56 protein-coding genes (1 of these 56 running past the window's edge) are annotated in these 57,671 nt (G+C 39.4%); 24 read left to right on the forward strand and 32 right to left on the reverse strand.

All coding sequences use genetic code 11. The features are described from left to right. From FZF08_RS02510 to FZF08_RS02555, 10 genes are all read left to right on the forward strand, one after another. Window positions 1–413, forward strand: partial view of a hypothetical protein gene (locus tag FZF08_RS02510; RefSeq protein WP_159467025.1) — the 3' portion only. 91 nt of this gene lie to the left of the window's left edge; the window shows 413 of its 504 coding nt (coding positions 92–504); its start codon lies beyond the left edge, outside the window; its stop codon occupies window positions 411–413. A 4-nt stretch (window positions 414–417) separates the two neighbouring features. Further along, a complete protein-coding gene (locus tag FZF08_RS02515) occupies window positions 418–954 on the forward strand; it encodes a YceI family protein (protein ID WP_159467026.1) in 537 nt (178 codons plus the stop codon). A 30-nt stretch (window positions 955–984) separates the two neighbouring features. Then, entirely contained in the window at window positions 985–1,443 is a 459-nt protein-coding gene (locus FZF08_RS02520) for a YHS domain-containing (seleno)protein (RefSeq protein ID WP_159467027.1), read from the forward strand. A gap of 28 nt (window positions 1,444–1,471) precedes the next feature. After that, on the forward strand, window positions 1,472–1,915 hold the full coding sequence (locus FZF08_RS02525; RefSeq protein WP_159467028.1) for a YHS domain-containing (seleno)protein: 444 nt from the start codon (window positions 1,472–1,474) through the stop codon (window positions 1,913–1,915). Between the two features lie 96 nt (window positions 1,916–2,011). Then, on the forward strand, window positions 2,012–2,428 hold the full coding sequence (locus tag FZF08_RS02530) for a DoxX family protein (RefSeq protein WP_159467029.1): 417 nt from the start codon (window positions 2,012–2,014) through the stop codon (window positions 2,426–2,428). Between the two features lie 23 nt (window positions 2,429–2,451). Further along, window positions 2,452–3,189, forward strand: a complete 738-nt coding sequence (locus FZF08_RS02535) for an outer membrane beta-barrel protein (protein ID WP_159467030.1) — start codon at window positions 2,452–2,454, stop codon at window positions 3,187–3,189. A gap of 24 nt (window positions 3,190–3,213) precedes the next feature. Then, the gene (locus tag FZF08_RS02540) at window positions 3,214–3,639 is read left to right on the forward strand and encodes a DM13 domain-containing protein (RefSeq protein WP_159467031.1); all 426 of its coding nucleotides are present in this window, start codon (window positions 3,214–3,216) and stop codon (window positions 3,637–3,639) included. A gap of 52 nt (window positions 3,640–3,691) precedes the next feature. Then, complete coding sequence (locus FZF08_RS02545; protein WP_159467032.1) at window positions 3,692–4,471, forward strand: thioredoxin family protein; 780 nt, start codon at window positions 3,692–3,694, stop codon at window positions 4,469–4,471. Window positions 4,472–4,491: 20 nt separating this feature from the next. Then, complete coding sequence (msrB, locus tag FZF08_RS02550) at window positions 4,492–4,971, forward strand: peptide-methionine (R)-S-oxide reductase MsrB (protein ID WP_159467033.1); 480 nt, start codon at window positions 4,492–4,494, stop codon at window positions 4,969–4,971. 326 nt (window positions 4,972–5,297) lie between these two features. Continuing rightward, window positions 5,298–6,278, forward strand: a complete 981-nt coding sequence (locus FZF08_RS02555) for a sugar phosphate isomerase/epimerase (protein ID WP_159467034.1) — start codon at window positions 5,298–5,300, stop codon at window positions 6,276–6,278. A gap of 219 nt (window positions 6,279–6,497) precedes the next feature. Here FZF08_RS02555 and FZF08_RS02560 read toward each other — a convergent pair whose 3' ends face one another. The 5 genes from FZF08_RS02560 to FZF08_RS02580 all read right to left on the reverse strand — a co-directional run bounded on the left by FZF08_RS02560 (window position 6,498) and on the right by FZF08_RS02580 (window position 9,863). Beyond that, entirely contained in the window at window positions 6,498–7,475 is a 978-nt protein-coding gene (locus FZF08_RS02560) for an amidohydrolase (RefSeq protein WP_159467035.1), read from the reverse strand. Window positions 7,476–7,829: 354 nt separating this feature from the next. Beyond that, window positions 7,830–8,438 (reverse strand): TlpA disulfide reductase family protein, encoded by a 609-nt coding sequence (locus FZF08_RS02565; RefSeq protein ID WP_159467036.1) that lies wholly within the window; start codon window positions 8,436–8,438, stop codon window positions 7,830–7,832. Between the two features lie 2 nt (window positions 8,439–8,440). After that, complete coding sequence (locus FZF08_RS02570) at window positions 8,441–8,836, reverse strand: YidH family protein (RefSeq protein ID WP_229216389.1); 396 nt, start codon at window positions 8,834–8,836, stop codon at window positions 8,441–8,443. 60 nt (window positions 8,837–8,896) lie between these two features. After that, window positions 8,897–9,346: an isoprenylcysteine carboxylmethyltransferase family protein gene (locus FZF08_RS02575; protein WP_159467037.1), complete on the reverse strand. Its 450-nt coding sequence runs from the start codon at window positions 9,344–9,346 to the stop codon at window positions 8,897–8,899. A gap of 298 nt (window positions 9,347–9,644) precedes the next feature. Next, entirely contained in the window at window positions 9,645–9,863 is a 219-nt protein-coding gene (locus FZF08_RS02580) for a helix-turn-helix domain-containing protein (protein ID WP_159467038.1), read from the reverse strand. A gap of 60 nt (window positions 9,864–9,923) precedes the next feature. Between FZF08_RS02580 and FZF08_RS02585 the strand changes: the two genes are divergently transcribed. Further along, the gene (locus tag FZF08_RS02585; protein ID WP_159467039.1) at window positions 9,924–10,916 is read left to right on the forward strand and encodes a PD40 domain-containing protein; all 993 of its coding nucleotides are present in this window, start codon (window positions 9,924–9,926) and stop codon (window positions 10,914–10,916) included. A 219-nt stretch (window positions 10,917–11,135) separates the two neighbouring features. Here the strand turns inward: FZF08_RS02585 and FZF08_RS02590 are convergent, their stop codons facing one another. The 8 genes from FZF08_RS02590 to FZF08_RS02625 form a co-directional block, all read right to left on the reverse strand. Beyond that, the gene (locus FZF08_RS02590) at window positions 11,136–12,548 is read right to left on the reverse strand and encodes an AraC family transcriptional regulator (RefSeq protein ID WP_159467040.1); all 1,413 of its coding nucleotides are present in this window, start codon (window positions 12,546–12,548) and stop codon (window positions 11,136–11,138) included. Window positions 12,549–12,775: 227 nt separating this feature from the next. Continuing rightward, window positions 12,776–13,642 carry a T9SS type A sorting domain-containing protein gene (locus tag FZF08_RS02595; protein WP_159467041.1) on the reverse strand — a complete coding sequence of 289 codons (867 nt, stop codon included), beginning with the start codon at window positions 13,640–13,642 and terminating at the stop codon, window positions 12,776–12,778. Between the two features lies 1 nt (window position 13,643). Further along, entirely contained in the window at window positions 13,644–14,138 is a 495-nt protein-coding gene (locus FZF08_RS02600) for a type VI secretion system tube protein Hcp (RefSeq protein WP_159467042.1), read from the reverse strand. A 63-nt stretch (window positions 14,139–14,201) separates the two neighbouring features. Further along, window positions 14,202–16,073, reverse strand: coding sequence for a T9SS type A sorting domain-containing protein (locus FZF08_RS02605; protein WP_159467043.1), 1,872 nt, complete (start codon window positions 16,071–16,073; stop codon window positions 14,202–14,204). A gap of 33 nt (window positions 16,074–16,106) precedes the next feature. Then, the gene (locus tag FZF08_RS02610; RefSeq protein WP_159467044.1) at window positions 16,107–16,718 is read right to left on the reverse strand and encodes a hypothetical protein; all 612 of its coding nucleotides are present in this window, start codon (window positions 16,716–16,718) and stop codon (window positions 16,107–16,109) included. 203 nt (window positions 16,719–16,921) lie between these two features. Then, window positions 16,922–18,817, reverse strand: coding sequence for a helix-turn-helix domain-containing protein (locus tag FZF08_RS02615; protein ID WP_159467045.1), 1,896 nt, complete (start codon window positions 18,815–18,817; stop codon window positions 16,922–16,924). Window positions 18,818–19,125: 308 nt separating this feature from the next. Beyond that, a complete protein-coding gene (locus FZF08_RS02620; RefSeq protein ID WP_159467046.1) occupies window positions 19,126–19,533 on the reverse strand; it encodes a hypothetical protein in 408 nt (135 codons plus the stop codon). An 83-nt stretch (window positions 19,534–19,616) separates the two neighbouring features. Further along, entirely contained in the window at window positions 19,617–19,979 is a 363-nt protein-coding gene (locus FZF08_RS02625) for a hypothetical protein (RefSeq protein WP_159467047.1), read from the reverse strand. 266 nt (window positions 19,980–20,245) lie between these two features. On the opposite strand from FZF08_RS02625, the gene FZF08_RS02630 reads away from it, so the two are divergent. After that, window positions 20,246–21,865 carry a M81 family metallopeptidase gene (locus FZF08_RS02630; protein WP_409012638.1) on the forward strand — a complete coding sequence of 540 codons (1,620 nt, stop codon included), beginning with the start codon at window positions 20,246–20,248 and terminating at the stop codon, window positions 21,863–21,865. Between the two features lie 61 nt (window positions 21,866–21,926). On the opposite strand, the gene FZF08_RS02635 is transcribed toward FZF08_RS02630, so the two are convergent. After that, the gene (locus FZF08_RS02635; protein ID WP_159467049.1) at window positions 21,927–22,343 is read right to left on the reverse strand and encodes an SRPBCC family protein; all 417 of its coding nucleotides are present in this window, start codon (window positions 22,341–22,343) and stop codon (window positions 21,927–21,929) included. Between the two features lie 229 nt (window positions 22,344–22,572). On the opposite strand from FZF08_RS02635, the gene FZF08_RS02640 reads away from it, so the two are divergent. Continuing rightward, the gene (locus FZF08_RS02640; protein WP_159467050.1) at window positions 22,573–22,980 is read left to right on the forward strand and encodes a hypothetical protein; all 408 of its coding nucleotides are present in this window, start codon (window positions 22,573–22,575) and stop codon (window positions 22,978–22,980) included. Between the two features lie 16 nt (window positions 22,981–22,996). On the opposite strand, the gene FZF08_RS32020 is transcribed toward FZF08_RS02640, so the two are convergent. Next, window positions 22,997–23,131 carry a hypothetical protein gene (locus FZF08_RS32020; protein ID WP_255463367.1) on the reverse strand — a complete coding sequence of 45 codons (135 nt, stop codon included), beginning with the start codon at window positions 23,129–23,131 and terminating at the stop codon, window positions 22,997–22,999. A gap of 580 nt (window positions 23,132–23,711) precedes the next feature. On the opposite strand from FZF08_RS32020, the gene FZF08_RS02645 reads away from it, so the two are divergent. Then, entirely contained in the window at window positions 23,712–25,670 is a 1,959-nt protein-coding gene (locus FZF08_RS02645) for a M12 family metallo-peptidase (RefSeq protein ID WP_159467051.1), read from the forward strand. 230 nt (window positions 25,671–25,900) lie between these two features. Here the strand turns inward: FZF08_RS02645 and FZF08_RS02650 are convergent, their stop codons facing one another. From FZF08_RS02650 to FZF08_RS02695, 10 genes are all read right to left on the reverse strand, one after another. Then, on the reverse strand, window positions 25,901–26,110 hold the full coding sequence (locus tag FZF08_RS02650) for a hypothetical protein (protein ID WP_137338673.1): 210 nt from the start codon (window positions 26,108–26,110) through the stop codon (window positions 25,901–25,903). 633 nt (window positions 26,111–26,743) lie between these two features. Next, window positions 26,744–27,304 (reverse strand): HD domain-containing protein, encoded by a 561-nt coding sequence (locus FZF08_RS02655; protein WP_159467052.1) that lies wholly within the window; start codon window positions 27,302–27,304, stop codon window positions 26,744–26,746. Between the two features lie 105 nt (window positions 27,305–27,409). Next, entirely contained in the window at window positions 27,410–27,637 is a 228-nt protein-coding gene (locus FZF08_RS02660; protein ID WP_159467053.1) for a hypothetical protein, read from the reverse strand. Between the two features lie 128 nt (window positions 27,638–27,765). After that, window positions 27,766–29,982, reverse strand: coding sequence for a c-type cytochrome (locus FZF08_RS02665; RefSeq protein ID WP_159467054.1), 2,217 nt, complete (start codon window positions 29,980–29,982; stop codon window positions 27,766–27,768). Between the two features lie 421 nt (window positions 29,983–30,403). Further along, window positions 30,404–31,399 (reverse strand): YhdH/YhfP family quinone oxidoreductase, encoded by a 996-nt coding sequence (locus tag FZF08_RS02670; RefSeq protein ID WP_159467055.1) that lies wholly within the window; start codon window positions 31,397–31,399, stop codon window positions 30,404–30,406. 225 nt (window positions 31,400–31,624) lie between these two features. Further along, window positions 31,625–33,364 (reverse strand): thiamine pyrophosphate-dependent enzyme, encoded by a 1,740-nt coding sequence (locus tag FZF08_RS02675; RefSeq protein WP_159467056.1) that lies wholly within the window; start codon window positions 33,362–33,364, stop codon window positions 31,625–31,627. A 321-nt stretch (window positions 33,365–33,685) separates the two neighbouring features. Continuing rightward, window positions 33,686–34,438, reverse strand: a complete 753-nt coding sequence (locus FZF08_RS02680; RefSeq protein WP_159467057.1) for a LytTR family DNA-binding domain-containing protein — start codon at window positions 34,436–34,438, stop codon at window positions 33,686–33,688. 23 nt (window positions 34,439–34,461) lie between these two features. Then, the gene (locus FZF08_RS02685) at window positions 34,462–35,529 is read right to left on the reverse strand and encodes a sensor histidine kinase (protein ID WP_229216390.1); all 1,068 of its coding nucleotides are present in this window, start codon (window positions 35,527–35,529) and stop codon (window positions 34,462–34,464) included. Between the two features lie 38 nt (window positions 35,530–35,567). After that, window positions 35,568–36,221: a hypothetical protein gene (locus FZF08_RS02690; protein WP_159467058.1), complete on the reverse strand. Its 654-nt coding sequence runs from the start codon at window positions 36,219–36,221 to the stop codon at window positions 35,568–35,570. A 107-nt stretch (window positions 36,222–36,328) separates the two neighbouring features. After that, the gene (locus tag FZF08_RS02695) at window positions 36,329–38,482 is read right to left on the reverse strand and encodes a TonB-dependent receptor (protein WP_159467059.1); all 2,154 of its coding nucleotides are present in this window, start codon (window positions 38,480–38,482) and stop codon (window positions 36,329–36,331) included. A 212-nt stretch (window positions 38,483–38,694) separates the two neighbouring features. Between FZF08_RS02695 and FZF08_RS02700 the strand changes: the two genes are divergently transcribed. The 3 genes from FZF08_RS02700 (at window position 38,695) to FZF08_RS02705 (ending at window position 40,600) form a co-directional block, all read left to right on the forward strand. Then, window positions 38,695–39,039, forward strand: a complete 345-nt coding sequence (locus tag FZF08_RS02700) for a hypothetical protein (protein ID WP_159467060.1) — start codon at window positions 38,695–38,697, stop codon at window positions 39,037–39,039. Between the two features lie 735 nt (window positions 39,040–39,774). Further along, window positions 39,775–39,900 carry a hypothetical protein gene (locus tag FZF08_RS32025; protein WP_255463368.1) on the forward strand — a complete coding sequence of 42 codons (126 nt, stop codon included), beginning with the start codon at window positions 39,775–39,777 and terminating at the stop codon, window positions 39,898–39,900. Between the two features lie 184 nt (window positions 39,901–40,084). Next, a complete protein-coding gene (locus FZF08_RS02705; protein WP_159467061.1) occupies window positions 40,085–40,600 on the forward strand; it encodes a hypothetical protein in 516 nt (171 codons plus the stop codon). Window positions 40,601–40,956: 356 nt separating this feature from the next. Here the strand turns inward: FZF08_RS02705 and FZF08_RS02710 are convergent, their stop codons facing one another. The 5 genes from FZF08_RS02710 to greA form a co-directional block, all read right to left on the reverse strand. Further along, window positions 40,957–42,219 carry an exo-beta-N-acetylmuramidase NamZ domain-containing protein gene (locus tag FZF08_RS02710; RefSeq protein WP_159467062.1) on the reverse strand — a complete coding sequence of 421 codons (1,263 nt, stop codon included), beginning with the start codon at window positions 42,217–42,219 and terminating at the stop codon, window positions 40,957–40,959. 44 nt (window positions 42,220–42,263) lie between these two features. Then, window positions 42,264–43,316, reverse strand: a complete 1,053-nt coding sequence (locus tag FZF08_RS02715; RefSeq protein ID WP_159467063.1) for a PA0069 family radical SAM protein — start codon at window positions 43,314–43,316, stop codon at window positions 42,264–42,266. Window positions 43,317–43,434: 118 nt separating this feature from the next. Further along, window positions 43,435–44,505, reverse strand: a complete 1,071-nt coding sequence (locus FZF08_RS02720; RefSeq protein ID WP_159467064.1) for a M42 family metallopeptidase — start codon at window positions 44,503–44,505, stop codon at window positions 43,435–43,437. 53 nt (window positions 44,506–44,558) lie between these two features. Next, a complete protein-coding gene (locus tag FZF08_RS02725; protein WP_159467065.1) occupies window positions 44,559–44,882 on the reverse strand; it encodes a hypothetical protein in 324 nt (107 codons plus the stop codon). A 132-nt stretch (window positions 44,883–45,014) separates the two neighbouring features. Beyond that, on the reverse strand, window positions 45,015–45,500 hold the full coding sequence (gene greA, locus FZF08_RS02730) for a transcription elongation factor GreA (protein WP_159467066.1): 486 nt from the start codon (window positions 45,498–45,500) through the stop codon (window positions 45,015–45,017). 236 nt (window positions 45,501–45,736) lie between these two features. On the opposite strand from greA, the gene fmt reads away from it, so the two are divergent. The 3 genes from fmt to FZF08_RS02745 all read left to right on the forward strand — a co-directional run bounded on the left by fmt (window position 45,737) and on the right by FZF08_RS02745 (window position 48,935). Continuing rightward, window positions 45,737–46,657 (forward strand): methionyl-tRNA formyltransferase, encoded by a 921-nt coding sequence (gene fmt / locus FZF08_RS02735; protein WP_229216391.1) that lies wholly within the window; start codon window positions 45,737–45,739, stop codon window positions 46,655–46,657. 539 nt (window positions 46,658–47,196) lie between these two features. Beyond that, entirely contained in the window at window positions 47,197–47,688 is a 492-nt protein-coding gene (locus tag FZF08_RS02740) for a dihydrofolate reductase (protein ID WP_159467067.1), read from the forward strand. Between the two features lie 140 nt (window positions 47,689–47,828). Further along, window positions 47,829–48,935: an alpha/beta hydrolase gene (locus FZF08_RS02745; protein WP_159467068.1), complete on the forward strand. Its 1,107-nt coding sequence runs from the start codon at window positions 47,829–47,831 to the stop codon at window positions 48,933–48,935. Window positions 48,936–49,011: 76 nt separating this feature from the next. Here the strand turns inward: FZF08_RS02745 and hslU are convergent, their stop codons facing one another. Continuing rightward, window positions 49,012–50,412, reverse strand: coding sequence for an ATP-dependent protease ATPase subunit HslU (hslU, locus tag FZF08_RS02750; RefSeq protein ID WP_159467069.1), 1,401 nt, complete (start codon window positions 50,410–50,412; stop codon window positions 49,012–49,014). Between the two features lie 362 nt (window positions 50,413–50,774). On the opposite strand from hslU, the gene FZF08_RS02755 reads away from it, so the two are divergent. From FZF08_RS02755 to FZF08_RS02770, 4 genes are all read left to right on the forward strand, one after another. Beyond that, window positions 50,775–53,063: a GH92 family glycosyl hydrolase gene (locus FZF08_RS02755; RefSeq protein ID WP_159467070.1), complete on the forward strand. Its 2,289-nt coding sequence runs from the start codon at window positions 50,775–50,777 to the stop codon at window positions 53,061–53,063. A gap of 185 nt (window positions 53,064–53,248) precedes the next feature. Further along, complete coding sequence (locus FZF08_RS02760; protein WP_159467071.1) at window positions 53,249–54,244, forward strand: aldo/keto reductase; 996 nt, start codon at window positions 53,249–53,251, stop codon at window positions 54,242–54,244. Window positions 54,245–54,329: 85 nt separating this feature from the next. Further along, window positions 54,330–55,508, forward strand: a complete 1,179-nt coding sequence (locus FZF08_RS02765) for a PQQ-dependent sugar dehydrogenase (protein ID WP_159467072.1) — start codon at window positions 54,330–54,332, stop codon at window positions 55,506–55,508. 19 nt (window positions 55,509–55,527) lie between these two features. Beyond that, window positions 55,528–55,932, forward strand: a complete 405-nt coding sequence (locus FZF08_RS02770; protein WP_159467073.1) for a cytochrome c — start codon at window positions 55,528–55,530, stop codon at window positions 55,930–55,932. A 163-nt stretch (window positions 55,933–56,095) separates the two neighbouring features. Here FZF08_RS02770 and FZF08_RS02775 read toward each other — a convergent pair whose 3' ends face one another. Continuing rightward, window positions 56,096–57,568, reverse strand: coding sequence for a gluconokinase (locus FZF08_RS02775; RefSeq protein ID WP_159467074.1), 1,473 nt, complete (start codon window positions 57,566–57,568; stop codon window positions 56,096–56,098). Window positions 57,569–57,671 lie beyond the last annotated feature (103 nt).

The raw sequence follows: 57,671 nt of genomic DNA on the forward strand, positions 1-57,671 counted from the left end.
ACCTGCTTTCAAACAATTCCGTCGGGCGTCATTTACGGCACATTCTCGAATTTTATGATCTCGCGGCCAGGGCTGCGACATCAGGCAAGCTCAACTATGACAAGCGTGAACGTAACCTTGCTCTCGAAAATAGTCCACGGGAGGCCGTGTCCAAAATGAAAGAACTGATTGCTTTAATACGCATAACGAAGGATGATATGGTATTGAAACTGGAAGCTTCCTATTCTTCGGACGAAAGAAATGATGTCAAGATCACGACAACTTTTTACCGGGAGCTGCTTTACAATGTGGAACATGCCGTACACCACATGGCCATCATCGCTATTGCGGTAAAAGTTGATTTCAAACACATCAGGTTATCTGAAAATTTCGGAATTGCCTATTCGACCGTAAAACATCAACAAACAGCCTGACAATATGAGGAAAATACTATTTGCCTTTTGCCTGCTAATATCCCCGTTTTCAAAAGCCCAGAACTGGACGGTGCAGTCTGCAAAAATATCTTTTCAGGCGAGCATGTTTGGTGCTGATGTGAATGGAACTTTCAACGGATTTAAAGGAACTATCATTTTTGATCCTGCTAATCCAGGGGCTGCTAACATTGCCGGGACCGTAGAAACAGCCACGATATCGACCAATAACAACCTCAGGGATAGGCATCTTAAAGAAAAAGATCAGTTTTTTGAGATTACCAAATATCCGAGGATTGGCATGAAATCGACCAAAATTGAAAAATCATCGAACGGATATTCCGGAACATTTGATCTGACCTTAAAATCCGTAACCAAAATGGTACAGATACCATTCACTTTCACGAAAACCGGCGCAAATGCAATTATGAAAGGAAATGCAGAAATCAACCGGAAAGACTGGAAATTCGGTGGCAACACACTCGGTATGTCCGATAAGGTCATACTAAACTTTGAGCTAAATTTATCCGGACCCACTCTCTGAAAACCAATCATTCAACAAAACTCCATTACCATGTATAAGCTTCCTATCATTCTACTTTTAATAGTACTTGCAACTACGGTTTTTGCACAGGATCTGACTAAAAAACAGGGCAATATTTCAAAATCCGGGCTGGCGATCGAAGGCTACGATCCGGTTGCCTATATGACTTCCAATAAAGCACTCGAAGGGAAAAAAGAATTTAGCGTTTCCGATGCCGGTGTTACTTACTATTTCAGTTCTGCTCAAAATCGTGATCTTTTTAAAGCTGATCCTTCTAAATACAAGCCTCAATATGGGGGCTGGTGTGCTTATGCCATGGGAGAAAGCGGAGAAAAAGTGGAGGTTGATCCGGAAACGTTTAAAGTTGTCAATGGCAAACTTTATCTTTTTTACAACAAATACTTTAACAATACACTGAAAACCTGGAACAAAGACGAGGCAAATCTAAAAAAGAAAGCAGACGCCAACTGGGCCAGATTCACCAAATAGCAAACCCATTTTATCCTCAATGACAATCATGAGACAATCACTTTTATTACCGTTGTTATTACTTTTTGCGTTCGTTCGTGTGCAAGCGCAAAAGTCTGAAATATTTGAAAAAGACGGTATGGCTATCAAAGGCTACGACGTAGTCGCATTCCATACAGAAGCAAAAGCGATTATAGGCAAGGAGCAATTCAACTACCGCTGGAAAGAAACCAACTGGTTGTTTGAAAATCAGGCTAACCTGGAAATGTTTAAAAAAGAACCTGAAAAATACGCCCCGCAATATGGCGGCTATTGTGCATACGGAACAGCGGAAGGACATAAAGCACCCACAGAAACCGATACCTGGACTGTAAAAGACAACAAGCTCTATTTTAATTATAACAAAAAAGTACAAGAAAGATGGAATAAGGACATCCCCGGGTATATCGTGAAAGCAGATAAAAACTGGGTTGAAATTAAGGATAAACCATAAAGAGCTTTTAGCAATTATCTGTTGGCTATTAGCCTTCGATGGTAGGTAAACAAAGTTTGGCAAACAATAATAATTCAATTTAGACCTAAACGAAACATGAATACAAAACCTAATAAAATCGTTTTCTGGATCCTGCGTATAGTGCCGGCAGTGATCTTGCTTCAAACTTTGTTTTTCAAATTTTCGGCCGCGCCCGAGTCGGTTTATATATTCTCAACCTTAGGCATAGAGCCCTGGGGGCGGATCGGCTCCGGTATCGTTGAATTAATCGCAGCCGTGCTTATTCTTATTCCGGCATTGACCGGGGTCGGTGCACTTATCGCGCTCGGCGTCATATCTGGTGCTATTTTCTCTCACCTTACTGTGCTCGGGATAGAAGTCCAGGGCGACGGCGGACAGCTGTTTATTTATGCTTTGATTGTTTTTATCAGCTGTGTATTACTGGTATTTTTTGAAAAAGACCGTTTATTATCATTGCTTAAAAACAGATTTCCAGACGGGCTCAAAAGTTAAGTACATTCTTACTAATCAAGAAAATGAAAGACAAAATTATCATTTTTTGCTGTCTGCTCCTTGTCTCTATGACCGGGCAGGCGCAGCAGATGCTACCTGCAAAGACCAACCAGTTGGTGGACATTGCCGGAACCATTGGCAACTCGCAAGGGTCTGGCGCTTTATCATATGTTTATAACTGGCGAATCGGAAAAAAAAGAAAAATTGAAATTGGTCTGGGAGCAAGGTTAACGAGTGTGGCAGGTACAAAACTTCTCTATACCACCGCAGGCCCGGCAAAGCTAACGCGCTCTTTCACAACACCATTCATCATTTTTTTTGCAGGACAAAAAACAGAAAACTGGGATACGTTAACGGTTCAGCGTCCATTTGTAAATGCGCTCAATACAACCATTAACCTGGGTTATCATTTCAGTCCAAAATTCAGCGCAGGGTTTAACATCGATCTGATTGGCGTTACGTTCGGGCAAAAATCATCGTCTGTTTTTAAAAGCAATGGTGAAACCAGCACAGACAATGCCTCGAAACCAACGGCTTTCAATCTGCTGCTTACGGGTGACCACGATAAAGGTTCATTGAATTCAGAGTTTTTTCTCAAATACAATTTCAATGAAAAATGGGGTTTACGGGCTATTTATCAATTTTTGTTCTCGGAGTATACTACCGGAAATGTGAGACAGACGACTTCGGACGGCACGGTGATTAACCGGTTCAGGAACAAGGCCAATAACTTTGGAATCGGAGTCTCTTACCAGTTTTAACCTAATAACTTAAAATTTTAACTGATGAAAAATCTAATTTTTGCGTTGTTATTTGGAACACTTTTCGCCGGATGCAGCAGAGAAGAAAATACACCTGTTACGCCACTTCTTGAAAAAGTTGACAGCCTGGCAGTAATCAGTCAAAAAGGAATGCTGATGGGAGTTGGTGGCGAATCTGTTTCAGGTACTGCCAAAATCATCAACAGCAATGGGCAGTACAGCCTTATTCTTGATAATTTCAAAACCAACAACGGCCCGGATCTGCATGTTTATTTATCAAAAGAAGCTGCCCCAAAAGATTTTATAGACCTGGGATCCTTAAAATCTATCAGCGGGACGCAGATTTATCCGATAGCGGGAAATCCTGATTTCACCAAATACAAATATGCACTGATACATTGCCAACAATTTAACCACTTGTTCGGATCCGCTCTATTGGAAAATGAGTGAGGTATAATAATTGCTGTTTATTAAAGTCTTTTTCAAAATAAAAAACCATCACATGAAAACACTTACGATTTCTGTGTTCATACTGACAGTCAGCATACTGATCGTCGCATTTCGCCAACCGGATACATCGGCTTACACTAAAACCGAAAAGACTTATCCTGGCTTTGCAGTACTGGAGTTGTTTACATCAGAAGGCTGTTCAAGTTGCCCTTCAGCAGACGCACTGGTGGGGAAAATCCAAAAAGAATATAAAGACAAGCCTGTCTATATCCTGTCATTTCACGTCGATTACTGGAACAGGTTGGGATGGAGGGATGTATTCAGCGATCCTGCTTTTACAAAAAGGCAGCAACAGTATGCCAGCATAATGAAACTTCCTTCGGTTTATACACCGCAAGCTATCGTTGATGGTAATACAGAATTCGTTGGCTCTCAGGAAGCCACCATGCGTAAAGCAATAGCAGAAGGGCTTAACTCAAATACTACTACACAAATAGTATTTGAAAATATAAAAGCCGGTAAAGAGCAGATCAGTCTCGATTACCATATTGATGGAGATTTATCTAATGCATCGCTGGTATTGGCACTGGTCCAAAAAACAGCCGAGAGTAAAGTCAGAGCCGGAGAAAATGCCGGGCGAATTTTGTCACACGTTCAAATTGCACGAAGGATCCAAAACATAGTCATTAACGAAAAAAATACAGGAAAGGCCTTCATCAACGTCCCGGACAATTTAAAAAACATCGATTTGGAAGTGATTGGCTTTTTGCAAAATACTGAAAATGGTAAGATAACTGCAGCAAACCGGGCTGCATTAATACAAAAGATTTAAACCACTAAACATTTAATACAATGAACACCTTAAAACAATATTTCTTTCTAATCGTATTTTGCTTAGCAGCAACATACATTCAAGCTCAATCGAACACAAAAAGTGCATATCCAATCTCCAAAACGGACGTGGAGTGGCAGACACAATTATCGAAAGAGGCCTATGCAGTCATGGTCAAAAAAGGTACGGAACAGCCTTATAAAAATCCGTATTGGGATAACCATAAAAAGGGTTTTTACGTAAGTGCAGCCACCGGCGACACACTTTTCACATCGGATACCAAGTTCGAATCCGGCACGGGCTGGCCAAGTTTTTACAAACCCTACAATGAAAAAGCGGTAAAGGTTATTACAGACAGATCGCTGGGCATGGTACGCGATGAGGTGGTAGAAAGCAAAACCGGATTACATTTGGGTCACGTTTTTGATGATGGTCCAAGGCCTACCGGAAAACGTTATTGCATGAATTCTTATGCTTTGAAATTTGTGCCGGCAAAGTAATTCCCGTAATCAAATTCAGTTGTTGTTAGAACAAATTAATTCCGTAAGTCCAATCTAGACGTGTTGTTTTTGGTCCTAGAAATCTAATGCTTAAAGCCTGTATTTCTGGATTTCTCTACCTGCGCCAAACCGTTTTACAAAATTTCTTTCAATCTAAAATCTAGCAATTCAGGCTTTACGTCAGGAGTATCAAAAATTATAACCGTAAATACGTACGAAGACGAAACAATATTTTTTATATTTCACAAATGACCGTAGTTTTTGAAATATAAAAAAATATCAAAAGCCACGCTTTTTATCATATTAACACTAACTCACCTTTTCTTATGGACAATTCTACGGCTCTTGAAACCTCGGGTTCAAGAAGGGAGTGGCTAAAAAAATCATCGTTGATCGGGTCTGCATTGCTTACCGGTTCATTTGCTCATGCAACAGAGCCAGTCAACAAACCAGCTGCTGTTAGCAGGCGGCTGCCTATTGCCGTGTCAACTTATTCGTACTGGCCTTTGCAGGGTGCTAAATATCCGATCAAAAATGTGATCGAGGATGCCGCGCGCCTCGGTTTTGACGGTGTCGAGATCCTGCACCGATCGATGGAAGAAGAAACGGTTGCCTACCAGAACAAATTAAAACGCCTCGCTTTCGACAATGGTATGACGCTGCCGCTGCTCTCCATTCACCAAAACTTCCTGCAACCGGAGGCAGCCAAACGCAAGACTGATATTGAACATACTTTTAAATGCATCAACATGGCCGTACAAATGGGCATTCCCTGCGTGCGTATGAACACGGGCTCATGGGGAACAGTCAAAAATAAGCGACAGGGCGATTATTATACTCATGGCATTGAACCGCCTATTGAAGGATACACGGACGAAGACGGCATCAAATGGACAATTGACGGGATGGGCGAATGTCTTCAATATGCTGAAAAAGCCGGTGTCGTGCTGGCACTTGAAAATCACTGGGGACTTTCCTCCAACATCGAATATCTGATGCGGATGTACAATGCCCTGAAAAGCTCGCCTTCCATGGGACTAAATGTTGACACGGGGAATTTTGTAGGAGAACCTTATGCCGGACTTGAAAAACTGGCACCTTATGCAACCATCGTACAAGCTAAGACCTATTATGGAGGAGGTACTTTCTATGACAAAGAAATGGATTATGAACGCATCGGCAAGATTTTCCAAAAAGCCAATTACAAAGGTTTCGTCTCCCTGGAAATGGAAGGAAAAGAAGATCCTAAAACTTCGGTGCCTAAAAGTCTGGAACTGCTGAGGAAGGCGTTTACGTTTGTGGATTAATTTATCCTGGGATTCTCGTTGTAAAAAAGCTACTTACACATGTCAGTCTTAACAAATGTTCACCACAGCGCTGTCCATCCGTTAAGACCGACATGTTAGGTACACTCGCGCGAAATTCATAGCCATTGAAAAAATACATACTTTTCAATCGTCATTTAAAAATCAGTTACGGGCCGACCATTAATCTTTCAATCTATTTTCTGAATAGAAAGGCAATGCTTAGTTTTTATAAGGTTTTTCCGGCTGCCCATCCTCACGTTTCTCCCACCCATAAACTGTAACAGAATTCTTCCAAAAATACTTTTCGGCAACAGTATGCCCCTTTCCCTTAAAGTATGACTGAACCAGTTTAAGTCCATCTTCAAATGGCAGCCATTGGTCGCTATTGGGCCAGTCGCTGCCGTATAGTAAGCGGTTTTCACCGAAGATTCCGTATATATTGTCCAAACGTGCACGGTAAAAATCGAGTAAAGTTGGGATTTGTCCGTTCTCACGGCGCAAAACCTCTGAGATTTTGACATACACTTTTGGCCGCTGCCCTATTTCCTGCAGATCAGCTTGACATGACTTATAAACTGTTTTATCCTCAGGAATGGCCATTTGCGGCAAATGATCGATCACAACCTTTAAATCGGGCACCTTGTCTGTCAATTTCACAATTGCAGAAAGTAGCGCAGGATTCGGGTTTGCAGTGTCCAGCACCATCCCCGCACCTGCAAGGGATTTAAGATCCGAGATAAATCCGGCATTTTCCAGCCGGGCGCCAATGTCATGTCCCCAAAGGTTTCCATAACGTATGCCACGAAAGAGCGGATACGCTTGAAAACGCTCTAGCTGTTTCCCAAAATCCGGCTTACCGGGTTCAAGGTTACCGATGACGCCAACAATAATTTTATCACGTGCGGCGATGTCCAGAACCCACCGGTTGTCCTCGAGCCAGGAACTGGCTTCAACAGCAATTGCACCTTTAATTCCCAACCGTCCTGCAATGCTCCGGTAACGCTCCGGAAGTGCCGGTTTATAAAGAATTTTATCACTTTTCTCAGGCCAGGGCACGCCCTGAGAACGGTTCGTATCGAAAAGGTGTATGTGGGTGTCGATAATGGGAATTGAAGCATCCAGCTCGCCGCTAATCGCCGGAAGCTCAGTCGCAAGGGAAACACCGGCTGTTAAAGCAAGAAAACTTCTTCGGTTCATAGTTGGCAAATTTCAGGGCGGTCATAGCATGATCCAATCTTAATCAGGTTGGCATCCGGTGTTATATCAGGTAAAAAAGACTTTTAGTCCCAGTTTACTTGTCCCGAGGTAAAAATTTAGTCAATTTCACAATCCGCTGATCTCTACGCGTATTGCCGTATCTTACAACTGGTGACAATTCTAAACAAAAACCAACTGTTTTATGGAAGACTTTGCGTGACGGCAATAAATCATTTACAATACAAATTTCGGAAGCGCCAAGCCGACTATTGTTGAAATTTGTCACTTACCATAAAATTATTTGTTGTTTTCAAATTCAACGGCCAACTTTGCTGAGAAGTTTAGATAAGTACCTTATAATCCCTTTGTAGGGCCAGATATATTTTGCAGAAAATCCGTAAATTCCGTATTCGCATAGTCTGCCGCTCCTTCATGATGGAAAACGATTTTCCCCGACTTGTCAATCACAAGTGTCGCCGGAATTGTTCCGGTCATAAAAATATGTGGAATATTGCCTGACGGAGCCAGTACATCGAATTGATAATGATATTTTTGCTTGAATCGACTGGATTTGGCAAAATCTCCATCCACATCAACCATCAGAAAGACAACATCTTCATTTTGCTTGAATTTTGCAGTAAGTGTTTGGATCGAAAGCATTTCAGCAAGGCATGGAGGACACCAGGTTGCCCAGAAATTGATAAAAACCACTTTACCACGGTACATATTCAGGTCGAACAATTTCCCAGTTTCATCCTGCAACACCAACGGAGGCAATTCATTTTTTGACTCTGTATCATCTCCATTGTCTGCCTCTGTATCCAGATTTGGCTGAAAAAGACCAATAGTCATCAGGCGCTGAATGGCCCATGCCTTTACTTCCGGCTTGATCACCATCGCCACCATAAAAACCAGTATGAGACCTGTGACAATATTGGAAATTGAAAACCATTGTTTTTTCATGATCAGATACTTTTTACTAAATATAAAATCAACAACAAACTGACCAGAAAAATCGCCGCCGTCATGACTTTGATCAAAACTGTTGAGTGATAATATTGTCCAATTTCGAGTTGTTTTTTGGTATTGATGTATCGGATGTATGAAAAAAGTATCGTAACTGCTCCCAAACCAACCAATAAAATACCAATCACAGGCGAATATCCGGTTGACGGCGTTTCTGCTTTGTGACCCAGAACGGCGGTAATTTGCCTTACAAACAATGAGAACTTAACAACCACAAAACCGAAGCCCATGATTCCAATACTTGTACGTACCCAAGCCAGAAATGTTCGTTCATTGGCAAGGTGATCTCCAGGACTTTGCTTTAAATCAGGATTGGGTTTGTTTGATTTCATCATAAGACTTTCAGATAAGGATATTTGCAGCCAAACATACAAAGGACATACCATACATTACGGTCAGAAATAGGGAAAAAATCTGCCGGTACGTTTCCTGTATTCGTGATAGCCTGAATAAACCGACAAAAGCATTTTTTCTTCGTATCTGGATTTGTAGTAAAAAAGCAGCAAAAGCATGACCACCAGCATAAGCCGGGTTACACTTTCAGAAAACAAGCCGTAGCCTGTAAGACAAACAAGAATACCGGAATAAATGGGATGTCTGACATATTTGAAAAGACCCGTATTGACCAATGTTCCATTACGAACCGGTGACGGGAATGGGGTCAGACTTTTTCTGAGCTGATAAATGCTGATCAAACAAACGAGCAAACCTGCAAAGCTAAATATCAGGCCGACTAATTTAAGTTTTTTTGAAAAATGCAAAGCATAAAAGTCAGGCAGGAAGATAAACAGGCAGAACAGTACCAGCTGTACACTTACAAAAATCAGGTCTTTTTTTCGGGACATTATTGGCATAAAACCCTAATTAATTTACAAAAATTAAACTTTATCACGATTTCTTTATAGGGTTATATACCCCCATTACAGGGACGGTTAGAAATGATTCTCCGCCGCCAATCAGCCCTGGGGAAACACCAATAGATACAGACGCGCTATATGCTAAAATTTCCATTTCATTCAAGTTATTCACAAAGGTGGAAATTCGAAAATAAATGGACAGTGACGAATGTCACAGAGAGAGGGACAAAGGTTTTTATTTATTCAATCCAAACGATCATATTCCTTAAAAGTTTGATTTTCTTAACTAATCCATTTTTTGCAAAAGCCTAGAAATCACTTCCCGAGTGGTATTCAGGTCATTAGTAATTTCCTGATGTGTGATGTTAAGCTCTTTGACTTTTGCTGTTTCAAACTGGTTTTTGAGATAAAATTCCAGTCTACCATCCATGCCTTTAAAAATGACGCTATCGAGTTCCCAAGGTTCTCGATAATAAAAATTATTTATTTTACTATTATTTGTCATATAAATCCAACCTTTTATTATAAAATGTAGTCCTAATGAAACAACTCATCTCTCCTTTTAATGAAAAGACTTATCCTTCTTAGTTTAACAGCTTTTTGTTTAACCAGCTGCTGGCCCTTTTTTTCTCATACCGAGGATGGGAAGTTTCTAGAAGAAGTGGTGCGTCTGGACGAGTTCAATAGTGAATATGATGACTACAATTCCGATTTACCCTCCAACCGATCCGAATCAACCCATCTGTTATTTTCATCGAAGAGAGAGAAAAAAAATGTTTTTAATCTTGTTTCTGCCAGAGCGGATTTTAGTTATCACAAAAGACTGGAAATAAAACCTCATGAAAATGTGGTTGGGTCATATTCCTCTGATCCTTACAGCGGAGTGCAGTTCCTGGCATCCCGCGCAAATGGAAATTTCAATGTGCTTGGACCCAAGTCGGTATTATTCCCGACAGATTTTAATTACCACAGTGAAAAGAACGATCTAATGTTATTTTACGCTGATGATTCTGACGGTAATCTTGATATAAAACACTTAACCTATGGAGGAAACCCCGATCCTGAAAAATTTGACATACTTAACTCTGATAAAGATGATGCCTATCCGACCTTTTCATATCAGGGTGATAAAATCTACTTTTGTTCCAATCGCGGTGGCAATTTCGATATTTATGAAGTTACAATTCCACGAACGAGCTCAGAGCATGTTACAAGGGAAAATGTGATTCATCCCAAGGAATATAGTATAAGAAAAATGGATGAGCTATCCAGTCCTTATGAAGATAAATGTCCTTATTTACTGGAAAATACAATGGTTTTTGTTTCGGACAGACCCGGCGGAAAGGGTGGTTTTGATCTTTATACTTCCACATTAGAAAACGGAAAGTGGTCGGCACCGGTAAATGCCGGTGACCGAATAAACACACTGTATAATGAGTACCGACCCATTTTACCAACAATAAACTTTACCTATAAGCTCATGATATTTTCTTCTGACAGGCCTGGCGGCAAAGGCGGTTTTGATCTTTACATGACAGGACTGGAAAAAAACTTCTAGATTACTTTTGTTTTCACCATACCGTTTAGCTCATGGTAACAATTTTTCAGATAATTTCTCCTGACCAATGCTCAGACAGATTTACGTTCAATCATAAACAAACATAAGGCATATTCAACAATTGATCTCGCTCACAAGCTTGATGATGGTATCATTTCGATACCAAAAGTAGCAGATAATCTTGGCGTTTGTTAGCATATTGTTCTAAAAACGAATACGTTACGATTTTACAATTTGCTTAATGAGTAATTCGTAACGATCATCCCGCAAACGGTCTGAAAGCCAGTCCCGCACAATAAATTCGAAAAATAGCATTGGCGGCTCGTGGTGATCAATGGCCGCTTGAAAATAATGCACCGCTTTATCAACATCGCCCACACAGGCATGTACGATCCCCATATCGTAATTGGCGACAACCTGGGCTTTGCTTAGTGATGTCATTTGTGTAAGAATATCCCAGGCGCTTTCCGTCTCGTCGGATAGCCCAAATAATGCGCCGCAAGCACTTAATGTGATACCGTTATAGTTGATTTCCAAGGCGGATTCCAGAGCTTCCTGGCTATCCGGGTAATTTTTCAAGGTGATAAGATTCAAGCCAGTGATCATGTATCCCCCCCAGAACGAAGGTTCCAGCGCAACGAGTTTTCTTCCCTGAGCAACGGCTTTCTCAATATTACCGGCTATCCAGTAAACATAAGCGGCATAAAAGTTATTGATCAGCGAAAATGGTTCTAGCGACAACGCTTGTGCCACATGCTCTTCTGCCTTGACCAGATTGCCCGTCAGCGCTGAATACAATGCAAATTGTATATGTAATTCGGCAGCGTTCCAATTCAATTCTAACGCTTTATTGAAAGCCAAAGAAGCATTGGTAAAGTCCCATTCGTATAACATTTGCATACGCGCCATCGCCAGATAACTTTCCGCAATACTGCTGTCCAGCTCCAGAGCTTGTTCCGTCGCCTGTTTCATTAAGGGCAAAGCATTGGCCGCGGGAAGAAGGCGGTAAAACCACATATTCAGATAACAGGAGGCAATACCTGCATAAGCGATCGCATACGTTGGTTCCAGTTTAATAGCCGACTGAAAATATCCGATGGCTCTATTAAATACGTCGGCTCCTGCAAATTTGTTATGATAAAAACGCCCATGCAAATATAGTTGGTAAGCTTCCGGATTATTGGTGTATCTTTTGAAAGCCGTCACCTGCTCGCTGCCTAGTAATTGTATTTTTATTTGTTTCAAAATCGCAAGCGCAATCTCATCCTGAATGTCAAAAATATCGATCAGTTCCCGGTCGTATTTCTCCGACCAGATATGATATCCGTCCGCTACATTGATAAGATTTGCTGTAATACGCAACTTGTTTCCAGATTTCCGTATACTTCCTTCCAGAATATGATTGACGTTCAGTTGCTCACCAATCACCCTAACGTCCTGATTTTTACCTTTAAAAGTAAAAGAAGATGTACGCCCGGCGATCTGCAAATCAGGCACATGACTTAAAACATTAATAATTTCCTCTGTCACGCCATCACTAAAATACTCCTGCTCCGGATCATTGCTAAGGTTCAAAAATGGTAAAACAGCAATGGACATTTTCTGAGCTGTCGATTTTGTATTTTTTTCCATGGCAGACTGGTTTCTAAATTCGATTGGGTAATTTGTAAAGCTTCGGAAAAGTTCTTAATGAAATTCTGAAAACTTTCGATGACCACAAGATACGCAATTTATGAAATCCTGTAAATCTAAATTTCACGTTTAAAAAAAGCTTTACAAACTGCCGCCAACGGAAAATACTTTACTCCAAATATAAACCGGTGGCACCGGGGCAGGACCACTTTTTGAATATTCATATCTCATTCCCTGATCACAAAAGAAGCTGTCGACTGCTGACCGGCGCAAATAATTTTCGCTATGTACAAACCTGCCGTAAGTTTTGGAAGTCTGCCAAGTGCAATTTGTTTGTCATTTCTTACTTTCAAGCGATTGTTTTTATAAAGTACTTGACCTTTACTATCCAAAATTGTCAAATCAATTTCCCCCGAAGCATCATTCCCCGCAATCTGAAAAAAGGTATTGTTTTGCGTTCCGGGATTTGGAATGGTTATAAAAGTCAATAATTCTCTGAAACCGTTGACCGCAATAATACGTGAATATTCGAACGAGCCGTCATAATCCAGTTGTTTCAGACGATAATAGGTTACGTTTTCGTTTGAAAACAGATCAGAAAATGCATAGGTTTTATTCTTTGCAACCGTCCCGCCGCCATCAACAAAACCAACTTTTTCAAAATCAATAGTCCCGGTAAGCGATCTTTCAATTTCAAAACCGGCATTATTTGTTTCCGAAGAAGTTTCCCATGTCAGCCCCACCCGGCTTGCGTCAATCCGTTCGCCTTTGAAGGAAATCAAGTTTACGGGCAAAGGTGTAACACTGCAGACATACTTTCCGCAAATTTCAGCGGTGCGCAAAACAACACCTTCACGTTTTGCCAGAATTCCATTTACTCCGTACAATTTAGCGTAGTACTCGGGAGTACTTCGCGCTCGTATTTCTTCCAGTTTTTCCTGAACCGGCAATTTAATTAACTTAACTAAATTGGTCTTCCACTCCGGAATCTTCATTACTGAGTGGGAAAAAGTTTGTGCATACACGCCAAACGGAGAAATAGCGAACACTAAATACAACACCCGGCACAAATTGATAACAAAGTCTTTCATCATGTCAATAAGTAGGCGTATTTGTTGTGAGGTTCCACATGAAGGTACCAATTTTGACAGCCGTGTAGTTCAGAGATATTGATTCGGTAAATCCTGAACATGTCGCGCAACCACCATCCTGGCTAGAACCACTAATGCTGTAAGAACTGATCGTTACACCTTTAAGCTGAATGGTAAGCACCGCTGACGGCGAAGCTGTTGCATAAACACGGATTTCAACGCCATCGGTAGACGTGCCCAACACTGCAAGTTTCTGCATATCAATACTTGTAACATCGTTATTTTTAATTACAGAATAGTCTGCAAATGAAGGAGCACTCGTCGGGTTTGGCTTTGTAAATCCGTTAGATAATGCGTATAGATATACCTCGTCCTGGTGCCCTTTTACACCTTTGCCAACGGTTATCCCCGGATAGTACAAATAATAATTCTGAGCCTGACTTGCAAATGATAGAAAAATAAGAGCAAATAAAAATGAGTAGAAGTGTTTAGTTTTCATAATGTAAGTACTGGTTAAATAACTGTTTTTGATAAAAAATATAAGATGAAATTGAATTCAGAACTATCTGGAAATTAATATTTTAGTATTATAAAACTCTTTACTATTCTTCAACAGTTTTACAACATATATTCCCGGACTGAATGAGCGGATTTTAATGGTATTTCGAAGATTTTTCCCGATGTTGCTGTATACCTTTTGACCGGTTGTATTATAAATTTCAATTCCGGAAACGGACTCCCAGTCAGCCGTTTCGATGTTCAGTATTTCCGAAACAGGGTTTGGAAAAATTTTCGTCAGATTTTCTTTATCAAAATTCATCATACGTATCCGGCTAAAAGCATACGAAGCATCCCGGTCGACCATTTTCAAACGATAATAGTTAGCATTTGCAAAGGGAAGATTATCAGTTACCTGATAATGCTGAGCGGCTTTTGAATCTCCGCGTGCCGAAATGGTTTCCAGCTTTTTCCATATTTTGGCATCCATGCTATGCTGCACTTCAAAATAATCACTATTAACTTCTTCGGTTGTGGACCAGCTGATCAAGGCGGTTTCGTTCTCCCGGGAAACATCGAAGGAAATTAGCGTAACCGGAAGAGGTGTACAAGGCAGAGAAACACTAAAAATTGCATACGGACTTTTAAACCTCGCATCCCGTAAGTTTAAAACAAAATTGCGTTTTCCCTGTGCCGGGGAAGTTGCGAGGTTAGTATATCGCAATGCATCCAATAACAACTCTGCCTGAGATTTTGTAAACGTTGTTGACGATGCAAAAGATATTATGTTGAGTACCACACCGGAAACCGTGCTAACGGTTTTTGTCACATTAAATACTACACCACCAATAGAGACCACCGTTGCCACACCTGCTGAGGTAAAGTTCAGATCATAGGAAGATGTACCTGCATCTGCACCATTGATCAGAAGCTTTTCATTGTCTCCATCAAGAATTGCGGAAAAGGGATAAGTAACATCCAGGGATACGAGTAATTGGTTGGCAACCGGAACATTGGTTTGTGAACTCTTTGAGAAGGGAATTTCTGAGTCACATGAAGTTTCTACATTATCTACTCCGATTGTGCCGGTATTAAGGTCTATTGCCGGAGCCGAAGTCGTCAAAGATATAAAATCAGCTCCTGAGGAAAAATCCAGAAAAAATAGGGAAATGCCGTCTCCGTAACTTCCGGCGATTAATGTAAATTTGCTGATATTATTATTACTGACAAGAACTCTTGTGCGTGGATCCGTGATAGGATTTAGATTTACAGTCTGGTTTGCAGTAAATGCTGTTAAACCTGTCGATGCGTCATACGCTGCAGTAACACGTGTGATGGAACCTTGATCGCTGGAAAGCTGGCTTGAATTGAAACCGGTAAATTTATTGTACTGAAACGATCCCGGAAAACCGTTTCCATCCAGATCATAAGTATTTAATTTGACATTCTGAAGTGTTACATTGGTGCCTTTCAGCGTTTCGGCATCAAAAGACCCGCCCAAAATAAACTGGAATTCAAACTGGACATTTCCTCCTCCTGCTAAAAAATAAATTTGAGGAGAAAAATAATTTGGTGCGTTATTGTCAAAAAAAACCGGCGTGGTAAGCGATACCCTGTTCTCATCAAACGCTTCCCAGGTATCTACGTTGGTAACACTGACTGTTTTGACAATACAATCAATAACCGGGCCGTTAGTTATTGTCCTCACGCCTTCAAATAAGGTGATATCGCCAGGTTGCGTCCCCGTGGAGGCATCCGGATAATGCTTCACCAAGTGACCGGCAGCAGATTCAAGAAAATTTATCTGGCCATTCTCGTTATCATAATATAAAGTTGCAGGTACCTGAGCCCTGGTTGAAAAAGACCAGGAAAATAGCAGCATGAATACTAATAAAAACTTTCCTTCGTAGTTCCTCTTAATGTAAAGTAGATACATGTGATTACTGTTAAATGGTAAAAGTTAACTGGGTTAAATATTATATTCCGGAAATAGAGTATTCAATTTCAAGCGGAAATCAGGGGTAAGTTTTCCGGCAATATTTTTATCCTTTTGCATATTCACAATTCGTGACGTATCATAATAAGTTTGATAGCCATCAATCAATTTATTTTCATCAAAATGGATAATAAATTTCATTTTGACCGAAACTGAGCCTTTTTCATAAATTATATTATTTGAAAAATAAGCAATTACCTGAATGCCCGGCAATTCACCTTTTTTCCCTTTTTTTTCAATACAAATGGGTACATAATGTGCATTTTCAATGGTCATGGATTTGATCCCTGAAACTGCAATATAATTGCTCCACCAGGCCAGTAAAGCCGATTTTCCAGTCAGCTTATTAGTTGTCCTTTCATTTCTGTCCGGGAAATAGTAGACCACACTATCGCTCAGCATTGTACCCCAGGTTTCCAGATCAAAGTCCGCCATCACGTCAAGTGATTTTTCGGCAAGGATTGCATACGACGATGACACCTTTTTGAAGCTTTCCATTTCTGAACGGTCAACACTACATGTGGTTCCGTTAAGCATAAGAATAACGCCGATAAAAAAAGCAATGAACGGTCTTTCAGGGATCATTTTCATCTTATTTTTCCAGATGCGTTGAGAAAGCCAGGTATTAAAACAAAACTAAATGGCTCCTTTTGGAGTACGTTGGTATATCTGGTCAATTGCTTGGCTTATTGTTTCGGGATTCGTTTATTTGGTCAACTCTTTAGTCTATTTGGTCAAACGCGCCATTGCGGAAAAATGAAGGTATTTTTTACTGGGATAAAAGAACACTACAAACCAAATTTCTTTAAGACAGCTTTGTACTGCGGCTCATCACGAAGCGTAATAAAAAAGAGAGACACTTTTAAATCTGAGGGAATAATTCCGGCATCAGCACCTTTACGGAGATAGAATAAACTTTGCTCTTTATCTCCCAGACCAGCATAAATTACCGATCTTGAAACATAATTTTCAGGAAGCTCAGGTAATTGATTCAGGTAAGAATGTACCTTGTCAATCTGCCCGTCCCTGGCTTGGCAAAAGACCGTTTGGTATTGAATTGATTTAATCCCCGGATTTATCCGATTTGTTATGACATAATATTTCAATGCCTGCTTATAGTCTTCTTTGACAATATAATAATAGCCAAAAACCCAGTTATAAATCCATGATTCCCCGAAAAGTACAAGGCCCTCATCCATATTTTTTTTCGCCTGGTCAAGTTCTCCGCCATATATTTGATTCAAAACATTACCTCCAAAAATTACATGGTGCAGGGGATCCAGCTCCACCGCCTTCGAGCTGTATCGGATTGCTTCTTTCATCGCTCCTGAACTCCTTAGCAACAGGCTATACCAGTAATTTATCTGTGCATCATTCGGACTGTATTTTAAAGCAATTTCATATGCGGTTTTTGCCTGCTGCCATTTGAATTGATTACGATAAATATTCGCCAGATTTGCATATGCAAGTCCATTTTCTGCATCAAGTCTGATGGCGGTCAGTGAATTCTGCTCGGTCATTTTCAGCGACTTCACCTCATCTATATATTCACTTTCTCCCAAAAGATAATATGCATGTCCACGGCTTGCATAGGCAGCGGCAAATTCCGGATCCAGTTTTATCGCCTTGTTTAATTTGACAATACTTTCCTCAAGCTCGTTCTTTTTTCTTGAAACAATCAGCTGGCAACCTTTTAAATATTCGTTATAAGCAGCAGGATTTATCGTTGGCAATTTCCCGAGTTTTTCCATGGTGGCTTCACTCAGTTTCTGGTCAAGTTCCTTGGCCACTTCTTTCGAAACGGTTGTCAGGTATTTAAAAATACCTTTGGTATCTCCGTCATAATTTTTAGTCCAGACAGACCTGTCATCGCTCACCCTGACCAATTCCACTTTAATCCTGATCTTATTACGAGCCTGGAAAACGGAGCCTTCCAGTATGTAATTCACATCAAGCTCTTTGGCTATTTGCTGAACCAGCTTTGGCGAATTTTTATATTTGTCGGATGAAGTTGTGGAAATAACTTTCAATTTATGGATCAAAGAAAGTGAGCCGTGAATTTGCTCCATAATGCCGTCACAAAAGTAAGCCGTTTCCGGTGAGCCCAGATTTTTAAAGGGCATTATAGCAATGGAATTTCCTGAAAACACGGGCAACTCGGATATATTCTGAGTTTTATCAAACAAAGGTTTCCAAAAATATACGACAGCAACAAGGCATAGAATAAATGCGATAGCTATATAAAAATATTTGACCGGATATGGTTTAAAATTATGTCTTTCAGGAACCGAAATCAAGACAGGATCCGGAATTCCCGTTTCAACTTTCTCTTCAATAGTACTCTTCCTTTCTAAAATCTGCTTCCGGTATGCGGTAGGCGTAATGCCGAATTCCTGCGTAAAATATTTGCTAAAATTTTGAGGACTATCTATCCCTAAAAAATAAGCAATTTCAGCCGTTTTCATTTCAGACGATCCAAGCAATTCCTGTGCTTTGATCAGTTTTCTCTGGCGGATATACAATGAAGTCGAGAGCTGAGTTTGTTCCTTGACATGTCGGTACAATTGTGACCGGCTCGTACCGAGTTCCTGGCAAATTTCGTCAATCCCAAAATCAGCATTATGAAAGTTACTTTCAATAATCCGATTGAATTTGTCCAGCATAACCTTTTCCGAAGCTCTCATTTTACCAGAAATCTGTATCGAAATTCAAAAACTCCCTACTTGACTGACTTTCTATTGACCATGCCTACAATATCGGTGTAAAATAATTGATTTTCTGTACTTTGATCATCCCTTCGGCTTAAATTTCAGATTAATTTTATTGAACGTATCCTGATTGAAAAAGCATAAAAAAAAGCTCCGGAATATCCGAAGCTGTTTCTAAACCCTCCTCTATCCGAACTTTGAAGTAGCGGACCATAGATATACGATGCCAATCCAATTTTGGATTTAGCAAATGAAAAAAAAATTAAATTATTTTGGATGCCTGTTTAAGATATCTGGTCAGGAATCAGCAATTTGCTGAATCTGCGAAATCTCATGATAAAAAAATTGAGCAGTTCTTCTCTGTTATGACCATAAAAAGCATTTTCCTCTTCTGTCCCGATTAAAGAAAAAGATTGTGTGTTAGTAATATCCTGAATAAAATGAAAATCAATAATTGTTTTATACTCCATAACATGGATATTATCCGTGTCTTCATCAAAAATTATTTGTTCGCGGCGGATATTATCAATAAAAATACCAATTTCGGCATATTTTGACTGATCAAATTCTGTACAGAATCGTTCATAAAATGCTTTAATGGCAAGTGTGTAATCTCCGTTTCGCACATTTTCAGAATGGAAAATATCCGAGCTAAAAAAGCTAATTAATTCATCGGGAGTAGGTTTATTCATGAAAATATTTTAGCATCAATGTTAAGAAATCGATCTTGCATTTATCTGCGTTGGTAGGATATGCAATTTTTTCAAGCTTTACCTCATTCCAGATTCAACGGATATTTTAAATAAATAAGCAGCAGGGGAATAATCAGGAACGGTATTTCAATCAATGTTGATTTGATTTCGCCAGCATTCAAAAACATGGCCATAAGAAATAGTATCACGACGGCGTTCAGCATATTCCCGATAAAAAATGTTTGCGGAGCCAAAATGAGAAGAGCGCCCAGAATACTTAAAATGCCAATCGCTTTGATACCTGCCTGACTTAAATTTAATTTATTGAACAATTCCACCTCCGGACCAGTGTCCCCTGGTTTAATATGAAGTACCTGCCAGCCATGTTTCACTCCCATGTAAGCTGTAAACAAAATAAGTGCTCCGCTAATTAATTTGATGATCATATCCCTGTCATTTTTTTTACAAAAGTATGCACCAGACGAATATCGTCTTTTGTTAAAAGCAATCCAATCTTTACTAAATTCAAATAATATAGTTTTTTTCCAAGACATAATAATAAGAGAACAAAATATTAAGTAACCATAATTATACTATATAATTATTTTGTAGCAGTTTGAAGCAATTGGTTGAAAGTTTTTAAACGAATTTACCAGAGAAGCCGAAAGTTGATTACATTTAATAAAATTTTTTAAAATGTTTCCTGGACCAAATTTTATATATGAAACAAACATTTTTGCTTCTCACTTCCATTTGTTTAATCTTTTCCCCGCCTGTTTTTCAGATTTCCGCAAAAGAGGTAACAAAAACTGTTATTGAGGAAAAATCGATTTCTGATGCATTACAAAAACCGCTGCCGCGTATCGGCATTGTTGGTTTGGCCATTGAATCAAGCACATTTTCTCCCGCGCGTACCAATGAGGAAGCTTTTCATCCAAAACGCGGCGAACAGATTTACACTTCTTATCCATTTTTCTCTCCCGATTCGATAATTCGCAAAAGTGCGAATTGGCTACCTGCTTTTATGGGCCGTTCTTTGCCTGGTGGTACGGTTACAAAAGAGGCTTACGAATCAATGGTAAAACAATCGCTTGATCTGCTTAGAAAAAACCTACCCTATGACGCCATTTTCTATGATATTCACGGGGCGATGAGCGTGGTGGGCATAGATGATCCGGAAGGTGATTTCCTGATCCGTATCCGTGAAGTGGTGGGTAAAAAACCGCTCATCTCTACTTCCATGGATTTGCATGGAAATGTGTCATGGCGTTTGGCACAAAACACAGATTTGATAACCTGCTACCGTATGGCGCCGCATGAAGATGCAATGGCGACCAAAAGGCGTGCAGTAGCCAATATGTTGTCCCGACTTGAAAGCGGAAAAGGAAAACCTGCTTATAAAGCCTGGATCCCTATCCCGATATTATTGCCGGGCGAACAGACAAGTACCCGTATCGAGCCTGGAAAAACTTTGTATGCGGCTGTTTCTCCGGCATCCCTGCAACCTGGAATTATTGATGCCGCAATTTGGATTGGTTATGCCTGGGCGGATGAACCCCGTAATCATGCGGTGGTGATGGTGACCGGCGACGATAAGGATAAAGTGACAAAAACGGCGGAGCAACTGGCCGGTAGTTTCTGGAAAGTACGGTCTCAGTTTGATTTTGTAGCCCCTACGGCCACATTGGATGAAGCACTCAACAAAGCTGTTGAAAGTCAAAAACATCCATTTTTTATCAGTGACTCGGGCGACAATCCTACTGCGGGAGGCGCTGGTGATGTAACCTGGACATTGACGGAGATTTTGAAACGCCCTGAGTTTAAAACAGAAAATGGACCTTCGCTTATTTATGCATCCATTCCCGGACCGGCTGTGGTTGAAGCTGCTATCAAGGCAGGTGTAGGCGGAAAAATTGATGCTTTAGCCGGCGCAGCGGTGGATGCTCGTTTTGCTCCGCCGATAAGACTCGCAGGAACGGTTGAATCCATTGAGCAGGGTGATTTAAACGCAGAAACCGAAGTAGTCATAAAAGTAGGAAGTGTGCATGTGATTGTAACAAAAAAACGCAAACCTTATCATAAGGAAGCAGATTTTACCAGACTTAGGCTTAATCCACGGAAATCGGATATTGTGGTCGTAAAAATCGGTTATCTTGAACCTGAACTTTACAATATGCGTGCAGACTGGCTTCTGGCATTAACACCGGGAGGCGTTGATCAGGATTTGAAAAGACTTGGTTATAAAAGAATTCAGCATCCGATGTATCCTCTGGACAAAAACATGAAAGATCCCGACCTGAAAGCTAAACTTGTTCCTTCTTCTGAAAAATAAATATCAATATCAATGGAGCTGCAACATTATTGTAACAGCTCCATTGATATTCTCTTTTGAATTATAATCCTTCTGTATATTTCTTAAAGTTATTCAATATCGCCTGCCAGCCTGCTTTTTGCATCTCTACAGGGTTTTCAGTTTCCGCATCAAAAGTTTCTTTCACAAGCGTTTGTTCTCCTTTTATTTCAAATTCGATTTTAACTTTTCGGTCATCTCCAAGCACATAGGAAATCAATTTGTGATCCGTGACTTCGTCATATACTCCTTCAAAATTAAATCCAAAACTTCCGTCTCTCGCTTCCATTCGCGAAGAAAATTTTCCGCCAGGACGTAAATCGTTTTCAGCTTTTGGCGTAAACCAGTCGTCCGATGCATTATTCCAATGAATGATATGCTCAGGTTTGGTCCACGTTTCCCAAACTTTTTCAATCGGCACTTCTATTACAGCTTCAATTGTTATCGTTTCAAATGCCATTTCTCTGTTATTTAGTTGGGTTTGTTTTTGATTAATCTAAACTGCACATTTTATTTATTTTATCAAAAAGCCGGATAACCAAAACCATCCGGAAAATTATTTTATCAAATATCACTCAAAGAAACATTCGTACTTTTTTATAAATTTCAAATAATCATCGGCTTCACCCTTGTATGCTGCCTGTATTTCTTCTAATTTCACATACAAATGTTACCTTATACTCAACGTTATGAAATTCGTTAAAGTTTATCCTGCAATGATCTTGGCATTATTGCTAAGCTCCTCGGCCTGTGAAAAAGGAAGTACTCTTCCAAAGGACCAAAACAGTGAGTCAAATGGCAACCCGTCTGATACAAGGTTAACCTGCATTTGGAGATCAAACAGCACAGTTGACAGTACTTTTACCGACTATATCAGTGAAGTCAAACAAGTAGGCGACAGTATGTTTGTTATTCGGGCAAAGGGATTCAAAAAAGTTTTTACGGGCTATCTCGGCGCGTGTAATTTCCCAAAAGAGGCAAAAAAAAATGGATTATCCCTGAAAGTCAGTGGTTACCTGGTAACTTATCCCAATATTTTATTGGAAGATATTATTGCAAATCCTTTTGAGATCACCTCGTATAAAATTATTGAATAAATCTATCTGGCAATTTCTAACCCCAATGCCTCACCGATGGCTGACTGCCAAAAGCCAAAGTGAAAAAACTTTGTGTTTCAATTCCTGATCCTGTTAACCAGATTACTCGTTTTGGTGTGATTTCCCATTTATAAGTGTTTTTCGAGTACATAAGTAAGAATGTTATTACAAGGACAATATGCGTAAGTAGCATAAATCTTCAAACGTATATAGTGTATTGTTTGAGCCAGAAATAGTACTAATTTGACATTGATTAAGCCTCAAAATTTGACATGTTAAAGGCAAACAAAATATTATTTTGTCTATAATATTATTAACAAAATTATTTCTATACATGTAAAATTTAACCTATAAAATAATAGGAATTTTAACATTTCACATCTTTTCAATATACATTCACAAAATGTTTCATACAACGAACAACCTTCGACTCACCTCTTGACATTGCCAATATAAAATGCTTGTAATCAACAAAATAAGGAATTCTACAAGCCAGTAGAATTGTGCATACATTATTGAAAAAAGTTACAAAAAGCTATTGTAAATTAGATTTTGTTATAGTACTTAGATTCGAGCCGCAGAAAACAACCCTAATTATCATTTTCAACATTCATTTGTAGAAGAACTTGGTTAACAAGCTTTCAAAGACTCCAAAACCCAATTTATCTGTCATTCCGATTTAAGGATTACACATTCATTCTCTATTAGTAAAAAGCTTTATCTCACGTATCATGAAAAATCTTTTCATTCTGTTTGCTGTACTTTTCCAAACAGTACAAGCGCAAAACATCACACCGATCACTTCACCCGCCAGGCTTTCTCAAAACGAAACGTTGAAACTGGACGGCTTCGCAAAATCTTTAAATGTAGTAAACCTGGAACCCGCTTCGCTCAACAGTTTTGTTAAGAGAAATCCTTTGCAGGCGAAAAAATTTCAGTTAGCCGTATCCAATAATCTGACACTGGATTTGACCATTCAGCAAAACGAAATCAGAGGTGCTGACTATAAGGCATCCATCACAACAGATACTGGTGAAGTGACTGATTCTTCGATGGTGGCGGTAAATACTTATTCCGGTTATGCCAATAATGACCCAAACCAGTTTGTTCGCCTTTATATTGATAATAATCAAATCAAAGGAATTATAAGCGACGGGAAAAACGGATTTTATGCTATTGAGCCTTTGTCAACGATCACAAAATCGAATTTGCCAGACAATCGTTATGTCGTGTATAATACAAAGGATGTAAAATCAACAGCCCCGGGATGTGGAATTGAGGAATCAGTAAGTCAGGTCATTTCAAAAGCGCAAAGCAGCGCAAGAGAGGCTGCAACGGTTTCAGCACAATGCAGAATTCTGGAAGTTGCAACGGATGCAGATTTTGAATTTTATAAAAATAACCGCGACAACACGAATGCACGTATTTTAAATGATATGAATATTGTGGCAGGAATTTACCTGAGCACTTTCAACATTAAAATATTGGTAACTTACCAGCACGTTTATGCAACAGCAAACGATCCTTACACCTCTACCAATCCTGCAAAACTTCTTACCGAATTCACAAATTACTGGAACAAAAACCATACAGACGTTAAAAGAGATGTTGCCCATTTATTTACATCTAAATTCCTGGAAGGATTTACGTTGGGTATCGCACACAAAGGTGTAATTGGCAAAACACCTTCCATGGCTTATTCTTTAACTTATGGCACTACAAATGAATATCTAACAACTGCCCATGAACTAGGTCATAATTTCAACGCTTCCCACCCAACGGATGCGGCATCGGGTTGCAGCGAAAAGGCTCCATCACTAATGTGCAGCAGCCTTGACGACGCACCTATGTTCTCGGAATTTTCAAAATCAGAGATGAACGCCTGGATTGCCGGTAACGAAAGCAGTTTGCTCACTTCCGATTATAACTTCGAAATTCTTGGAGATTCATCGGTTTGTAGTACTACAACATTCAGGGCGAATTTATTTGGAACCGCCGTTTCCTGGTCAAGTAGTAATTCTACTTTATTATCCATCAATCCTACGACAGGTGTTGCAAAAAGAATTGGAAAAGAAAATGGCCTTGTTACGATAACCGCTGTCATCGACGTATGTAGTACACCGGTCACGGTATCAAAAGAAGTTTATGTTGGCATACCGGTTATTGCCTTTTCTGCAACCACTCCAAATGCTGACGGTGTTGTCACGGCTATCATGACGGAGGTACCTTATGCTACTTACAACTGGTATCTGGATGGGAATCTGGCTCTAACCGGCATTAGAAATATCGAAGATATTAACAGCGGAAATTGCGGAACTACACATTTTATACAGGCAACGGTAAAAAATGCTTGTGGCACGACGCCGATGAGTACTAAAATTTCTTTCTCATGGCAGTGTACACAAGCAGGACTTAGTGTATATCCAAATCCGGCAAGAGATGTGATAAACCTGGATTACAGCAGTAATTCAAACAAAGAAGTTCAGCCAAAACAAATTATTTTGTACAACGAAAAGTCGGATGTGGTCCGGACCATTTCAAACATCAATACAATGTCCGCAAACGCTTCCAATAGCAGTAAAACACAGCTGGATGTAAGTAGCCTGCCACGCGGAACGTACTATTTGTACGTAATGCCAAATGCCGGTTCAAATGAAAAAGCTGACGTTAAAAGAATTTTACTACAATAACATTGCCTTGATGAAGCGCCCGCATTCAACAATTTAGAATACCTGATTAAGCTATTTGAAGATCTTCCTTATTGATTGAGTAAATCAAAATAATATGCTGTATATAAAAAGTAAGAAATTACTTATATAGATAAGGTAATCACATACCGCTTAATAAAAATTAAATTAAAAAATTACTATGGAAAGCAAAAGGAGGCCGGCAGCCTCCTCATTAACCCCGATAATATTATTTAAATTTCAACCTCCGGAATTGTCCACAGCATATACTCATCAATCTGGTTCCACGAATATCTGTAAATAATTCCACGGGGCTCTTCTATAAAATCGCTTCCTTCGGCATCTCTGCGTCCAAGACGCCACTGTGTAGTATTTTTTATTCTAAATTTTACTATAGAACCAGGTTCAGGCAGGTCTTCTTTCGAAATGATCTTCACTTTCATAATACAGAATCTTTGTTTTCCTTTTTAAGGTACGACATTTTTCACCAATCCGGGTTTATATTAAAATCCAGGGCGTATTTCGATCCTATTTTTCAGCTTAAAAATCCACATAAAAAGTGCAGAATCAGGAAACAAAAAAGAACTCCGAAATCTCCGAAGTTCTTATAAGTATTATTTCTACCTAACTCACAATTTGTAAGTTTTGGCAAAAGTAAAACATTTGTAACCAATAGAATAATTAAAACATGAAAAATTGCGAGACTTGGCAATTTTTGAAATAATAAGACAATATTTTATTTCAAAGTAGTTTAGTTTGTCAAAGTAAGCGTAAAAAAAGAACCTCAGAAAACCCAAAGTTCTTTTAACAAACACCAATCTAATCGTCGTGTTGAGCAATAAGGCCTTTATGCAGAAAGTGTTATCATTAAAATAATCACGCCAGAATGCATAAAAGAAAAAAGGACTTCGAAAACTACGAAGCCCTTTTAAAAACTACTACTCAACGTTACAGGTAAATATAAGTGGATTAATAAGTATAAAATAATTAACTTATTTAATGGCAAAATGCAAATACTGTCAACAACCAGGTACAAATTCGGCGGAAAAATATCCTTAACTCTGATGAATTAATATTTATAATAATTTGTGCACTGCCTCACTAAACTGTTTGCAGCATCGTGCATACAGATCCTTATTTCCGGCATTGATTTTCCAAATAAAAGAATCGATTTCTCTCAGGTAAATTCTGGCAAATCCGGCATCATTTTCAACAATGGAACTTGTATTGTCAATAATATCGGCATATTTTACGGTCTGACAATAAGGTTTTATCTTCCATAACCTTTGCGCTTCAAAACCTTTTCTAAGCTTGCGGTTAAATTTGGGATAAGCCTCTTTTGTAAATTTATCCGTAAGATCGTTCACACCTCTGAGTATTGTGTCCCTGCCCGGTTTACCATAGCCAAGGTTTAGCAAATGTTCATTTAATAAATTGGGGGTACATAGCGTATCTTCAAATAAATCGTGGCACAAAGCAATCTCTACTTCAAAATGAATGGTTGAATAGTCGCTCACAATATTGGCCACAGACAAAAGATGTGTCCAGTAAGGCTCTCCCGAATATTTCCGAATTTGCCCGCCATGCTGCTCCTTCACAAAATCAAAAAGCTCCCACTGCTTATCTGACAATTCCATTAAGATTTCCTTTTAATTTATTAACGTTGTCACTTTTGTAAATAAGATTTATTTTTTAGATTAAATAAGCTTAAGTTATGCTAACGGGGTAATAATTATTCATTTTTACAAAATAATCATAATATCGGAATCAAAACTGGCCTGGTCATCCAGATATTCCCATTCCAGAATTTCCTCCGCAGCATAACTGATTCCGCTATCTTCTGGTCCTTCATCACCGGTTTTTTCTACAAACGCTCGAATAGCAGAATTGTATATTCCCTCGTGATTTATTCCGGACTGATCTGTAAAAAGAATTGGAAGATGATCGGAAGGCAAATTTGTATTTTCCATAATTTTCATTTTGAATGATTACTGATATTAATGCCGGGCGATAAAGTGGATTGAGCCACCATTTGGGTTGGGCACGATCGTCTGGGTTGGGCGCGAACGCTTGGGTTGGGCGACCACGAGGGTCGCCCCTACAATTCGGATAATGTCCATGATTTTGTTCGGCCGTTGGTTTGTTCACGCATTGTTTTTACGTCTGCGGGGCGGATTGGCGGTGCGTTTACAAATTCGTGGCGCACGTAACTTAGTACGGACGCTATCCACTGATCGTCGTTGTCGCCCATGGCTGGCATTTCGCTTGGATAAGTTTGTCCGTCTATTGGGCCGGAAAGTCCGTGCAGCAAAATCCGAAGTGCCATATCTTTTCCTTTCCCAAGTCTGGGGGAACCAACTAGCGGAGGAGCCGTTTTACTTTGAAGTCCCTTGCCATCCACACCGTGACAAGCCGTACAAAGTGATTTGTAAATGACTGCACCGTTTAAAACCAACGTACGGTCCGATGCATCCAAACGCCCCAAACGTTGCCCAAACTTTTTGACATCTTCATTTTTGTCAATACTTTTCTGAGCGCGGGCCAATACATCGTTTCCGTTTGAAGCAGTAAGGATTTCATCAATAATTGCTTTTGCTTTCGGCGATTTAGTATATGACAACGATAAAATCAGCTGCATTTTCACATCATAACTGCCATCTGTTTTCAAACTGGCCAGATGCGCAATCATCTGGTCGTCCTTTTTTAAATAAGGCTCAGTAAGTCGTATAGCCGTCTTTCTTATTTCACCATCTTTGTCTTTTAGCGCTCCCAGCACTATCGCACTATCCAAAGCTCCTAAACCTTCTAATGTCCATAACGCATGAAGGCGGCCTAATGAAGACGTAGATTTCACGGATTCATTCTGGCTTTCTGCCATAATTTTCAGGGTAGGAATTACCGATTTATCATCTCTGGTAATCAATTCTTTCTGCGCATTGTCGCGCCACCATCCGTTTGGATGATTAAGATAGGAAACCAGTTTTTTAGAAGATGCATCCAGCAAATCAGGTTTTGGCCCCGGTTTCATTCCGTCATGCACCAAACGATAAATACGACCATGCTGAATGTTTTTGTCAAGACCCAATCTTTTAATCTGTGGCCGCAAATAACTATTTACACCAGTCCAGTTTCCTTCCTGAATAATTCCCCGGTTCATATCAACCAGATACAGACAACCATCCGGACCCGTGTACATATTGACCACCCGAAAATTCATATCAGTTGAAGCAATAAACTCTTCCTTTTGATACGCATTTTCCAGTGTAATTTTGCCCTCTTTTTCTATCACTTTGGCGCGGCGGATCAAACGCCCAACAGGCTCACTTATCAGCAAATCTCCATCAAGATCTTTCGGTAGTCTGTCCCCGCGAAAAATTACTTGTCCACAGCTGGCTGTGAAGTGATTTAAAGTAGTATCTGGTCTTAATCTTTTCAAGCCGCCTTGCACATCCGGCGTTTTTATGATAGGCCATACCTCATTAAATTCCTGGGTATACTGATCGTTGAATTCCATTCTTCCGTAAATCGGGTTGATCTGAAACCCAAGTGCGGGCACTTCCCCACCAGCAGAAGAAAAGAAAAGCCGCCCGAAATTATCATGCGTTAATCCCCATTGTCCATTAGACCCGCTTGGTATAGAATCCGGTACCAACAAGCCTTTTGAATAACGAAAACGTACCGGATCAACGGTCGTATAAATATAATTATCAAGATTCCAGTCCAGACCGCTGCGCTGATGTTCAAGGTTTCCCGGCGCTTTTTTGTTCGGCGTATAAACTGGTCTTTTGGTATCTGCAACACCATCTCCGTTGGTATCTTTATAGCTGTAAATATTGTAGGTATCCGTTTCATTTACAAGCAGCTCACGCCCCACGCATAATAACATTCTTGGCAAAAGCATCTTATCAATAAAAACAGAACTTTTGTCCATTTTTCCATCATTATTGATATCTTCCAAAAGCATAACACGACTTGTCGGCGCGTGCTCATTGGTACCTTCCACATCCTGCATGTACGTATTCAGTTCAGCAACATACATACGCGCATTCCCGTCCCAGGCAACCGCAACCGGCTCATGGATCATCGGCTCACTGGCTACAAGCTCCAAATGATAGCCTTTTGGTAATTTAAATGTTTTCAAACTTTGCTCCGGTGTTAAATGCTCCGGGGAAGGATTGGAAGTAAAAGCAGGAATAGCCGCGACAGAAGCATCGGTTGTCCTGAGTGTATGATCAGTCGTTTTCTGATGTGAAACCTGACAGGTAATCAGTATAAAGGCAGTCAGGACGCAGACAATCCAAATATTTTTTTTCATGGTGTTTAGCTTAACAGTTTAGAGGTTTAGTTATAATCTTTCCCTTTTTCAGTTCAAAAATCTCAAAACGGCGTTTCTTGAAAAATTAATTTATTGGTTGTAGCAGGTGGCGAAATAACTGATTCGAAAACATCTTGGGTTTTGTAAAAATATTTGGATTTTCTCCTTTTGCAGGTATCAAAACATCATAACATTGATCTCTGCTTATTCAGATTTGAGCGGCCAGTTTTATATAAGAAAATTGAAAATCTTATCTAAAAGCAGAGGTTGAAATTGAAAACCGGTGATACTTAGATAAGAATCAAACAAGAATACTCTAATCATAATTGTTTGTAAAAATTTACGAAAGGATTTAATCCATGCCAGTTGCCCAAATCAGCAGATAAATAAATTCTGCACAAATAGGCATTCAATCATTACATTATTCATGTTTCAGAACATACCGTCCCCTCGCCTTCCCGTGCAATAATGCTTCCAGCTTTTCCGATAATTCATCCAAACCAATTTCCTGGATCATCTGATCAAGATGCAATGGCTTCCATTGGGTTGCGAGCGATTGCCAGACTTTCTTGCGCAACGGCATCGGAGCCTGAGCCGAATCAATCCCTGTCAGTGTGACACCGCGCAGAATAAATGGAAAAATTGAAGTGTTTAGTTCTGCCGAAGACACATTTCCACAACAGGTGACGATACCATATTGCTTCACCGATTTCAATATTCCGGATAAAGTCGGCCCGCCTACATTATCGATTCCGGCGGCAAAATCGGAGTAGGATAAGTGCTTGCTGTTATATTTTTCAATAAACGTATCCCGGTTAAGAATTTGTTTAGCACCCAGTGTTGATGTAAGAAAACCGTCTTCATTTTTCCCGGAAATTGCCGCGACATCAAAGCCCAATTTTGACATGATTGCCGTGGCCATGCTTCCCACGCCACCGGTCGCTCCACTCACAATAATGGCACCCTGATCCGGCGTTATTCCAGCGCTTATTATTTTTTCAACTGATAATCCTGCTGTTAACCCCGCCGTCCCAAAATACATCGACTCCCTTAAAGAAAGTCCAGCCGGCAAGGCAACGACCCATGATACCGGAACGCTTATATATTGTCCAAAACCTCCCCACGTGTTCATTCCGAGATCAAATCCGGTAACCAAAACCAAATCACCTTCTTTGAAATCTGATGAATCAGACTTTACCACAATTCCTGCTGCGTCAATCCCGGGAACGTGAGGAAATTTCCGCGTCACACCCTTATTTCCAGACGCCGACAAAGCATCTTTATAATTCAAGGATGAGTAACTGACCTTAATAAGCACATCATTTCCGGGCAGATCGCCGATACTTAATTCTTTAATTTCCTTTTTGAATCCTCCTTCTTCCTGGCTTACATATAAAGCTTTAAATGTTTTTGTCATGATTTTTTTTACTAAAATTACATCTATTATTTAGGCTGTGCAGCTTCACAAAATTCTGCAATGATTTATAAACTGCACCGTTAAAGTTTGTTCCTTCTGTTAACTGAACCTGATAAATGATTCAGTGATATTCAATAAATTAAAAATAATATTACAAAATAAAAACGGTTAGATTAATCCTGAAACTGAATTAATCTAACCGTTTTTTTTGTTTAAAATTAGCTATCAATCCAGCAAATCCTCCAAATGTTTGTAGTTGGATTTTACCGTATCTAAAACTTCCTCAAACTTTCCGCCAAGCATTAATTTAGTCATGGAAAGCGCCATTCCCGTCATCATTTTCAATTCAATTTTCGGTGGCATAGCCAGCGCATTCGGATCCGTCATGACATTGATCAAAACCGGACCGTTGTAAAGAAAAGCTTCCTGTAAACCTGATTCCAGATTTTCCGGATCGCTGATCGTAATACCTTTAATTCCCATTGCCTCGGCTACCAAAGCAAATTCAGGATTTACCATATCTGTTTCGGAATCAGGCAATCCGGCTACTTCCATTTCCAGCTTCACCATGCCCAACGAACGGTTGTTGAAAACAACGATTTTGATCGGAAGATTGTATTGTTTGATAGTAGCCAAATCGCCCAGTAACATTGAAATCCCGCCATCACCACACATCGCAACAATCTGACGATCAGGACATGCAAGCGCTGCACCAATCGCATGAGGCATGGCATTGGCCATGGATCCATGCGTAAAGGATCCTACCATACTGCGTTTTCCAGTTGCCTGAATATAACGTGAGGCCCAGACACAGCACATCCCGGTATCTACGGTAAAAATGGCGTCACTCGTTGCAAGTTTGTCAATTTCGGCTGCTACCGCTTCCGGGTGAATTGCATTTTTTTTGCCTTTATCCTCCACATAGGTGTGCAAATGATCTTTTACCTTTTCGTAAATATGAAGCTGGGCTTTCAGAAAACTATCATCTTCTTTTACTTTCAAAAGTGGGAATAGTGCTTTTAAAGTTGTTTTGGCATCACCGTGCAAACCCATTTCCAATTTTGCTCTTCTTCCTAATCGCTCGGGACGCGTATCGATTTGTACCAAAACTTTATCTTGAGGAATAAAAGGCGTGTATGGAAAATCGGTTCCGAGCAAAATCACCATTTCACTTTCATGCATGGCGTGATATGCTGATGGCAATCCCAGCAAACCAGTCATCCCCACTTCATAGGGATTTTCATATTGAATTCCCATCTTCCCACGGAATGAATATCCAACCGGAGCCTTCAACAAAGCGGCCAGTTCAACCACTTCATCATGTGCATCCGCAGCTCCGATTCCACAGAAAATAGTAACTTTTTTATGTTTATTGATCAAATTGGCGAGCGCCTGAAGTTCTTCATCGCCCGGTCGGATAAGGGCTTTGGAAAAGTAATTTTTATCGGCAGTCACATTCTCAACCGCTTCCATCGCACTGACATCTCCTGGCAAACCTAAAACCGATACACCTTTCTGCTGAATTGCATGTTGGAGTGCGGCCTGTGTCATTCTTGGCAACTGAGCCGGTGTGGCGGCAATCTGATTATAATAACTGCAATCGTCAAAAAGCTTGATTGTATTTGTTTCCTGAAAATATCCGCTGCCAAATTCTACCGTAGCACACGTTGACGCAATAGCCAAAACTGATGCTCCCGCGCGGTGGGCATCGTAAAGTCCGTTGATCAAATGCACGTGACCAGGCCCGCTGCTACCTGCGCAACAGGCCAAACCGGTAAGTTCAGCTTCGGCCGCAGCAGCGTATGCACCTGCTTCTTCGTGTCTTACATGGATCCATTTTATATCCGGATTTCTTCTTACCGCATCATTTAATTCATTCAGGCTGTCGCCCGTTACTGCATAAATCCGTTTGATACCTGCCTGTACGAGCATATCCGTCAGTTGTTCCGCTACTTTCTTTGACATATCAATAGGTATTTGTTTTTGTTTAGTAGAAGTGAATCATTTCGCACAAAAAAGACTCAACTTCCGTTCCAGCGATCCTGATGTTGATCAATTACACTTTAATATACTACTGATTGTTGAGAATCCGCAATTATAATGGGATCGTTTGGGCAAATTTCAACTGGCAGGCCGGAAATTTCAATGGTCTTATGAAGAAATTTTCGGTAGATATGTGGGGTTGATTTTTGTATTTTAGTAGATTTTGCTGACGCCGGTCTGTTACCCGTCCGACAGCGAAAAAGCCATCGGACGGGTGGCTCGGAGAAATTTCTTTTCTTTATTTCATTGCCCTAACCAACTTTTAAACGCAGCCATTTTCTCGCGGCTTATCAGAATATCGTTATCACTACAATTTTCAAGCTGGATTTTCAGACGACTGTTTGAATAGGTAAAAACTCCTTTAATCGGGCCAACGGAACTGATGTATTTCCGATTTAATCTGAAAAACATTTCAGGATTCAAAAGGTTTTCAACTTCATCCAGTGTGTAATCAATAATGAATTTTTTGCCTTGTTTAGTCATCAGAAAAGTGACTTTGTCTTCACTATAAAATATCCCGATTTCGTCAATGGCGATCGTTTGTATGCGCTCTCCAATTTTTACCAGAAATCGGTTTTTATACACTTTTTGCGCAGGTTGAAGCAACACCCGAATTTGATCCAATGTTATTTCCGGAGCTTTTCTTCCGGATTGGAATTTGGTTAACGCGTTTCTCAGCTCGTCAGGATCAACTGGTTTCAACAAATAATCGATACTATTCAGTTTGAAAGCTTTGATCGCATACTGGTCAAATGCCGTACAAAAAATAATGGGTGAGGTCACTTTTACATGCTCAAAAACCTCAAAACTTATTCCGTCAGCAAGTTGGATATCCAGAAAAATCAGGTCCGGATGCGGATTATTGTTCAGCCATTCCACAGCCGAAGTTACAGTATCGAGGTTTCCAAAAATTTCACAATTTGGTATGATATCGTTGATCAGTTTGATCAAACGGCGGGCGGCCATATTTTCATCTTCGATGATCAGTATTCGCATTTTTCTAAAATTTTCTGGCTGAGTTATAGTTGCACATTTTCGATTAACGGTAATTTCACGATGAAAAAATCCACTGTTTCTTCAATTAAAACTGACTCATTATTCAATAGTTCATACCTTTTACGGATATTGGAAAGACCAATTCCTGTTGATTCTTCGGGTAAACTGCTTTTCAACTGAAGATTATTTTTGACGATCAACTGATTTCCTTCAAGCAGAATTTCAATAAATAACGGATCGGCCATCGACGCGATATTATGCTTGATTGCATTTTCAAGCAACATTTGCAATGAAAGTGGCGGAAGGTAAAAATCCTTATGGAGATTTACGTCAATGTTGTATTGCAAACCCTCTTCAAATCGTATTTTTTGAAGGGAAAGAAAGTTTTCAGCAAATTCAAGTTCGCTGGATAGCTTAACCACTTTCTCTTGCTGAACCTCTAAAACGTACCGATAGATTTTTGATAATTGCCGGATAAATTTTGCCGCCGTGTCCGGATTATCATACACAAGATTACTTAAAACATTCAACGAATTGAACAAAAAATGCGGGTTCAGCTGATCCTTCAACGTTTGATATTGCTGGGCATATTGCTCTGTTTTCAACTGTTCCGTTTCTATCGCCGACTTCCTCCATTCCAGTAAAAAAGAGCGACTAATCAGCAAAAATGCAATAATCACAGAAATCTGCATGGGTAATTTTGTATGAACCATCAGCCATTCCCACGGAATATTGTTAATCGAAAATGACTGTCTGACCAGAAATTCGATTAAAAATAAGATGATATAACTGGTAACGAAAACGTACAGAATATAGCTTGTACTTTCTAAAAGCAACCGTTTGAGAGGATATTGAATCCAGGGCATTTTCTTATCAAAATAATATTCTGCCAGAAAACCGCCGTAACTCAGAATGCATGACAAAATAAAAGAGTATAAAAAGTCACTGGCTACGTACAATAATTCTTTTTTTGAAGTAAAACAGGAAGGACAGAGTATAACCGTAATTACAGCGGCGATAATCAAATTCATACCAATAAAGGCCGGAGAAAAATTCCAGAATTTTTTTGAGCCTCTTATCGAAGATGTCATATGATTAATTTGTTTTTCTAATGTACTATTTCAACGTTTTACTGACAGGCTTTTGCTGACTTTTCAGCAAGCGGTCTCCCCCAGGTTGGCGCCAGTTTAGCTTTCAACGCCTCGTCATCCTGTGCTGCAAATATAGCCTGACTTTGTTTTACTAATCCACAAGCTTTTTCAGTACCGGATTTAAAAAATTTGGCCATTCCAAATTCCATTTGTCCCATCAAAAGTGATGCTCTCGGGTTTTGAGGATCCATTTTCATGGCTTTTCCGAAAGTAGTAAGTACAGCACCCGACATACTTTGTCCGCGGCTGGCAGGATCTGCACTTACTTCGGCCATTATTTTGAAGCCTTCGAGTGTTACAATTTCTGAATTTTCTGGTGAAATGGCTTCAGCTTTTTTGATCAGTTCTTCTGCCTTTGCAAGGACTTCATCTTTTTTGTTCAGATCCAGCGAATTATCCAGTCCCTGATAAACATAAGCAAGAGCATTGTAATAATACGGCTGCCATTCGTTTGGATTTAACTGACTGATACGCGCAAAAGCATTAGCCGATTGCTGATATTTACTTAAGGAATCAGCATCATTCAGTTTGGCAATTTCCTTTTTCATGGCCTTTTGATAAGGAGAATCCTGAGCGAAAATTGATACCGCTGAAAATAGAAACAAAGCCATAGATAACAGTAAATTTTTCATGTTTTTTGTTCGATTAAAAAGTTAAAAATCAGTTTTCAAGACTTGGTTAATTCGTATATTTTGAAATATTTATTTTAATAAAATTTGATTATCAACACGTTATAAGATTACAGATTATTAAGCTGATTGGCATTTTTATCGCGGGAAAGTGTAATAAACAAGCCAGCAAAAAGCATTCTGCTTGCGCCTTGCCCAACAGGGATTCTTGAAAATGATCCCGCATCATCAGGCTGTGCTGCATATTTGTAACCGAACACATTATTCCTTCCAAGAATATTTGAGCATGCAATGTGCAAGATCATATTAGGTCTTGGCAAATAACTCCAGCTGATACTCAGATCGCTGTACGCTTTTGTTTTACGCTGCATTTCACCGGCAAGGTTGGGGTCGTTGTAGGTGTATCCGTTATTCCATGACCAGGATGTTCCAAGCTGAGATTTCAGCGCACTTACAAAATGTTTCACAACCACGGAGCCATTATGTTTCGGAGCGAAAGAAGGCTGCACTTTTGTTTCATACACTGAATATTGGCGTTTGCTATCAACGAAACTATATGAAACCCAAAAATCTGTGTTTTTAAAGCTTGTTTTGTCGCGGTAAAAAATATCGGCTCCTCTTGCATAACCTGAGCCGTTTTGTATAATGTTAACCGGCGCCAGATCGGTTCCGTTGTAGGTTGATAAATTGGTATATGTTTTATAAAATGCCTCAGCCCGAAATGTTCTGTTATTATTGACAATGAAATAGTTAAGAATATAATGACTGGCTTCCGCGTTTTTCAAATTGTTTTGTAGCACTCTCAGCTTTTCGTCAGGAAGCTGGTGAAATTTTCCGGCAGCGATGGAAAACTGGCCTTGATTATTCAATTTATAAGCCAAAGAAATGCGTGGATCCATCCAAAATTGTTTTGACGCTGTACTATATCCGCTTCGTAATCCACCTCTGAAAATTAGACGATTACTGAAATAATAATCAGTTTCAATAAAATGATTCAATTGATTATCCGTAATACTGCGTTTCAATTGATTATCTACTAATTCTTCGGAATACGATTTCAGGTAATATTCAATTCCATTTTTAAGTGAAAACTGAGGACTAAAATCTTTAACAGCCACAATTTTCGCATGTCCAAGCTGATTTATCTGGCGAACCGGTACATAATTCAGATTGATCGCATCCCGGTTGTGTGAATAAGCAAGTCCGCCGTAGAAAAACCAGTCATTTTTCCCAGATTGACGAAACGAAAGATTCCCATAAGAATAGCGGTTATTGATATGTACACGATCACCCCTACGCGATTCTCCGGCAACTTTTTGCCAGATCGTCATATTACTTCCTTCTGTGTGTGCATATGCTTTCAGGAAACCGGTTTTCCCCAATTTGTGTCTTAAAGAAACCTCGGTATCCCAGCTTGAAGGACTTTTTTCCCAGTCAAACTTTTGGTTTACAAGCGATTGATATGGAGCAAGATTATAGTAATTGGCCGTGGCGGTAAGGGCATTATTATCTTTTACCAGGGTCTGTGTGTAGCCGCCGCCAAGCGACATAATGCTCAAATCTCCCTGATTTCTTAATGGCAAATCCAGCGTATTCAGCGCAAGCGCGGAAGAAAGTGCCTGGCCATATTCGGCAGAATAACCACCGGTGCTGAAAAATGATCCTTTGAATAAATTGGGGCTGAAACGGTTGCGTGTCGGGACGTTTGTTGCAGTACTTCCGTAGGCGTTTCCAACTTGCAGGCCGTCAATAAAAATCGAAGTTTCGGAGGCATCTCCTCCACGTACAAATAATCTTCCGTCATTACCAACGGTTGAAGTTCCAGGTAATGTGAGTAATGCTGCGGTAATATTCCCCATGGCTCCCGAAGTTGTGACTATATCAAGCGGTTTCAGTACCACTGCTTTTTTGGTATCACTGGCTTCCATGGCACCGGCTGTGATCGTTACAGCCGTTAAAACATTAATGCTTTCGGCCAAGGAAATCCCGAAACTTAACGGCTGACCTGAAAATTCGATTTCACGCTCCTGCGGTTTGTAACCCAAAGCTTGAAAAACGACAATATGTTTACCTGTTTCTGATGTTTCAAATTTAAAATTTCCATTAGCATCTGAGGAAGTTCCGTCATAGGTACCTTTTATCAATATATTGGCACCAGGCATTCGCGCTCCTTTTTGGTCGGAAATTTTCCCGGAAATTGTAGTCTGTGCTTCTGCACTTAGTGTCAGAAAATATATTGTTAATAAAATTAATATCGCTTTCATCCTGCTCCTAATTAGATTTAAGTCAAAATTGGATGATTACAGAATACTGAAAAATTGAACTTCACCGAAGCGCTGGAAGTGATGGATGAAGTACAGAATAATGCGGATCAAATGAATCCATGATTTACTTAAAAATTAGATAATTCACTGGAATAATATTTTTAAGCGTTGAAGATTATATTCTTCGTATCTGATATTTAAACAATTACACCATGAAATCGCTAAAACATTTCCTTTTTATCACAATATTGATGATCCCGGCTGTTGGATATTCTCAGACTCAAAATGCTACAAAAACGAAAACCTCCAAAAGAGTCACCGTGATGGATACCTCTAAAAGAGTGAATTTGTCAAAAGATCCGGTCATAAAAGAAAACGCTCCGGTTTTGAATGATAATGGAAATGTTAATACAAACGGAACAGTGGACGGAAGCAGAAGCAGTACCGGCCGCCCTAACGCGGATACAACAGCAGGCTATACAGTAAGGAGAAGGAAAAGAACAATTACAACTGGGGGCGTTGTATATCCGGATACGACGACGGTAAAAAAGCCCTAAGTATTTGGAAAGAAAATATATTCAGTTTTCAGAAGTTGGTATTTCTCATAATATCAACTTCTTTGTTTTGTGATGGCTCTGAGCTATTACGTGATAAAATCCTGGTAATTTCAACACAACATATTTATCATTTTGTAAAAATAATAATACAAAAAATATAGAATTATTATTTCACACAGCTCTTTTACCATAATTACATGCACCTGTAATGAAAAAGAGAAGCCGAAAGGAAGAGTCGATAAAAATAATTACTCCGAGACTAATAGAACTGGATAAGTTTTAGTTGCAACTACCCGATCAATTTTCAGATCAGGTATTTATGCATGTTTCGCATGAAATTTTATTCAGAGCAGTAAATCACCCAAAATATGAGAACGACCCAATTGCAAAAGTTTGTCCGGATCAAGGTATACACAAAATGCGTAAAGACCTTGATCTGTAGGTCAAATTGCATCCGATTCAAATAAAGATGATCAAATTTCGAAACATAACTTTATTCCAAGTAGTTTTATACCATAATACAGTATTAATACGACAAATACATCTTTTTTCAAAAGAACTTATTTAACGGTTTTGGAGACACAACTTAAAGACTGACCTTGTGTCACCATTCGTTAACAGAACACAAAATTCCTGGATCATAGTATACACCCGCTGAAAAATATAAGAATTGGTGATTCTGTTTTTTAATAGAAGAGAAAGTATTTTACTATTACCTCTTACCATATTTGGAATATGATGGAAAATTCGCGTGACGACCAGCCTGGTTATACAGGCCGGTGGAGAATTATTGTTTCACTAATTGCATTTTCTTTGATTGTTTTTATCATTTACAACATTTTGGAATATGTATGGTGGTAAAATTAATATTTCGCCAATTACCCTTAAATTTTATTCTCACACATCGCATTTTTTATACATCTATTCCACTTAGATTATATTGTCCTAAAAAAATTCTCTGCATTTCTGATTAAATTTTACACAACATAGTATTCTTACTACATAAGATGCTTTTATTTGTAATTATCATCGCAATTCGAATAAAATGCCGTCTAGAAAAAGAAAAAGTGCCAAATTTAAAAAAATAGCAATTGAGTGGCTTAAGTGGATAAGTGCAATTGTACCTATTTGTGCTTTTTTTTATATTCTGTATTATTACAAACAGCTGGATTTCCTTCAAAAAGACAAAGAAATAGAGTCTGTAACGACTGTATTAGGTCAAAAAGATTCTCTTGGTCTTGCAGATGCTATGCTAAAAAGTAAAGTCCAGGATGAGCTAAAAATTATTGAAAACGAATGGCATTCCGTTGGTGGGATTGCAATACATAATTTGCTAATTGAAAACAAAGCCAACAAACCTGCCACGAGTGTAGAGGTAGAATTTAAATATTTATCCGACACACAGGAAGCACTTACCACAAAAATCATCACGATAAAAAAAGATCTGCCCGCAGGAAAATCTACCCGAATTACCGACGTAAGTGTAGGATTCGTTAATAATGGCGCAGTAGGCTGTGATACAAAAGTATTGGGAGCCAAGTTCTCCTTAAATTCCCTTTGACCCTTCAAAATCTTCATTCCGGATTCCTGGACTTTTAACGCTTTGCTATTTCAAGCAAAGTAAAATACGATGTTTTGGTATTATAACGAAAATATTCCTATACAACAAACTCATTATCAGTGAGATGAAATTTTAGCTAAAAAAATTTAAGTTAATTTCAAATCAATTGATCCAAAGGCGACAAAAAAACGTAGATACCCCCGAAAGGTATATACGCCTGCAAATATTTCTCACATAATTTTATAAAGATGTTTCGATATCTGACAAAATAATATCTAATCTCGTTGAGTAAATTTAAAAACCCCTGAGACTATGCCTGAGGGGTTTTTTGTTGCTTCAATATAACATTTCTACTATTAAGGATAAAGCAAATATTTCTTCCGCATATTTTTATAATCTGTTAATCCAGGCTCCCAGCTTTTTCTTATGTCAGCTTCCTGCATACCTGCAATAATTTGTTTTTTCAGATTTTCAGTGCCCGCAAGTTTATCGAAATTCCCCATCTGCTTGCTTTGTGACATATCGAAAAATTTCTCCTTATCCGGATAAGCCTTATACATTTCAATAAGCCATTTCAGATTGATCTGTTTGCTTTTTCTCAAAGAAGTAATATCATATTTTCTTAAATCAAGACCGTAACAATCCTGATTCTGATGAAGCGGGGTTTCGCTCATACCCTGAATACTTTTTGGCATAAAAGAAAATTCATATTTTCCTTTCAACAAAGGCGCACCAAGAACTGTAAATGGCATGTAAGTTCCACGCCCCTGGCTTACAATTGTTCCTTCGAAAGGACATATGCTTGGATATAACAAAATCGACTGTTGACTGTTCAGATTTGGCGATGGAAAAACCGGCAACTCGTAAGGCGTATCATGTTCATAGTTAGCTACTTTAACAATTTTTAGTTTACATTGCAACTTACCGGGCAACCATTTTTCTCCATTCAGCATTTGAGCAAATTCACCCATGGTCATGCCATGCGTGATCGGAATTTTGTGCATTCCAATTCCCGAATGTAAATGATCTTCTAGAATCGGACCATCTACAACGTAACCATTAGGATTTGGACGATCTAAAATCATTAGCTCCTTGCCATTTTCAGCGCATGATTCCATTACATGGTCCAGCGTATTGATGTAGGTATAAAAACGACACCCAACATCCTGAATATCAAAGATTACCAGATCAACATCAGCAAGATGCTCCTTACTTGGTTTTTTATATTTTCCGTATAAGGAAACAACTGAAATTCCAGTTTTAGGATCAGTTTCATCGCTTACTTTGGCACCATTACTGGCATTTCCACGGAAGCCGTGTTCCGGGCCGAAAATCCGTACAATATTTACGCCAATTGCGAGTAAACTGTCCACGCTAGGCGTTTTGCCAATAATGGAAGTTTGATTTACAACCATGGCGATTCTTTTTCCTTTCAGATATTTCAGATATTCCGATGTTTGATCCGCTCCCGTAATGACTGTTTTAGCAATCACATGATTATGGTTTTCCAGGGAATCAGATGTAGCCAGAAACGGACTTTTACCAGATGTGCTGGCACAGCTCGTTGTTATTGTGCCAATTGAAGCTATTAAACTCAGGTATAGAATTATTTTTTTCATTTACTATGATTTAGGAATGATTCAAACTTGACAAATAATTATTTTCAGAACAATTTCATCTGTCCGCCTTTTATAAAAAGAGACGTGTCGAGCTCTTTTGTTTCCCGGCCGGCAAAATATTTACGGCAGGCAAAATCATGCAAATGCCTGATATTTTCAGCAAATTTACCTTCTCCGCTCATGCGAACACCATATCGAGTGTCATTAACTTGTCCGCCGTGACATTCTTTGATCTGGTTTAAAACTTTGGTCGCTTTGTCGGGAAAATAGTGATTGATCCATTCCACAAAAATTTCACCAATAGCTCCATTTAATCTCACAACGGTATAACCTGCCCAAACCGCACCTGCCTCGGCCGCAGCCTGAATAATGGAAGGAATTTCATGATCATTTAATCCCGGGATGATTGGTGCCGTCATCACTCCCATCTGAACGCCAGCCTCATGTAACGTTTTCAAAACCTGTAAACGGCGTTTTGCTGTTACTGTTCTTGGTTCCAGTTTCCCTCTTAAATCTTCATTTAAAGACGTGATCGAAACTGCACCGTGTACCAGATTCAGTTTCGCCATTTTTTCAAGGATATCAAGATCCCGAAGAATAAGAGCGTTTTTTGTAAGGATACTAACCGGATTTCTATACTTCAGACAGATCTCCAGCATCTGCCGTGTAAGTTCATATTTTTTTTCAGCAGGCTGATAGCAATCTGTATTTCCTGAAAAGAAAATCGTTTGAGGTTCCCAGCTTTTCGAATTCAGTAATTTTTCAAGCAACTGAGGCGCATTCTTTTTTACTACAATTTTTGTTTCAAAATCCAGTCCGGCCGAAAAGCCCCAGTATTCATGAGAATTGCGCGCATAGCAATAAATACAGCCATGTTCACAGCCTCGGTATGGATTTATGGAATTGAAATTGCGAAGATCCGGACTATCTGATTTACTCAGAATCGTTTTGGAAATTTCCTCAATAAACAACGTTTTAACATTTTTTTCCGGCTCTTCCCAATTCTGCCAGTCTTCGGAAATATATTCAATTTCCTGCTTACGAAATTTGTTATCGGTATTAATTCCGGCTCCTCTGCCCCTTGCCCGATTGTCCATTTGATGAAGTGTAAAAATGTTTTCAGAATTTCAATCCTGCCAGCTTAATAAAAAGAAAAGGGAATAGGGTTTTATTACGCTATTCCCTTTCCCAATTCTCTATTCTGTCCGTCAAATATTATTTTATGTACCTGAAATCTTCATTTCCTTTTAAAGAAAGAAGCACGTCGTACATCAGTTGAATTACATTCTGAACATCATCCTTATGTACCATTTCAACGGTTGTATGCATGTATTTCAAAGGCAGGGAAATCAGTGCAGACGCGATTCCTTCTGTTGAATAAGCAAATGCATCCGTATCCGTACCCGTTGAACGACTTACCGCCTGACGCTGGAATGGGATATTTTTTTCCTCAGCGATATTAATCAATAGATCACGTACATTATTTTGAACCGCTGGTCCGTAACAAATCACCGGTCCGCTTCCACACTTCAAATCACCCTGTTCTTTTTTGTTATACATCGGCGACTGCGTATCATGCGTCACATCTGTACAAATCGCAAGATCCGGTTTCAGTCTGCGGGAAATCATTTCTGCACCACGTAAACCAATTTCTTCCTGAACTGCATTTACGATATAAAGCGTGAAAGGCAGATTTACATTATTTTCATGTAGCATCCGCGCCACTTCCGCAATCATGAAACCACCCATACGGTTATCCAGCGCACGACCAACGTAAAATTTGTCATTCAATTCATCCAGACCGTCAACAAAAGTTGCCACGGTTCCGACGTGAATACCCATTTCCAAAACTTCATCTTTTTTGGCAGCGCCCACGTCTATGAAAAGCTCATGCACTTTTGGCACCTGGTCTTTTGCAGTGTCACGCACGTGAATGGCCGGCCATCCGAAAACGCCTTTTACAATTCCTTTGGACGTATGCAAATTAACACGCATCGATGGCGCAATAGCAGCATCGGATCCACCATTTCTGCGCACGTGAATATATCCGTCATCCGAAATATAATTTACAAACCAGGAAATTTCATCGGAATGCGCTTCGATAACAACTTTGTAATCCTGTCCACCGCCGATGACACCAACAGCCGTTCCATAGACATCGATAATTTGTTCTTCAATATAAGGCTTGATATAATCCAGCCAGATCTGCTGTCCGGATGCTTCAAAACCCGTTGGAGAAGCGTTGTTCAGGTATTTGTATAAAAACGATTTACTTTCTTCAGTCATACTAATTTAATTGAAATGTGTAATCACTTTGTATTTGCCGGGTTATTTTTTTGTCATAAATACTTTAAAAATGCCCAGAATTTCCGGTTCACAAGATATTCAAATTCGCGCTCATTAGCATAAGCTTCGCGCTCAAAAGAAATATTAAGATAAGCCAGATATAGATTTCGGTATTGAATAAGCCGGATCAGATATTCAAGAAAATACCAAATATAAAAAGGCAGCAAACCCATTTCGAGCTGCTGCTTCAAATGAATGGTTTCATGGAATAAAAGTACTTTCCCAGGCGTTTTAGACCTTAAAAATATAAAAGGAAAAATGGCCATACCATCCACCCATAGGAATGAAAATGTAAGCAAATATCCTTTAAATCTCATATCGGTTTTTTTAATCTTAACCCAATAATAAATAAAAAATGTTGAATTAGTGAATGAATAAACATTCAGCAATTCAACATTTTTTTTATTGATATTTTTTAGAAACAAAGTATAAAACCGCTTTGTCTAAGATCAGGATTCACTAAAACGGCTGATATCCAAAACTTCAAATTCCATCATCCCGGCGGGTACTTTAATCTCGGTTGTTTCACCCACTTTTTTACCCAAAAGACCTTTTCCAATCGGCGAGCCGACAGAAATTTTTCCGGTTTTTAAATCAGCTTCTTCTTCGGAAACAAGCGTATATGTTACTTCAATACCGTTTTTACGGTTTTTGATTTTCACTTTGGATAAAATTGCAACCTGTGAATTATCAATCGATGACTCATCGATCACACGTGCATTTGACATGATTTCTTCCAGCTTGGCAATTTTCATTTCATGCATTCCCTGTGCATCTTTCGCCGCATCATATTCTGCATTTTCACTCAAATCACCTTTGTCCCGCGCTTCTGCAATTTGTCCGGCAATAGCAGTACGGCCTTTGGTTTTCATATCATTCAACTCATTTTTCAGCTTGTTTAATCCTTCTTCGGTATAGTATGAAATTTTAGCCATGACTTAGTTATGTTTAAATATTCTTAAATTTTTAATTGGTGGTTGGGGTAAAAAAAAAGAACGGTTCAGAGACCGTCCTACAAGAGTTTGTTATAACCCATAGTAGAGGACTAGAAAACCTTAGCTTTTCGACAGCAATTTCTTTTTATCTTTTCCATTGTTTTTTAATATGAACGACAAAAATAGCAATATTTGTAAATGGTAACAAACCAAATTGTTAAAAGCAGATACAATCCATGCCTGATAAATTAAGAATCATTTTTATGGGGACGCCAGAATTTGCTGTCCAAAGTTTAAGAAGTCTGGTAGAGAGCAATTCTAATGTAATTGCTGTAATTACCGTGCCAGATAAACCTGCCGGACGTGGACAAAAACAGATGTCATCCCCTGTCAAAATATATGCAGAAGAACAGGGAATCCCGGTTCTTCAACCAGAAAAACTCAAAAATCCCGAGTTTATTGCTCAATTAAAGTCATTAAATGCAGATTTGCAAGTGGTGGTTGCATTTAGGATGCTGCCGGAAATTGTATGGAGTATGCCAAAATATGGCACATTTAATTTACATGGCTCTTTATTACCGCAATATCGCGGTGCAGCACCAATCAACTGGGCTGTCATAAATGGTGAAACGGAATCCGGTGTCACTACTTTTTTTATTGAAAAAGAAATCGATACCGGGAAAATCATTTTCCAGGAAAGAGATCCAATTACCCCTGACGACGATGCAGGTTCTGTTTATGAAAGATTAATGCACATTGGTGGAAAACTCGTTGTCAAAACAGTTCAGGCAATTGAAGAAGGTATTTATCCGCAGGAGCCGCAGGATGAATCGAAAGAAATAAAAATGGCTCCGAAAATTTTCAGGGAAACCTGTGAAATTGACTGGACGCTACCTGCTGAAAAAATCTTTAATTTCGTCAGAGGACTTTCGCCATATCCGGCAGCATGGACGATTTTGAATAGTCTATCGTGCAAGATTTTCAAGACAAGTATAACCGAAGATTCCAGCGAGGGAAATCCGGGAGAATTTAAGACGGACCATAAAACGTTTTTACATTTCAGGGCCGGGGATGTTTGGTTGGCAGTAGAGGTTTTACAATTGGAAGGAAAGAAGAAATTGGAAGTTGGGGATTTTTTGAGAGGGGCCAAATTGTAAGACATTTTTGATTAAAATGGTTTAGTTGAGGATTAATATTCCGGTGCGCTGCACCTTGTCGATAAATCGGGGTTAATTGCTAATTCTACAAATATTTCGGTGCTCTGCACCTGTTCAACGATATGTCTAACACCGTAATATTTGTTGCACTAAAATTCAAAAAATCCGAAACCCAAGGTGCAGAGCACCGAAATATTTGTAGCAACAAAATTTATAAAATCCGAAACCCAAGGTGCAGAGCACCGAAATATTTGTAGCAACAAAATTTATAAAATCCGAAATCCAAGGTGCAGAGCACCGAAATATTTGTAGCAACAAAATTTATAAAAATCCGAAATCCAAGGTGCAGAGCACCGAAATATTTGTAGCAACAAAATTTATAATATCCGAAACCCAAGGTGCAGAGCACCGAAATATTTGTAGCAACAAAATTTATAAAAATCCAAAATCCTGGGTGCAGAGGAATCCTATAATAAACCTCTTTCAGCCCAACAACCTATTTTTTAACATTTCTAATAAATCTTTACGATTTCAAATAAATGCTTCTTTCCATCATTGTTGCTGTTTCCAAAAACGGCGTAATAGGATTAAATAACCAACTGATCTGGCGTTTGCCGGATGATCTTAAACGGTTTAAAAAACTAACCCTTGGCCATCCAATGATCATGGGCAGAAAAACCTTTGAGTCTATTGGAAAACCACTTCCGGGCCGACAATCCATTATCATAACCCGTGACAAAAATTTTACTTTTGAAGGTACTATTGTCGTACATTCTTTGGATGAAGCAATTGAAGAAGCGAGAAATACAGGAACGAATGAGGCCTTTATAATTGGTGGAGGTGATATTTATAATCAGGTTCAGAATACTACTGATAACTTGTATATAACAGAAGTGCACACTGAAACTGAGGGTGATACATTTTTCAATATAGAAAATCCTGAGTTATGGAAAGAATCAGAGCGAACACGTCATGATCAGGATGAGAAGCATCCGTTTTCTTTTGACTTTGTTGATATGATCAGGAAATAAATGATCATCAGCCAATTAGACATAATAGAAGTATACTATTGAATGATAGAAGAAATTCGTTAATCTGTTCATACCGTTAAAATTCGTTATAAAAATACTGTAAATTTGACACTTATATCGACCTCAGTGTTATTAACAGAATGCTTAAAGAAATAGATACGTTACAAGAAATAATAACTCTAACGTTAACTACACCAAATACAGACGATCGCCCCATTTTCATAACAGGTCCTTTTTGTAAATGGTTGCCGGATCTACCTGATTATCAGATGACAAAAGTGGCTCCCGGGCGCTACACTTTTCAGTTCCCCATAGATATTGATTTTGAATTCCCTCTGGAATATAAGTATACCCGCGGCGGCTGGGACCAGGTAGAGCTGGATCGTTATGGCCAGCCATATGCCAACCGTTTTATTACCGAAGATGAAAAAAATATCACTGATTATGTGATTAGATGGCAGACAGATCAATCGAAAAAATTGGACTTGATCCCCATTGTTGAGGTACTGTCCGAGACATTTGAAATTCCCCAGTTACACAGAGAACGCCGCGTTCATGTTTTGTTGCCGCACGATTATTACGAGCAGCCGGATCGCCGTTATCCTGTTTTATATATGACGGACGCGCAGAATCTTTTTGGCCAAGGTTCACCTTACGGAAACTGGGAAATTGATCGAAAACTGGCCCAACTAGCCGGAGAAGATAAAGCAAATGTGATCATTGTAGCCATTGATCATGGCGGAGACGAACGTGTCCAGGAATTTTCGCCTTACGACAATCCGAATCTTGGAAAGGGTTTAGGGAATCTTTTTTTGAAATTTGTTACTGAAACATTAAAAAAACATATTGATGAAAAGTACAGAACATTACCTGACCGCCTGAATACGGGTATGGGTGGAAGTTCTGTTGGTGGATTACTGAGTTTGTATGCGGCTTTAATGTATCCGAATATTTTCGGCAGACTGATGATTTTCTCGCCATCGCTTTGGATATCACGTAAGATCTATTTTGACGCCATTCACTTTTTCGAACCTTTTGAGACGCGAATTTATTTATACGGTGGCGGTAAAGAAGGCTCAGAAATGATACCGAATATTCAAAAACTACAAGAAACACTTGTTAACCAGGGATTTGGTTACAGCCGTGTTAAAATTAAAACATCTTTGAATGAAAAAGGGACACATTCAGAAAGCTGCTGGGGAGAAGAATTTCCCAAGGCTTTCAAGTGGCTCTATTTTGGAGAATAAGATTTTATCCTTAAATGAAAATGTCCCTGACCGAAGCAATAATTTTCGATCAGGGACATTTATGTTTTCAAATCATTTATAAAATAAACTGGCTCAAATCTCTGTTTTTTACCATGTGAGATAATTTTTCGCTCACCATTTCTGCGGTAACAATGATCGAAGAATCTGGCCCGATCACATCAGGAATATCAAACATAAAATCATTCAGAAGCAAACTCATTACCGTTTGCAAGCGACGTGCTCCGATATTTTCAACTTCACTGTTTACTTCAAAAGCAATCCGTGCCATTTCCCGAAGTGCACCATCTTCAAATTGCAGATCCACACCTTCCGCTTCCATCATCGCTTCATATTGTTTTGTCAAAGCGTTTTTCGGCGTTTTCAAGATTTGGTAGAAATCACTTTCCGTCAAACTGTTTAATTCCACACGAATTGGAAAACGGCCCTGAAGCTCAGGAATAAGATCGGATGGCTTCGCAACATGAAAAGCTCCGGCTGCGATGAAAAGAATATGATCTGTATTAATCACACCATGTTTGGTATTAACCGCGCTTCCTTCTACAATTGGCAAAAGATCCCGTTGTACCCCTTCACGGCTAACATCTGGCCCGCTTCCACCACCAGAGCGGCTTGAAGCAACTTTATCAATTTCATCAATAAAAATGATTCCCAGATTTTCTGCTTTTTGAATGGCTTCCAGTTTCACTTCGTCCATGTCAATTAGTTTTCCAGCTTCCTCATCCAAAAGAAGTTTTTTGGCTTCGCCAACGGTAACCTTACGTTTTTTACCACGGCGCGGCACCATATTGCCGATCATTTCCTGAATATTCATCATCGAAACATCGTCCATTGCTCCACCGATCATACCAACACTTGGCGATTGATTTTGCTGGATTTCAATTTCTATTTTACGTTCGTCAAGTTCTCCGTTTCGGATCTTTTCACGAAAACGTTCACGGGTGCGCTGGTTCAACTCATTATCATCTTCCGGAATTACACCATTTGATTCTGTATTTTCAGGTCGTGGTTTTACAACATTATTTCCATGAATCGGAGGAATCAGCGCATCCAGAATAATATCTTCAACAGCCTGTTCAGCCTTAATTTTTACTTCTTCTTTCTTCTGAGTTCTCACCATTCCAACAGCCTGCTCAACAAGATCGCGAACCATACTTTCAACGTCACGACCCACATATCCTACTTCTGTAAACTTGGACGCCTCCACTTTTACAAAAGGTGCGTCCGCTATTTTTGCCAGACGACGTGCGATTTCAGTTTTACCAACACCCGTGGCTCCTATCATCAGGATATTATTTGGTATTATTTCTTTTTGAATATCCTCAGGACTATTCATTCGCCTCCATCTGTTACGCAATGCGATAGCGACATTGCGTTTTGCGTCATTTTGTCCGATTATATACTGATCCAGTTCAAAGACAATTTGTCGTGGCGTAAGGCGGTTCAAGTGTTCAGTCATAGTGGGATTTATAAAATACTTTTACTAGATAAGCTTAAATCTTTGCTTTAACGAAGAGAAAACCGATTTCTTTTAAAAAAAGGCCGGATACTGCGTGGCCTAAACGTTTTTGAGCGGGCCTGTAAAATTCTCTCTGCAAATATATTCCTTCGTTGATATGAGTTTAAAAAAATGATACCACAGGTAAATAATTCCTGACGTTCTTTCCACGTAAATCTTTTTAGTAAATTGCCATCCGAAAACGGCGACCCTGATTAAATTAATCCTGTCTATTCAATCTATTAGGAAAACTAAAAGGATTTAGCGCCTGATCATTATCTTTGTATTACTGCTACCATAAACTCAAAAGGATTTCCCTTAACATGAAGAAAATTATCTCCTGTATCGCTTTTTTTACCCTGTTAACACCTTTACTCGCTTTTTCCCAGACTGTTCCTGCAAATACCAATCTTGTTGATCTGGTAAATCCACTGATGGGAACCCAGTCAAAATTCAGTTTGTCGTCCGGAAACACGTATCCAGCCATTGCTATGCCCTGGGGTATGAATTTCTGGATGCCGCAAACCAGCAAAATGGGTGATGGATGGAGCTACATGTATGATGCCGAAAAAATCCGCGGTTTTAAACAAACACATCAGCCAAGTCCGTGGATCAACGATTATGGCCAGTTTTCGATTATGCCCATTACCGGAGCGTTGAAAATTGACGAAAACGAACGCGCTAGCTGGTTTTCACATAAGGCGGAAGTGGCCAAGCCAAATTATTACAAAGTTTACCTGGCTGATTATGATGTAACGACTGAGATCGCGCCGACCGAACGCGCAGCGCAGTTCCGTTTTACTTTCCCAAAATCAGATAGTTCTTATGTTTTGCTGGATGCTTTTGACAGAGGATCTTATGTTAAAGTGATTCCTTCGGAGCGCAAGATTATTGGCTATACCACGAAAAACAGCGGTGGTGTCCCTGCCAATTTCAAAAACTATTTTGTATTGATTTTTGATAAAGATTTTAAATTTTCATCCGCATGGAGCAAATTTAAAATCACAAAAGATACACTCGAAATCAAAGCAAATCACGTAGGTGCTGTGGTTCGTTTTGAAACAAAAACAGGTGAAAAAATCGGTTTGAAAGTTGCTTCGTCATTTATTAGTTACGAGCAAGCTGAGAGAAATTTAACAACTGAACTTGGTAAAGATACTTTTGACCAAACACAGGAAAAAGGACGTAATATCTGGAATACTGAGCTATCACGTATTAAAGTTGAAGGTGACAACATTGACCAGATTCGTACTTTTTATTCTTGTCTTTACAGAGTTTTGCTTTTCCCAAGAAAGTTTTACGAATTTGACGGAGCAGGAAAAGTAGTTCATTACAGTCCTTATAATGGTGAAGTGCGTCCGGGATATATGTTTACGGATAATGGTTTCTGGGATACATTCCGCGCTGTTTTCCCATTTTTCACGCTGATGTACCCGACCATGAATGCGCACATCATGGAAGGTTTGGCCAATGCTTATGATGAAAGCGGATTTTTGCCGGAATGGGCAAGTCCTGGTCACCGCGATTGTATGATCGGTTCAAACTCAGCTTCTCTTATTGCCGATTCATATATAAAAGGTATCCGTGGTTATGATATTGAAAAATTATATTCTGCGATCCTTAAAAATACAGAAAATGCTGGCCCGGTAAGTTCGGTTGGACGTTTTGGACATGAATATTATAACGAACTGGGTTATGTTCCTTATGATGTAAAAATCAATGAAAACGCGGCCCGAACTTTGGAATATTCTTACGCTGATTTTTGTATTTCACAATTGGCAAAAGAATTGAAAAAACCACAAAAGGATATTGATCTCTATCTGAAAAGAAGTCAGAATTACCGTAATATTTTCGATCCTTCCACAAAATGGATGCGTGGTAAAAATCAGGATGGTAAATTCCAGACGCCTTTCAATCCGTTCAAATGGGGAGATGCATTTACAGAAGGAAACAGCATTCACTATACCTGGTCGGTATTTCAGGATGTAAAAGGTTTGGTAGGTTTAATGGGCGGACGTGAAGCTTTTGTTCAGAAACTTGATTCTGTATTTACAATGCCTCCGATTTTTGACGACAGCTATTATGGTTTCCCGATCCACGAAATCCGTGAAATGCAGATCATGAACATGGGAAATTATGCACACGGAAATCAGCCGATCCAGCATATGATTTATTTGTACAACTATGCAGGTGCGCCTTCAAAAACACAATTCTGGCTGCGTCAGGTTATGAAAAAATTGTATCAGGCAACACCTGACGGATATTGCGGAGATGAAGATAACGGACAAACTTCGGCTTGGTATGTATTCTCATCGCTAGGATTTTATCCTGTTACGCCAGGGACAACGCAGTATGTGATCGGTTCACCGCTTTTCAAAAAAGCAACAATCACACTTGAAGATGGAAAAAAATTCACGATCGAAGCGCCAAAAACAAGTGATGCTAATATGTATGTGGACGGTGCAACCATGAACGGAAAACCTTACGCCAATACATACCTTGAACACAAGGATATTCAAAATGGAGGAAAACTTCAATTTAATATGACCAGTACTCCTTCAAAAGCCTGGGGAATTAAGCCGGAGACTGTACCCTTTTCACTAACAAAATAATGAGCGTCGTTTTTCATTAACCACGCTTTTTCAATTCATATATTTACAATACAATTCCACTTTTAAGGTTTAATAACCCTGAAAGTGGAATTGTAATTTAAAGCAATGTTTAGAAGACAGCATATAGTTTAAGCCTTAACGCTAAGCCGGAAACTGATCGGAGATGATTAAAAGCTAATAAAATTATGAAATACAGAAAACTCGGAAATTCAGATCTGGAAGTCTCAGTAGTAACTTTTGGCGCCTGGGCAGCCGGCGGCTGGATGTGGGGCGGAACAGAACGCAGCGTATCGGTTAACGCGATTCAAAAATCATACGATGCGGGTGTCACTTCCATTGATACTGCGCCTGTGTATGGCCAGGGACTAAGTGAGGAAATTGTTGGTGAAGCAATTAAAGATCTGCCAAGAGAAAAAATACAGATTCTGACCAAATACGGCATGCGATGGGATTTGACAAAAGGTGATTTTGCAATGCACAGCAAAGACAATAATGGAAAGGATATTGAAATTTATAAATATGCTGCAAAAGATAGCATTATCAAAGAATGTGAAGATAGCCTCAAACGCCTCGGAACTGACTACATTGACCTCTATCAAATTCACTGGCATGACAAAACAACACCGGTTGAGGAAACTATGGAGGCAATTTCCATGCTGATCAAACAAGGAAAAGTACTTCATGCAGGTGTTTGTAATTATGATGCAAACCTGATGCGTGAAGCCTCTAAACATATCAATCTGGTTTCTGATCAGGTTCCTTACAGCCTGGTGAAACGCGGTATTGAGAAAGAAGTTGTTCCTTACTGCCTTGAACATAATAAATCCATACTGGCCTACAGCCCGTTGGAACGTGGATTATTAACAGGTAAAATGAAGCCGGGGTATAAATTCGGAGCTGATGATCACCGCACTGAAATTTATTTTTTCAAAGATGAAAACCTGAAACGTGTCAACGCATTTCTTGATAAAATTAAACCGCTGGCAGACGACAAACAGGCGACATTAGGACAGCTTGTCATTCGATGGACGGTAGAACAGCCTGGAATTACAATCGCCTTAGTAGGTGCACGTGATGCAGAACAAGCAATTCAGAATGCTAAATCAATGGATATTGAATTAACGAACGAAGAGCTTAAATTCATTTCAACAGAGATGGATGCCCTTGAACTGGTTAAATAATAGAAATGGTTCTGGCAAAACCCGATTTGATATTCTTATCTTTGATCATTATCCATTCCAAATAGTCTTCATTCACCACGAACTCATGAAAAATAATTTTTTGTCATTAAAAAACAATGTACCTCTCTTCCTGGGCAGCATGTTGTTACTTGCTTCTGCTGGTTTAATGAGCAGTAACTTTGCATTACCGGAAAAGAAAAAATCGGGAATGGCAGAATCCGATTTGAAAGTTGATACCGTTGCGACAGGTCTGGAAATGCCCTGGGCAACCGCTTTTTTACCTAACGGAGATCTACTGGTAACAGAACGTGTTGGAAAATTACGTCTGGTAAAAAATGGTGTCCTGGATCCAACACCTATTTCTGGCATCCCGGAAGTTTATTACAAAGGACAAGGCGGATTGCTGGATGTGGCCCTACACCCGGATTATGCAAAAAATGGCTGGATTTATATCAGCTATTCTTCTCCAAAAAAAGAAGGTGAAGAAGGTGATGATGGCGGAGCAAATACAGGTTTGATGCGTGCAAAACTGAAAGACCATGCATTGGTTGAAATTCAGCAATTGTTCAAAGCGATCCCAAATGTGAAAGCAAATGTTCACTTCGGCGGACGTATTGTTTTTGACAAAAAAGGATATGTTTTTCTTTCTCTTGGCGAACGCGGACAAAAAGAGAACTCCCAAAATCTGAGCAAAGATCAGGGCAAGGTGGTCCGTTTGCATGAGGATGGTAAGATTCCAACCGACAACCCATTTGTAAAAACAGAAGGTGCAAGACCTGAAATCTGGACGTACGGCCATCGCAATCCACAAGGCATGACGATCCACCCTACGACAAATGTAATCTGGGAACATGAGCACGGCCCACAAGGTGGAGATGAATTGAATATTATTGAAAAAGGGAAAAACTACGGCTGGCCATTAATCACTTTTGGTATTGATTATGACAACAGTATTATTTCGAAGGACACTGCCCGGGCTGGGTTGGAACAACCGGTTATTTACTGGAAACCATCGATCGCTCCTTGTGGAATTACTTTTGTAACAAGTCCGAAATTCAAAGACTGGAATGGCGATTTACTTGTTGGTTCTTTAAAATTTGCTTACCTGCAACACCTTAAAGTAAAAGGCAACAAGGTTTTGAGCAGAGAAATTATCTTTGAAAAATTAGGTCGCGTACGTGATGTTCGTCAGGGACCGGACGGAAATATTTATGTAGTACTTGAAACTTCGGGGAAGATCGTCCGTATTAGCCCAAAGGTTTAAAATTAAGAATATTATTCACATGAAATCATTAATAGTACTTTTTTCAGGAATCATTTTCTGCTCAGCAGTTTTCCCTAAACAGGACGATGACCTTGAAAAAAGCATCGCAAGAGGAAAAGGCATTTACGCTGAAAACTGTATGAGTTGCCATATGGGTGGTGGTGAAGGTGTACCTCAAACATTCCCCCCCCTGGTAAAAGCAGATTACCTTACGCAAACACCTGAAAAAGCGATACATGCGATAAAATTTGGATTACAGGGAAAAATCCTGGTGAACAATCTGGAATTTGATAACCAAATGCCCTCGCCTGGGCTGGACAATGAGGAAATCGCTGATGTGATGAATTATATCCTGAATTCCTGGGGTAATTCTTCTGAGAAGAAAATTGTTACGGATAAGATGGTGGAAGCGGTTAAAAAATAATTCTCCTACATTTAAAACCAAAAAATCCCGGGCCAATGTCCGGGATTTTTTGGTTTTAAATAATAAAAATTTTCTTCAAAAGTCAGCTCTCTGAGAATACAAATGTTGCTGCAAATAAACCATTTTCATACTTTCAAGACATTCTCTTATTTAAACCACTGTATCAATTATTTTCTATTCCTGCATTCGCCAGTACGCCTATGGAAGATTTTCCAAATTTTTCATAAACGGAATCATATTCCTTATGCACCGCTTTGTCAACTTTAAATATCGTGCTGACAGGAGTAAAATAATCCAAATCTGACAGTTTTTCTACTACCCCCAAAGCCTTCAATCCCATCATGGCTGCCCCTACGGTTCCTGTATCGACAGTATCATTTAAAGCTACTTCAATCCCGAAAACATCAGCCAGCATTTGCACCCATAACGGACTATGTGCAAATCCGCCGTTGGCATAAATCGTCTTAACCTTTTCTGTTTCAAGCAAAATTTTACCAATACTGTACAGATTCAACAAAATTCCTTCCATCACAGCCCGTGCAAAATGAGGTTTTGTATGCTGAATATCCAGACCCAAGAATCCTCCTCTTACAGCGGAATTCCATATAGGAGCCCTTTCACCCAAAAGATAAGGGTAAAATAAAAGTCCGTCCGAACCTGCTTTGATTTTTGCAGCTTCATCAAAAACCTGGTTAAAATCACTTTCAGTAAAAAAAGTGTCTTTTAGCCATTGAAAAACAACGGCTCCATTATTGGACGGACCGCCAACAACGTAAGTATTCTCATCCAGAATATAACAAAAAGTCCGCATGTGGGTATCCAGATAAGGAACATCCGAACAAATCCGAGCAGCTCCGCTCGTACCTATCGTGATCGCCATGGTGCCGGAAAGAATCGCCCCGCTTCCAAGATTTGCAAGACAGCCATCGCTTGCTCCCATAATTAGAGGAATTCCGGCCGACAATTTGAACCCATTATTATCCGGCAACTTTTCGATATGATACGGAGAAACTGCTTCAGACAAATAACTTTCGTCCAGTCCGATTTGTTTCAGCGTCCAGTCGTCCCATTTTTTATCTTTTATATTGAACAATCCGGTTGCTGAAGCAATGGAATAATCAATAACGAAGTTGCCCGTAAGACGGTAAATAATATATTCTTTGATTCCTATAAATCTTTTTGCATTCTTGAAAATGCCTTTCTCATTTTCTTTCAACCAAATCAATTTACAAAGCGGCGTCATGGCATGGATTGGCGTACCATTGTTTTGATACATCTTTTTCCCTGCCTTCGATACCCTCAGTTTCTCAGCGATTTCGGCACTTCTGTTATCAGCCCAAATGATGAGATTTGTTAGTTGTTTACCATTCTTATCCAACGCCATAATACTATGCATGGCTGTACTGAAGCAAACACCCAACGTTTCACCCTGAGGTTTACACGTTTCACTGACAACCTCGATAGAATGGCAAACAGCTTTAAAAATATCATCCGGATTTTGTTCACTCCATTCGGGTTGTGGATGAAGCATTTCATAACCCTCGCTATGCGAAGCCAGAATTGCCGCCGTTTTTGTGTCAAAAGCAGTGGTTTTGACGTTTGTTGTACCTATATCAACACCAATTATAAATGACATTTTAATGAAGCGTAAATTGAATTTTATAACCTGACAAATGTATTATATTCTGCCGCGTTGTCCTTTGAATTAGTAACGAATAATTTAAAATCCGGAAAAATCC

The organism is Dyadobacter sp. 3J3 (assembly GCF_009801115.1).
GTDB lineage: Bacteria > Bacteroidota > Bacteroidia > Cytophagales > Spirosomataceae > Dyadobacter.

Bases quoted from the DNA above. Each gene is read 5' to 3' on its own strand.
- FZF08_RS02625 (WP_159467047.1), bottom strand. From the start codon at position 19,979: ATGATCATCAAATTAATTAGCGGAGCACTTATTTTGTTTACAGCTTAC.
- greA (WP_159467066.1), bottom strand. From the start codon at position 45,500: ATGGCTAAAATTTCATACTATACCGAAGAAGGATTAAACAAGCTGAAA.
- FZF08_RS02640 (WP_159467050.1), top strand. From the start codon at position 22,573: ATGAAATTCGTTAAAGTTTATCCTGCAATGATCTTGGCATTATTGCTA.
- msrB (WP_159467033.1), top strand. From the start codon at position 4,492: ATGAACACCTTAAAACAATATTTCTTTCTAATCGTATTTTGCTTAGCA.
- FZF08_RS02760 (WP_159467071.1), top strand. From the start codon at position 53,249: ATGAAATACAGAAAACTCGGAAATTCAGATCTGGAAGTCTCAGTAGTA.
- FZF08_RS02605 (WP_159467043.1), bottom strand. From the start codon at position 16,073: ATGTATCTACTTTACATTAAGAGGAACTACGAAGGAAAGTTTTTATTA.
- FZF08_RS02555 (WP_159467034.1), top strand. From the start codon at position 5,298: ATGGACAATTCTACGGCTCTTGAAACCTCGGGTTCAAGAAGGGAGTGG.
- FZF08_RS32025 (WP_255463368.1), top strand. From the start codon at position 39,775: ATGATGGAAAATTCGCGTGACGACCAGCCTGGTTATACAGGCCGGTGG.
- FZF08_RS02655 (WP_159467052.1), bottom strand. From the start codon at position 27,304: ATGGAATTGTCAGATAAGCAGTGGGAGCTTTTTGATTTTGTGAAGGAG.
- FZF08_RS02710 (WP_159467062.1), bottom strand. From the start codon at position 42,219: ATGAAAAAAATAATTCTATACCTGAGTTTAATAGCTTCAATTGGCACA.
- FZF08_RS02695 (WP_159467059.1), bottom strand. From the start codon at position 38,482: ATGAAAGCGATATTAATTTTATTAACAATATATTTTCTGACACTAAGT.
- FZF08_RS02650 (WP_137338673.1), bottom strand. From the start codon at position 26,110: ATGAAAGTGAAGATCATTTCGAAAGAAGACCTGCCTGAACCTGGTTCT.
- FZF08_RS02545 (WP_159467032.1), top strand. From the start codon at position 3,692: ATGAAAACACTTACGATTTCTGTGTTCATACTGACAGTCAGCATACTG.
- FZF08_RS32020 (WP_255463367.1), bottom strand. From the start codon at position 23,131: ATGTACTCGAAAAACACTTATAAATGGGAAATCACACCAAAACGAGTA.
- FZF08_RS02600 (WP_159467042.1), bottom strand. From the start codon at position 14,138: ATGAAAACTAAACACTTCTACTCATTTTTATTTGCTCTTATTTTTCTA.
- FZF08_RS02635 (WP_159467049.1), bottom strand. From the start codon at position 22,343: ATGGCATTTGAAACGATAACAATTGAAGCTGTAATAGAAGTGCCGATT.
- FZF08_RS02585 (WP_159467039.1), top strand. From the start codon at position 9,924: ATGAAAAGACTTATCCTTCTTAGTTTAACAGCTTTTTGTTTAACCAGC.
- fmt (WP_229216391.1), top strand. From the start codon at position 45,737: ATGCCTGATAAATTAAGAATCATTTTTATGGGGACGCCAGAATTTGCT.
- FZF08_RS02645 (WP_159467051.1), top strand. From the start codon at position 23,712: ATGAAAAATCTTTTCATTCTGTTTGCTGTACTTTTCCAAACAGTACAA.
- FZF08_RS02715 (WP_159467063.1), bottom strand. From the start codon at position 43,316: ATGGACAATCGGGCAAGGGGCAGAGGAGCCGGAATTAATACCGATAAC.
- FZF08_RS02755 (WP_159467070.1), top strand. From the start codon at position 50,775: ATGAAGAAAATTATCTCCTGTATCGCTTTTTTTACCCTGTTAACACCT.
- FZF08_RS02560 (WP_159467035.1), bottom strand. From the start codon at position 7,475: ATGAACCGAAGAAGTTTTCTTGCTTTAACAGCCGGTGTTTCCCTTGCG.
- FZF08_RS02570 (WP_229216389.1), bottom strand. From the start codon at position 8,836: ATGATGAAATCAAACAAACCCAATCCTGATTTAAAGCAAAGTCCTGGA.
- FZF08_RS02725 (WP_159467065.1), bottom strand. From the start codon at position 44,882: ATGAGATTTAAAGGATATTTGCTTACATTTTCATTCCTATGGGTGGAT.
- FZF08_RS02520 (WP_159467027.1), top strand. From the start codon at position 985: ATGTATAAGCTTCCTATCATTCTACTTTTAATAGTACTTGCAACTACG.
- FZF08_RS02770 (WP_159467073.1), top strand. From the start codon at position 55,528: ATGAAATCATTAATAGTACTTTTTTCAGGAATCATTTTCTGCTCAGCA.
- hslU (WP_159467069.1), bottom strand. From the start codon at position 50,412: ATGACTGAACACTTGAACCGCCTTACGCCACGACAAATTGTCTTTGAA.
- FZF08_RS02535 (WP_159467030.1), top strand. From the start codon at position 2,452: ATGAAAGACAAAATTATCATTTTTTGCTGTCTGCTCCTTGTCTCTATG.
- FZF08_RS02620 (WP_159467046.1), bottom strand. From the start codon at position 19,533: ATGAATAAACCTACTCCCGATGAATTAATTAGCTTTTTTAGCTCGGAT.
- FZF08_RS02590 (WP_159467040.1), bottom strand. From the start codon at position 12,548: ATGGAAAAAAATACAAAATCGACAGCTCAGAAAATGTCCATTGCTGTT.
- FZF08_RS02685 (WP_229216390.1), bottom strand. From the start codon at position 35,529: ATGACATCTTCGATAAGAGGCTCAAAAAAATTCTGGAATTTTTCTCCG.
- FZF08_RS02565 (WP_159467036.1), bottom strand. From the start codon at position 8,438: ATGAAAAAACAATGGTTTTCAATTTCCAATATTGTCACAGGTCTCATA.
- FZF08_RS02670 (WP_159467055.1), bottom strand. From the start codon at position 31,399: ATGACAAAAACATTTAAAGCTTTATATGTAAGCCAGGAAGAAGGAGGA.
- FZF08_RS02775 (WP_159467074.1), bottom strand. From the start codon at position 57,568: ATGTCATTTATAATTGGTGTTGATATAGGTACAACAAACGTCAAAACC.
- FZF08_RS02720 (WP_159467064.1), bottom strand. From the start codon at position 44,505: ATGACTGAAGAAAGTAAATCGTTTTTATACAAATACCTGAACAACGCT.
- FZF08_RS02610 (WP_159467044.1), bottom strand. From the start codon at position 16,718: ATGATCCCTGAAAGACCGTTCATTGCTTTTTTTATCGGCGTTATTCTT.
- FZF08_RS02525 (WP_159467028.1), top strand. From the start codon at position 1,472: ATGAGACAATCACTTTTATTACCGTTGTTATTACTTTTTGCGTTCGTT.
- FZF08_RS02530 (WP_159467029.1), top strand. From the start codon at position 2,012: ATGAATACAAAACCTAATAAAATCGTTTTCTGGATCCTGCGTATAGTG.
- FZF08_RS02595 (WP_159467041.1), bottom strand. From the start codon at position 13,642: ATGATGAAAGACTTTGTTATCAATTTGTGCCGGGTGTTGTATTTAGTG.
- FZF08_RS02580 (WP_159467038.1), bottom strand. From the start codon at position 9,863: ATGACAAATAATAGTAAAATAAATAATTTTTATTATCGAGAACCTTGG.
- FZF08_RS02680 (WP_159467057.1), bottom strand. From the start codon at position 34,438: ATGCGAATACTGATCATCGAAGATGAAAATATGGCCGCCCGCCGTTTG.
- FZF08_RS02740 (WP_159467067.1), top strand. From the start codon at position 47,197: ATGCTTCTTTCCATCATTGTTGCTGTTTCCAAAAACGGCGTAATAGGA.
- FZF08_RS02615 (WP_159467045.1), bottom strand. From the start codon at position 18,817: ATGAGAGCTTCGGAAAAGGTTATGCTGGACAAATTCAATCGGATTATT.
- FZF08_RS02660 (WP_159467053.1), bottom strand. From the start codon at position 27,637: ATGGAAAATACAAATTTGCCTTCCGATCATCTTCCAATTCTTTTTACA.
- FZF08_RS02745 (WP_159467068.1), top strand. From the start codon at position 47,829: ATGCTTAAAGAAATAGATACGTTACAAGAAATAATAACTCTAACGTTA.
- FZF08_RS02540 (WP_159467031.1), top strand. From the start codon at position 3,214: ATGAAAAATCTAATTTTTGCGTTGTTATTTGGAACACTTTTCGCCGGA.
- FZF08_RS02515 (WP_159467026.1), top strand. From the start codon at position 418: ATGAGGAAAATACTATTTGCCTTTTGCCTGCTAATATCCCCGTTTTCA.
- FZF08_RS02675 (WP_159467056.1), bottom strand. From the start codon at position 33,364: ATGTCAAAGAAAGTAGCGGAACAACTGACGGATATGCTCGTACAGGCA.
- FZF08_RS02575 (WP_159467037.1), bottom strand. From the start codon at position 9,346: ATGTCCCGAAAAAAAGACCTGATTTTTGTAAGTGTACAGCTGGTACTG.
- FZF08_RS02765 (WP_159467072.1), top strand. From the start codon at position 54,330: ATGAAAAATAATTTTTTGTCATTAAAAAACAATGTACCTCTCTTCCTG.
- FZF08_RS02665 (WP_159467054.1), bottom strand. From the start codon at position 29,982: ATGAAAAAAAATATTTGGATTGTCTGCGTCCTGACTGCCTTTATACTG.
- FZF08_RS02690 (WP_159467058.1), bottom strand. From the start codon at position 36,221: ATGAAAAATTTACTGTTATCTATGGCTTTGTTTCTATTTTCAGCGGTA.
- FZF08_RS02705 (WP_159467061.1), top strand. From the start codon at position 40,085: ATGCCGTCTAGAAAAAGAAAAAGTGCCAAATTTAAAAAAATAGCAATT.
- FZF08_RS02700 (WP_159467060.1), top strand. From the start codon at position 38,695: ATGAAATCGCTAAAACATTTCCTTTTTATCACAATATTGATGATCCCG.